Raw genomic sequence first — 57671 nt, 5'->3', positions numbered from 1 at the left:
GAAGCTTTGTTTGTGTCTTATTAAAGGATTAATATTATCCAATCATTCATGCAAGTGAGTTTCTTTTTTAAGTTTTTCAATAGCCTCATCAGATAATTCTTGACTTTGTTTTTTGGTTGATTGCTTGTGTTCTTGTATTACAGTTGTCTTCTCTGGAAGAGATTTTGACTTTAGAACTTCATTACTCATTGGTTTATTAGGAATTTCTAAAGATTTTTCTTTTGAGTCAGCTTTTAACGTTGGGTTAATTTCATTGGAAGATAGTAAAACGTTTTTAATATCTCCCTCTTCTTGAAGTTGGCTTGCCTTTAATGCTGGAATTGATTTATTGGGGGTGGATGAGGAAATTAATAATGTAAAAGGATAAAGCGCTGTACCGCCAACTACAGGAATGGCAAATAACTTTAATGCAGGCAATGAAATTATCTTTGAAGTTTAAACATTTTAATTTTTACCATTTCAGTTAGTTATAGATTAGTTACATAAGAGAGGGAAAGCAAAAAGCCAATTCCCTTTAATTAATTCATTGATCGTAAATATTCCTCAGGAAGATTAAGGGGAATTTTGATCTCTCCTCTTTCTTGATCGCCAAATATCAATCCCAAAATAACATTTTTTTCTCCGGAATAAATTGATATATCTTCTAGAAGATTTCAATCTTTCTCCCTTAAGCTAGAAACTTCAGTTGTAGAAAAAGAAAAACTGATATTTGCATCTAAGATAGAGGGATTGCGGGAACAAAAGAAAGTAACTTTATCTCCCTCTATACTTCTTTCACACTCTCTAGGTGACAGTTCAAACTGTTCTAAACCATAATAATCTTTTGATTCCATAGTAAATAAACTTCAACGAGAAGCTATTGCTTTTGTAGAGGGTTGAGACTCATCCATGAAATTTTCTGGCTTAACTGCCACATCAGAAACTTTAGGTGTTTCAATAAAACCGTCTTCTGAATTTTGAGGTGTTTGTTCTACTTTTGGTTCATGTATGTCTGAAATGGTTTTTAATTTATCTATGACTGGAGTTACAGTTTGTAATTCTAGTTCTTGGGTCTTTTCGTCGTCCTCCTTAACACCCAACTCCTCCATTTGTTGGTAAGGTTGCGCTAAATCTTTATCTGCATTTTCAGGTTCCTTACCTTCAACAACTACTTTTAACTCATCATTTAATTGTTGCCCTACAACATTAGATGAACTTTGTTCTCTCAAAGACTCTTTCCCAACTTCTTGCATATCCGCCACTTACACAACATTATTTGGAGTTTTGTCCGATTCCTTCTTTCCCAAAAAAATTCCCACAGTTCTAGTTCCTGCGCCTAAAGCAAAAAGTAAATATTTGCCAATCAGAAGAGAAGAAAAGGACATAGACCTAACCTAAACTAATTTGTCTTGTGAAACTTATTTTTTACTAATTTAATTTAAAAATTAGGAGTCAAGACCATTCATTGAAATTTCTATTTCACCCGCTACTTTTTGATTTTTAAATACCAAACCTAAAGTAAAAACATCATCTAATCTTGGAGTAAGGGATAATTCCTCCAAATCCTCTCACTTCTTGTCAATTAATTTAGGAAATTCAGAAGGATTGAGTGAAAAACTAACAACTGTTGATTCCACAAAAGTTCAAGGACACTTAAACGTAATTTGTCCTTCTTCTCCTTCACTTTTCTCGCACTCATAAGCAGGTCATTCATATTCTTCAGAGGCTTCAGAACCTTTTGGGGATGAGATTTTAACTTAATTTTTCTTCTTTAAAGGTGTTACTTTTTCTAGAGCAGACTCATTATCTTTTTCATCAACTTGAACTTCTGGAAGTTGAGGAACTTGAGTTAAGGCCTCTTCTTCTCTAGTAACCCCCTTCGAAGGTTCTGGAGATTTTGATTGAACTTGTTCCGAACCTAGTTCTTCTGTTTTGACGCTCGGTTCAATTTCTTGTTGTGTGTCACTTTCCTCTCTTTTTACTTGTTCATTATCGTTATTATCAACAATTGTTTTTTCCGTTGAATTTTCTTAAGCAACATCTCTTCGTTCTCCTGAAGTCACATTCGGTGTGATAACGGAAGAAGAACCATCACTATTTTGATCTTCTTGAGTCAGTTGGTTAGTGTCTAGTTTTCCGGACTCACTGCTTGAAGAAGTTTCTACTTTAGATGTAACTTCTGTAAGTCTGTGAGAACTCAACGTTCCCAAAAGAACACTTGTTGCTCCACCCCCTACTCCTAAAGGAGAAGAAAAAATCATAAAGTAAATCTAATCTATTTCATAGATTGTATTTCTAATTGAATAATTTAACTTTATTTCCCAAACTCTTGAAATAACTTATTCTTTTAAAACCTATTTTTCGACTTAGTTGTAACTTATGAAAGTTGAAATTACTCACCAAAGTTATTAATTAAGATATCTACTTCTTTATCCTTTTGGTCAATAAATACAAATCCTATGGAAGCAGAACTCTCTGATCAAGGAGTAATGGTTATATCTTGCAAATTTTCTCACTTCTTTCCCTCCAATTCAGGGACAGAAGATGAAGAGAAGGAGAAACTAATAGTTTGGCTTGTGAAAGGACAAGTGCAATTAAATGACATTTGCCCATCTTCTTAAGCTCTGGAACATTTTGTATCTGAAAACTCATATCTCTCGATTATTTCAGAACTTCCTGTTTTGAAAGAAATTCAATTACTCTTATCTGTATTTGTTTTTTGCTCTCGGGTAGAAGAATCTTCTTTTTCCGCTTCTGCGATATCTAAAGGTTTGGGGGTTGTATCACCCCCTATATTATTTATTACTTCTGGAACTTGCTCTGGTCCTTGTTTAATTGTTTCCAATGCAGTGCTTGGAGATAGTCCCTCTATTTGTTCTTGTTGTTCCTCCTCTGAAACATTAGGATCAGTCTGTGTCGGTGAAGCGCCATCTCCACTCTTTTCTGTATCCATTAATATTTGACCCTCATGTTCCATTTTTTCTTTACTCTTAGTCATTGGCTCTGTAGATTCATATTCATTTGAAAGAGTTCCTTGTTGATTCCCAATGTTCTCGGGATTATTTATTTGTTCACTGATTGTAGTCTTCCCCTGACGACTCTGATCTGTGCTATCAGAAGACGTTCTTGAACTAATAACTCCTAGAACAGTTCCTGTAACTACGGATGAAGATAGTAAGTACTTACTTATTAAGGAAAAAGAAAGAGACATAAGAATAACTTAGATTTTTTTAAAGATTCTAATTTCTTTTCAAAATATATCTACTTGTTCTAGGGTGATTTGTTAGAAAATTGCACCTTTCTCATTAACCCAAACAAGTGATTTAATTTAGAAATCTAGTTAGAGGCCCTGAAACATCAATTAATAAAATTTTTCTCCAGCAAGCAATAATTAATAAGATAAAAAATTTATAAATTTAGATAATTGTTATGTCTCTAAGTCTTAAATTATTAGTTATTCCTGCAATAGGAGGAGCCGCTACTTTAATTCCTTTATCTTTTAAAAGTGATAATTCTTTACATAATCCAATCAATAAAAAGATCCAAAGATTGGGAAATTGCAAGGAGGTTAAGTCGAAAGAAGATAGTTCAAAAAACAATAGTGTTGGAATTTTAGTTGTTTGCTTAGAGGAAAAAGAGTCTAACAAAAAACAAGTCATATTTAAGTGATTTAAAAGTAATAAAGATAAAAGTCCTGTGGCAGTTAAATGATTAACTTCTACTTGATTTGGTTCGGTGCAAGTTCAACTTGAAGAAGATAAAGATGGTAAAGAGGAGTTATTTGCCCCTAGTGAGGAAGTATTTTTAGAAAATTCCGAAGTTACTTTTGTAAAACCCCAACCACAACAAAAGCATAAATTTGGTGGCTCTAATTGTCTAGTTCAGGAAAAAGGTAAGGATTGGAAAGTTAGTTGCAAATAAGTTAATTAGTGGAAAATTAAGTTGTTATGATTTTTCCTCTAAAAATTGTGATACCTACACTGGGTGCGGTAGTTGGAACTTCTGTTGTAATACCTGTAGTCTCCCATACTGTAAGTGGTTCTAATTCTTTGCCCACTGAATCGAAAATTGAGAAAGTTGGCAATTGCAAAGCAGTTTCAGGAAAAACAGAGAAACAAGAACAAGAAAAACCTCAATTAATAGTCTGCTTGTCAGAAATAAAGGAACCATTAAAACCTGAGGTTACATTTAAATGGTTTAAAAATTGAGAAGATTCTCAGCCAGCGAATGTTAAACAAATTTCAATTACTTCTCAAGGACAACTTAAGTTCCTTTTGGATGAAAAGGAACCCCAAGATATGTTATATTGAAATCCTTATTCAGAAGTTTTGGCAGGTAGTGGTGATGTAAAGATTGAAAAGCCGAACACAGATTCTGAACGATTAATCGAAAAAGAAAAATGTACCGTTTCTTCCAATGGACAAGGGGATCTTAACTGAAAAATAACTTGTTAGACAAATTTCAAATCTACTATAAAAAGGAGATAGAAAATAAATACTTAGGTTAGAAGAAAAATCTATAAAATTTAAGGATTAATTCCATACCTTAAAACATTCAGATTATGTTTTTAACTCTAAAGGGAGTTCTTTTAGGGAGCTCTGTTGCCTTTAGTTCTGCAATTCCTGCGACGTTGCTTACTCAAACCTCTTTAGGAAAATCTGTCGAAACAAAAAATGAATCGAGGGGAGGGGAGTATCGGACATCAGACGATTCTGATTCTTCTGCTAAAAGTAGCAACTTGCTTTCTGGAAAATCAGAAGATATGCAAAAACTAAATCACTTCCCACCTTCAACTCAGAACAACTTATCTGAAGCTCAAAAATATAAGAACAGAGTAGATAATCCCTCATTATGCAAAGATGTATTATCCTCAACTTCAGACAAAACCAAAGTTGAGGTATGTAGGGATTTTTTAGGTAAAGAAGGAGTAGAATTCATGTACCATACTGATCAAATAGGTATAATGCCTATAAGAGTGGCAAATTTACAGTATACCTATAAAGATTTTGTGGTAAATTTTACTAGACCTGATAATTATGGAATGACTAATAGAAGAATGACTTTATCTGATGACATAATATCCGGAAAAGGAATTATTCCCCTCTCCTCTGTCGGGGGTAAACAATTCACAGATAAGCATTGTAAGGCTGTAGGAAATTTAGCAATTAGTTCCATAAATTGAACAATTAGCTGTCAAATAACCTAAATTAATTGCAATCCCTCCCGAGGGATTGAAATATTTTTAGTTAATACTTAGTTATGATTTCTCTACTTAGAATTTCTATCTTGCCGGTTTCAGTCATTAGCGCCACGATAGCGATTCCTGTTCTTAATATGTTTTCTTGAGGTTCTGACTTACTATACGAAGAAAAGGTTTTAGATGAACAGAGAAATTTTAATCCTTTTCCAGAAGATATTTCTAAAAAATCTTTATCTTTGGCAAATAAGTTGCAGGACAGACATAATAATCCAACTTTATGTAGAGAAATTTTGAGATCAACTAAAGGTGATTCTTGAATAAGGGCGTGTAGAGAAAGTGCAGGTAGCTCTGCAGTAGAATTTGAATACTACTCTAGTCAGTATTCCATGCCTACTCCCGTTGAAAGTTTGAAATTTACTCCTAGAGAGTTAGTAATTTATTTAAGTGAAGAAGATGATTCAGGTCTTAAACATATAAGATTTGATTTGACTCCAGAAATGATAATTGGGCAAGGTGTATTCACTTCAGCAGCTGATGGAAAACCTTTTAATGAAAAACAATGTCTAATAGAGGAGTCAAAAGAAGGACTAAAAGATTGAAGAGTTAGTTGTCAAGCAAGCTTTAATTAGAACTTTCTTTTAGTTTGATGTTCCATAAAGCTTTGTTTTTGGGCGGCGTGGCGACTGTAGCTTCCGTCGTTCCCTCGGCTATATCGATTAATTCTTACAATTCTGAATCAGTTACTTCTCATGAAACTTCACAAGGAAGCAGTCTAGTTCCGGAAACTCTTCCTGATAATACGAAAGGAGAATCAGGTAGATTGGACACCGAATCATCTTACTCTATTCCTACAACTCCTGCGGAAAAACAACGAGAAAGATATCTTTATCCAGAATTATGTAAAGAAGTATTAAGCATGAATCAAGATGTTGCAAAGTTAAAAGTTTGTAGACTACATAGAGAAAGCAAAGACATAGAATTTGAATACCATTACAATCAATCTTCAATTCCCATACCCATTAAAGATTTAAGGTTCACACCAAGTCAATTAGTGGTTACTTTGTCGAAGTCAGATATCTATAACTCTAGCACTAAGAGATTTGATTTAACTCACGATATCATAGGCGGACAAGGAATAATTTCTCAGTCCCAAGTTAGTGATAAAGTTTTCACAGAAAAACAGTGTAAATTGGAATGACAAGAGTCTACTATTGGCTTAGAAAATAGAGATTGAAAAGTTATTTGTTAGAAGATTAGGATAGAACTTTAACTTCAATAAGATTTCAACGATAAAGAAACACTAACTATTAAGTCATTAGATAATTAATAGTTTGTATTAAGCAAATAAATATCAGTTGAATGGAAGTAGTATACTAGGGCTTGTTGATATTAATTGTCGCATTTACACAATACTTTTATCTTCATAGACTTCAAAATGTTATTAACAAGACAAGATTTACAAAAATTATTTGGGTACAATAGAGATAGTTTTTTAAGTTAATAATCCTCGCTTTCGATTGTATGAATTTCGCTTCAAATATTCTTAAGGCCATTTCTTGAACTCTTTTTTCTTCATGGCTTCGCAAGCTTTGAAAAAGAGAAAAATTAAAGAAAAGAAAATTGACAAAAAATCAAATTTCTTAAAGGGAGTTTAATCCTGTAATTTATTAAATGCGTTAAAGCTTAACTAAAAAGTAAAAGGGTTGATAATCAATATTTTTGCTGTATATTGACCACTAACGCAAGATAACTCTTTTACTTGTACATCGCAACTAGATTCCAAAGGCTTTTCATTTAATTTATCAATATTTGTTCATCGATATCCAATATGTAATTTCTCGTCTCCCTCTTGACCTTTACTATTACCTTTAAAAGTAAAGTTGATGTAATTTCCATTTTTTTTGATCTTTTCTACAGGATAAAAATATTGATGTCCACCATTTGTTTTTTGACAATAATCTTTTAATCACCAAAGGAAGAAGAGAGGATAAGGGATTTTTGTTTCTTCTTAGGACAAGCTAATAATTACCCTATCTCCCTTTCCATTATTCATTTGTTGCAATGTGTGGTAACTCATTCTTTAACTGGAACTTGAGTTTTTTTCTTTAAATCTTAAGAATAAAGTGCAATTGTTATTCCCCCCCCGCATTAATCTAATAGTCGTAAAATATTAATCGACTAGTAAATTGTAGAAATTATGGGGTTTAAGTCTAAGTTATTATTAGGTAGTTTAGGGTTTATGGGAGCGAATGGTGTTGTGTTTCCTGCCTTAAACCATAATAATTGGTTATTAAATCGCATACAAGAGTTCGATTGGGGGGGAACATCACTTGCATAAAGAGAGTGGGAAAACTTCATCTAAAAAATTAGATATAAAAACAAAAGATATTTTTAATGAGGGAAATCAGTTTGATTTACCTAAGAATTTGACTAATTTACCCGACGTTCAATTGAAGTTGGACAAATCTAATGATGATTTCTCATTAACCAACCTTCGCGGAGAAGGGGAAAAGACGCAATCTGTCGTTAAAGATGTACTTAGTGAAATCAGTACTTCTAATCAAGTAACAGAATTAGAAACACAATTATCTGAAAATTATGAAATGTCAATTAAAAAACATTTAAGTGGTTGAGAAAAGGAACAGAAAAAACATTTAGATAATTTTTTAGCTGTAAAGAAACAAATTGATGGTTGAAAAAATGATAAAAATGTAAAAACTCCTCCTCCTTCAATTTCAAAGGAACATGGAATTAGTCTACAAAAAATGTATGAACTTCATAGTGAGTTGCTAACCGAGAAGCAAAAACTTTCTGGAGATTTAATGAAAATTCGTACAATAGAAGGTACTGTGACTCCAGAAACTTCTAATCCAACACGAGAAAGAAGGCCTTCTTTAGACAAAATCAAATCATCCTTGAACAGAATTTGATGAAAGGGAGATGTTATAAAAATTACTAAGACTAGAGGACCTAAAACTCAAATGTGGAAAAATGACTGAGGAAAATGAGAAGACAATCCATATAAATATTTTTATGAAGGAAAAGAAGAATTTAAAAAAGCTATTTCTTCTCTAAATAAAATTTCTGGTTCTATTGCAAAAGAAAGACAAAGAATATCCAGAGAAAGATCTTGGACGAGTTGACCAAGAGCTACTCAGAGCTTCCAGCTACAAGATGATTCGCTAGATAATATGGAAAATAATATAAGTTCTTTAGTTGAATTGCAAGTTGCCAAAAAATTGTTAGAGGGGATCGGGAGATAGAAAAAAACAATAAGTGGGTTACTTAGTAAATGGGGAAGTGATCCTTAATAGAAGAAATTAGTTTTAGAGGGAAGGGGAATGGTTAAGTAGTAAATAATTATTTTTTTCAGAGATCTCTATTGGTTTGAGGCTATAGAGAAAAAAATAGCTTACTTAACTAATACCTGAAAATAGAAAAATCTCTCTGTTCGGAACTAGTTTTTTCAACCTTTAGAACTTAACCAAGTCTTTTTATTAAATTTTTCTACTTGTTGTCTGTAAGAACTTTTTTGTCCCTCCACTCCAACTATTAAATCATATTTAGGAGTTTTAACCCCCGATTCTTCAACAGTAACTCCTTCAGAACGAAGTGGAGTAACTCAAGAAGATACAGCTTTTGGTCCTATTTCTACTGCTCCAGTCAATCCTATAGCTGAACCATTTTTATCTACAAATACACCACCTGAAGAACCTGGTCTTAAAGGATTGTACTTAAGTTTGTAAAAGTGTCCTACTTCTTTATAAGTTTTTCCGCCCCATCCGAATCCTTGTTTAAACACCTGTTTCGCTTCAACAAAACCTCTATATCTCTTCTTTTCTTGGTCCACATACATTCAATCTCAACTATTTCCTGCAAGTTGACTGGCTATTCCAGTTTCTTCATTTAGATTGGTGGTGTAAGATCATCTATCTTTTGCGCCCCCAGCATACGCTAGAAGATAAAAATTATCGTTCATGTCATATAATTCACTCTTACTATATTTTGCCTCCAAAGGCTTATCAAATAAATTTATTCCTCCTTTAGTTCCAACTTTGTATTTATCTGCAAAATTTCTAGTTGCTTCTCTAGCTGCTTGTTCGGATGTAAATTCTAGTTCTAATACAGAGAAATCGCTGAAGTGATCATAATCCACCCCACTTTCAGCACTCTTTTCTAGATAATTAATTGCTGTTCAAAATAATCTAGGTTCATACATCTTCTTTCTGTAAACAAAACCATAATTATCTTGATTTTTTTGAGCAGTTTCTGCATGTGCCAAACTCATATCTAAATATCCAACTTGATCTACTAATCTACAAGGAAGTCCTCCTCCCAAAGAAAGATTAGAATAATCTCTCCTTATGTTAGAGGACTTTAATTTTCTAGTTTGTTCATCATCTCTTGGCAATACAGTATCATAATGATTTCTAGGGAATCTAAATGAACCTATAACATGAGAATTTGTTGCAATATATCAAGTTGTAGGATATTTATCTTGTCCTTCAGGAATTGCATAGTCAAGTATTCATCCTGTACCCATTCCGCAAAGGACCAAACAATCTGAAGGTGTAATCATTTAAGCTATCAAAAACCCTTTTTGATTCAACCTTAACTCTTTCTTTTCTAAGTCTTTCTGCTTCTATTTCTTCCTGTGAAACTTGGAAAGTTGGCTCTCAAACATATTCAGCAGGCTCAACTTCTGACTTAACGCCCCCCCCTAAACTGTCTTGCGTTGTTTCGCCATTTGAACTAAAATTTTCTACATTTGACACTTGTTCTCCTGCATCTTCAAGACCTCTCCCTGAAGACAATACATTATTAGAGTCATAAAACCCCAAAACATTTGGCTGATCTAAGCCAGAAGAATCAGAAGCAGTTCAAACCAAGGGTTTAAGTGCACCAATTGAACCACCTACACCAGCAAGTACCAGAGAACCCTTTTTTCAGATAGACATAATATCTAAAGAACTGTTAAAATAGCCTCCTCGTTAGACAACTAAAATATGATATTTTTTTACTTATTTTAAATCAATTTTTGTCTCAAAGGGATTATTAAGGATTTAATACTTATTTCTCTTACAAAAATTTGAAACATCTCCAGAAGTTTCTGGAGATGCAACTTACCAAAAATTAAATGTTGTCAACTTACAAATTCTCTTGCGCTTATCGCCAATAAATTTTTGTGTTCTTTTGTGTACCTCGATAGGCACAGTAACAACTGTCTCACTAGTGACTCTCCCCTTCCGAGGGAAAGTTACTAGAACTTCGGTTAAGAAATGGTATCCAAAATATTGTTACAAGTGAATTGTTCCAATGAAAATAGGAGAGTTGCTAATTTGCTCTAAAGATGATGATCAACCACAAAAATTATTCTTTTTCCTTTGGTGATTAAAAGACTTATTTGAAAAGAAAATGGTTAACATCAATATTTTTTTCAGTTAAAAGCGTAAGCAAGATAGGAAATGAAGTAAGTTTTACTTTTAAAAATGGCTATCAAGAAAAAGAGGTAGAAAAGAAATTATATGATTGAAATCCAATCTTTTCTATATTAAATGGCAAAACATTAGAAGATATTTGTAAAGTAGAAGGTAAAAATTTATCTTGAGATAACGGAAAATATCAAGCAAAAATCTTGATCGTCAACCTTTTTATTTTTAGTGGTTTAAAAAATTTTGTAAGAAATATTTAATCTAGCCTAAAAATAAAAATAATATTTAGTTAATTTCTCTTGTTTATATCCTTTAGAAGAACAATCTAATTTATCTCCTTCTAATTTACAAACTTCTTTTAAAACTTGCCCATTTAAGTTACTAATTCCCTTATCTCTTACATTACTTTTTGCCCATCTATCTAAAGTTAATGTTTTTTCGCCATCTTTTGTTGTCTGACCAGTAAAAATGAAACTAATAGTATCTCCATTGACCTCTATCTTATCTACAGGAATGTAATATTGCCCTGAACCATCATTTTTGCTAATGTCATATTTTCCTAGCCACCAGAGAACAAAGTCAGCACTGTTGTTAGTTTTAGAGGGGCAAACAATCAATTCGCCTCCTAAATCATCCCCATTCATAGGACCAATAATCCACTTGTAACATTAATGTTTACTCACTTTTCTCACTCGAGTTAACCTTCTTCCTTGCCAAGAAGGAAAAGTAGTTGTTGTTGCCAAACCACTCATTCCAATAACTACTCCCATTATGTTCATTATTTTTAAAAACTTCATATTATTGAAAATTTAAAGGGAATTTCTCTCAAGAAAATTCAACATACTCTGTTCTTTGCAGAATTCTCTTTAATTAATCACTTTTATAACTCTCAGAAAGAAAACTAGGTCTAACCTGTGATCTTAAAAACTTTATCATTACCTTCCCTGAGTTTCCAAATATAAATAAACTTGTATCTACTCCTACTTTGAAATAACTAAAACCAAAACTTATGACCATCTAATTTTGTTGCCCGATAACTCCCAGATAAACAAGATAAATCTTTTCCTTCCATCTTACAACTAGTTTCTAAAGGCTTTCCATTCAATTTCTCTAAATCTGGGTTTCAATAATTTAGTTTTTTGTCTCCCTCTTGACCCTTACTTCGACCCTTAAATGTGAAAGTAATCTCATGCCCTTTTTTGTTAATACTTTCCAATCAATAAAAATATTGGCGAGTTCCATCGTTCTTGACAAAATAGTAATCTTTTAGTCACCAAAGAAAGAAGTAAGGTTGAGAACCTCCCTCTGGATAGGGGCAGACAAGTAGCTCTCCTGCTTCCTTTGGAACTATTCACTTATAACAATATTTGGGATATCACTTTTTTTTGGCAACAGTTTTTTCTCTTTTTGTCCCGCTCGAAAAAGTGACAAATGAAGCGGTAGTTCCCGATCCAACTAAAGCGCACAAAGAACAAAAAATCTTTAATTTTGAAGCAAACAAATTAAAAGCTTAAATGCAGGAAAAAATTATATATCAAGAATTTCTCCATCAATTTTGAATTCTTAGAGAATAACTAAAAGTAGAAAGGAAGTGAGGAAAGTTTTTTCGACTTATAAGCGCCAGACAAGCATTGCAAATAATTTCCTTCCATTTCGCAATTGCTTTCAAGTGATTGTCCATTTATCTTGTTAATTGTTGGTTTTTCTCATTGATCTATAGTTAATTGTTTATCTTTAGATTTCGTCCCTCCTGCATCATTTTTAAAACTAAAGCTAATTTTTTCTCCTTCTAGCTTTATGTGTTCTAAAAGATAAAAATATTGACCCAATCCAGTCTTATCATCAGCTTCTTTTAGTCATCAAAGATAAAAGAAAAGCTTCTTACTATCTGTATGCGGACAAATAATCATCTCTCCTGGACCAGTACCATTCTTTTTCCCTGTATCAATAATTCATTTGTAACATTGTTTGGGCCATCATCTTTTTTTAGGCGACTTTAGACTTTTTCGGGAAACCAAGGAGGCCATAATAGGAGTTATAACTGCCAAACTACATACACTCATGGTGGAGAAACATCAACCCATTATTTTTAAAAACTTCAACTAAGTTAAGTTGTAAAAACTTAAAAATAATGATTCCTGAAATTAATTACTATAAATTTTCCTAGATATTTAAGTTTTCTCTCAATTATTTATTTTTCAATTCAAGAAGATCAAGCATCAAAATGATAAGTTATAAAGAATGTATATCCAGAAGTGCATTTCAAAGTATTGCCTGACTCTATTTTGCAATCCGTTGTTAAATCTTTTCCAATTAAGTTTGGTAAGTTTTTAGTTTTTCCTGACTTCTTTTCTCAATCATCAAACTGTATGGTTCTTGTTTTTGCTGTTTGAGGCATTCTTAATGGTTCTTGAAGAGTTATTTCCATAGATTCTTCTTCATTAACTTTTGTTATTTGAGAAATTTTTAAAAATCCTCCATAGTCTGGATCTTTTTCTTTTAATCATCAAAGATAGAAGATAGGAGTATTTTTCGAATTCGGACAAATATTTATTTAAGCATAAGTCTTTCGGTCAAAAATTCACTTATATCACAAATGTTTAGAAATAACAGGCTTTGTGGGCTGCATCAGCTTCCAAAAATATGTGGACCCTGAAGGGGTACCTATGGCTGTAGCTACTCCAAAACCCACTAAAGGGAATATGCAATAAATAAAACTTGCTCTCAATCCCAATATTTTTTTAAAAATATAGTAACTGAGAACTTTCAGGCAGCTTTTCCTAAATTAGAAGTTGATTTCTAAGATTCTTAGATAAAAACTATTCTGAAGTGGATTTGAGTAACAATAGTTTTTCTGGGGCGCGCTTGACAGCAAAATATAGATTTTTATAGTAAATAATTTTTAAAGAATTAAAAAGCTATTACTTAATCCAAAAGTGATAGACCGTCCCCCGCCAAAGAAAAGACTTTCTATCCATAATTGGTTTATTTTGAAGCGAATATTTAAGTAGTATTAAATATTTACTTAATAGAAACATAGAAGATGCAAAAAGGCATTAAGTTGGCTATAGTCGGCTTAGGTCTCGCAGGCGCTAATGTATTAATAATACCTTTTTTGAATAACAACTTTGAGATATCAAACTATATGAAAGTCTTAGATTGGGGGGGGCATTCTTTAGAAGATTATGGTAGTAAGTATCTAGAGGGTAAATCCAACAAGCTAGATTTCAAAGGAGAAGTTGGCGGAGATAAAAACAATCAACTTGAATTATCAAATAATTCAGCTAATTTACCTCAACTTAATCTAGAGTTATCAGAATCTGGTGATTCATTACTTCTAGATTCTTTAACAAAGGAAAAAGAAAATGTTCAGAATGTATTAAAGAATGTAATTAGTGAAATTAAGACTGAAGATCAGGTTACAGCCTTAAAGTCACAAATTAAAGACAAATATGAAAAAACTATTAAACAATATTTAAATGGCCAAGAAGTAGCTAGAGATCAACATTTAAATAATTTTCAAAAAATTAAAGAGAAGGTTGAAAGATGATCTAGTCAAAAACAAAATAAAGGAGCCACAACTTCAACCTCAAGAGAAGAAAGAGAAAGCTTGCAAAAAATATATGAAGCTTATAGCAAACTTTCAGATGAAAAAGTTAAATTGTCCGATAATTTAAATTTCATCACAACATTAGAGAGCGAGCAATTGAATCAATTGAAAAAGATGTCTGCCCCCTCTCTAAACGAGATAAAGTCATCTCTGAGAACTATTAAGTGAACGCAAGATAAAGTTCAACTTACCAAACAAGGAGGTGGAGGTAAAAAGATGTTTAGAAATGATTGAGGTGAATGAACAAAGAATCCTTATAGACATTTCTATAAGGATGAAAATAGTTATAAGAAAGACATTTCTTCTTTAAATAGTGCAATTGCGACCATTGAAAAAGGAAAGCAACAATTAGCTAGAGATAGGGGCATGTGAGGATGAAAAAATGCAGTTCACTCCTTTAATCAAATAGAGAAACAATTAAATGAAATGGCTTCTAATGCTGGCTCTCACATTGAACTTCAAGTGGCAAAGAAATTACTAGAAAATATGAATCTTTCAAGAGTCATTTAAAAATAAGTTAATAAGGCACATTAAGTTATCAACAGTAAAGATAAATTTCAAAGAATTTAATTTTCCAATAATCTTTAAATAAATTATTTGAATTAAGAAAAATTTTTTCTCAAAGGTTCAATAATTTTCTACCACTTTGTTTTTCTTAACTCCCAAAAATATTTTGTTTGCTTCGGCTTTAGGTGGATGTGGTACTATAGCAGCAGCCACTCCAGTTCTTAAAAATGCAATAAATTCTTGCACAATTAAATGGATGAAACAAAAGTGTTATAAGTTATTTGCAAGCGTTAAAGATGGAGCGGAGTTATTGGTTTGTCCCCCTCCTATAGTAGAGGAGGGTAGTACAGTCAATAATCCCATCTTTTGACTTAGATTGTCAGAATCTACAAGAAAAAGAAAAACTTATACCAAAGTAAAGAGCTTAAACGCTCAAGTATTAAATAATGGGGTTAAGGGAATCAAGGTGATATTTACAACATATGGAGAGCCTAAAAGCAAAGAAATCACAATGAGTCTGGGTTATGTTCCGATTTTCGGAATAGCTCAAGATAAATTAGATAAGTTAAATAACAAGGAACTTTCTAGTACCTGTAAATTAGACAATACTGGGAATACAAAGCCAACATTAAGTTGCGGAGAATACGCTCAACCTCTCCCTTATAAACAAATCTATCCAATACCTGTACATTAGGTTTTTATAATTTTTCGTCATTTTTTGTTCATTTGACTTAATTAAGTTGCAAAAATGTACTTTTAAAAAATACTAAAGAACTTAATTTAAAGAAAACAAGTTTTCTCTTACAATGTCTTTCTTAACGGAAAAGACTATTGGATTAACTACATTGCTGGGAGGGGGAGTTGTTGCGGCCACTTCATCAATTTGCAAAGATGGTTCAATATTTAAAACACAACCTTGCAAAAGAATGCAACAAAAGTGCTATAAATTGTTTTCTAGTGTATCGGAGGGCGGAGAAATGATTGTTTGCCCTTCAACAAAGGAAGGAGAAAATAATCCAGTATTTTGACTAAGATGGTCACAGAAGGGAGCTAATAAGTAATATAACCCCTACACCAAAGTACAGAAAATTAATACTCAAGTTTTAGATAGTAATCAAGGAATCAAGGTCCAATTTACAACAGATACAGGCCCCAAGAATAGAGAGATAACCATGAAACTTGGATATGTTTCACTTTTTGGAACTAATAAAGATACTTTAAATAAATTAAATGAACAAGAGCTTGACAAAATCTGCAAGTTCCAAACTGACCATATTAAAAGACCAAAACTAAATTGTGGAGAATATACACAAGATCTCCTTCATGCACAAAACTATTGAATTCTTTACTAATTTTGTTTTGAAAATTTTTAAAGCTCTAGTTTAAAAGCAAAAAACAATAAGTTACATGTTAAAGTAAGCAATTGTAGAACTTTAAATCAGATTTGAAAATCCAATAATTTTTGCTCAAAATGTCTTTCTTGACGGCCAAGATTGCCGGATTGGTTTTACTATCGGGAACGGTCACTGCCGTAGCAACTAGTTCAATAATTGGTAGCAGAGCAGGAAAACTGCCCTGCAAAAATCCAATAATTCTTAATAAGAAAGAGAAACAAAAATGTTACAAGTTATTTACTGACAGAGATTCAGGAGAATTTTTTGTTTGTCCTAATAAAGAACAAACAAATGATCCTGTTTTTTGATTGTGATGAACTAAAGAGGGTCGGGGTAGAATTTCTTACTTACAAATTTCAAAGATAAAAGTAGAAGTATCTGATAAAAGCATTAAAGTTGAATTTCCAGAATTTAGTGGAAAAAGTTTAACAATGAAAGAATTTTATGTTAGTATTTTAGGGACTGACAAGGATAAACTAACTCAACTAAATGATCTAAATCTAAAAACCTCTTGCAAAATTGAAACTAATCAAGTAAAAATTAGTTTAAATTGTGGAGAGGGGAAATATAAACAACAACTTCTTCACCCACAATACTATAGAGTTCCATAGCTCTTTCTCTAACTTTTTAAATTGTTGGACAACAAGAAAGGTCTTACAAGTACATAAACAACCTAAGACAGATTTAGTTTTTCAGGATAGAATCCTTGATAAATTTCAGTAACTCTTCTTCTTTTAAATAGTTATTTTTTTCTACAGGTTTTTTAAAAAAGAAGATTTAATGGCATAGGAACGAAGAGAATTCAAGAGCAAAGAAAGAAAATTTTATAAGAACAACGAAACCTAAGTAAAATATTCAGACTTTCCTGAAAAATGGAATTGTTTTTCTACATTCTCATTTTGTGTTTAAATACTTAAAAAGATGTCTGTTAGCTTCAAAGCTCTAACTCTAGCAATTGGCATCGGCGGGGGATGCTCGGGTCTCCCTATGTTTTTGCGCTTCAACAAGGAAACTTAAGTAGCTCAGAAGATTCTAAAAATGTTCAAAGTACTCATTTCTCCACCAATCCTTCACTCACCGAAGAAGCTCAAGAGATTGTAGAAACCAAACCTGTTCTTCCAGAATCTATAAAAGATTTAGGAAATTGCGAAGTTACTAAATCTTTGGATAGTTTGGACACTATGCTTTGAGATCTAGGTTTAGATAGTTCTATTTATGTAACAGTTTCCTGTGAAAATACTATTACAAATTCTGATACTGAAGAAGCAAAACTCCCAAGCAATTGAATTGGAATATTTCCCGAAATACTCTTTAAGCAAAAACACACATTAGTTGGTAGAAGTAAGTTAAAAATAGAAATGTTAATTTCCCCTTTAAATCAGGAGTTGGGCTCTGAAAGTTATAGTAGAGTAGTATTTAAAGGAAATAAATGTGAATCTGATATAAGTGGAGAATTTAAAGGGGAAACTCAACAAGCAGACGAAAAAGAGGTTAAGTTAATTAACATAACTTCTCCAGATTCTGTTAAGGACAATATATATCTCGTTAGCAATTAAGTAATTTTGTTATTATGAAAAAATTATCTCCTTCACTCAACAGTCTTAAAAATGCTATTTAATTTCTAAAAGATGTCTGTAAGTCCTAGAATACTCTCTTTGTGTGCTGGGCTTGGAGTCGGATGTGGAGGAATCCCATTAATTCTCAACAAGCAAAATAGTTCCGAAGAAATTGTTCCAGTAGTTAAAACAGAATATCAATCTACAGATAATCAGACTTCCTCTGTCGCACCTGCAGGACTTCAAATTACTTCGGTTCCAGAAATTAAAAAAGAAGAGGAAAATGGAAATTGTCAATAGACTTAAGTGACATACTTTTTTCTTTCAGTAAAAATAAGGATCATTATTACACAATATCTTGCACAGAAAGTGCAGATGAAGATTTAAGCTCTTCAACTGCTTGAACTGGGTTATTTCCCAATAATCTCTTTATAAATAGAAGTAAATTAACGGAATGTAGCAAATTAGAAATGAGAATAAAAATTACACCTTTAGAGGGGGATGTTAATAATTCCAGCAAATTAACTTTTGAGAGTAATAAATTTTCTTCTTCTGTAGTTGGCGAGTGAACAGGAGAAGAGCAGAAAACAAAAACTAACACTGTAAAAGTTATTAATATAACTAACGCCAAGACTTCACTAGATAAAATTTTTCTATCTTTTAATTAGATAGATTCTTTTAGAAAATGTCTGTAAATCCTAGACTCTTTTCCTTGGTCGCAAGTATTGGAGGGGATTGTGCCGGAGTCCCTTGATTAATATCTCAAAAAAGTGGTTTAAATTCTAGTCCAGCTCCAGTTAAGGTGTCAGAAGGCTTAGGAACTTCTGCAAATCTTACCCCCTCCCCCGCAGCGGAACTAGGCAATGCAAAAGCAGGAAATTGCACAGTTATTAAGAATACAGAAGACATAATAGATATGCTTTGAAATGGTTTCAACCAATTGGAGGGGGACTATATTTCATTAACTTGCAAAGAAACTGGAGACAAGATAATGCCTAATGATTGAACTGGAGTCTTCCCTAAAGATTTATTTTTGGGAGGGGGTTGGAAAATGACATTTGGAAGTAGGTTTGTTTTAACCACTGAAACTACATTAACTGATTCAAACAGTTACACAACTATTTTCAAGGGAGATCAATTGAAAAATGGTTCTGTAACTGGAACATGGAAAGAATCTTTTTCAACTCCAACAAATCAAACAATGACTACTGTAAGTGTTATAGGAAATCCTAAACAAATTTATCTAATATTTCAAGGAGATGGGTTAAAATCTATTTTCCACTTATAGTAATTTAGAAGATGATGTTGCAACTTGGCTCTCTTTTCTGTGCGGGAATAGGTTTTTTGACCCCCGCCACAAGTATTTTTGCAACTAGCACAACTCGAAAGAAATCTGATAGAACAGAAGAAAAAGTGGTCGTTCAAAATGCGAGCGTTAGAAGAAATTTAGCTTTATCTGAACTAAAAAATAAAGGTTGCAAATTATTGTCCAATGTAATGACTTCAAATAGTCTATTTAATGCTATTTGAGTTTGTAAAGAATCAGATGAAAAAGCTAGTTTCTATTACCTAGATAAAGAGGAGACATTTGACAAAGACACAAATTTAAAGTCACCTAAAAGAATTTTTAGTGTGAATTTTTCTGAAGGCACAAAATCAGATGAATCTGTTTTATCAATTAGACTTTATGACCAAATGGAAGATGTTAATTTAAGTGTGGCTTCATATAGTCGGTGACATTATTTTCACAATATAGTTCCTGAAGATCATTGCAGATTAGTAACCCCGATGTTAGGTGGAGACCTTCTGCATTGCGTGATGGCGGATCCTGAAGGTACGGGAGAGTTTATAAGCTACTACTTGGATATGCTAGCATAGGGCTCAGAAGATATCTAAATATTTATGGCAATTACTGTTCAAAAATTAATCTAAATTAAAAATAAAAGGGACTCAAATCTAATTGTCCGCTATTATATCCCTCAGAATGGCACTTTAAGGTAGCTCCTTCCATTCTACACTAAATCCTTTCCAATTATTTTTTTCAAATTCTCTTCATTTATATTTTGTTATCGAAATTCTGGGAATATGAAAATGAATAACTTAGTAAAGCTTTAATTCTAGTTAGAAAGGAAATAACATTTAGTATTTTTTGTTTTTTCCATAGTTAACTATTAAATGAGTTTTTTGAATTTAACTAAATTTGTAACTTTGGCCACCTATGGTGTCATTTTTACTGCTTCAATATCTCTCCCCTCAACTTCCGCTAGGTATAAGACTGAACAAGATTCATCTTCTACTGAACTATCTTTTTATGAATTTGCAACGGAAATTGCTTCTTCTAGTTCGCAAGATGAATTATTAGTTTGCACAGATCGTAAGTATTACTCATATAACCAAAGTTCAAATTCTTTAAAGGAATTAAAAGAGCTAAAGATTAAAAATGATGATTAAGTTTCAGAAAAATTGGTGGAAGGGGGGGGAAGAGAAACATTGAAAAGCAAATAACCCGAATGAATGTAAGGGTATTCTAAAAGATCTTATTCTTGAACTTGACTGTGAAGGGGCAAAGGAAAACGGTTGTTGTATTTTGGTAGAAGCGCCGTGGGAAGACTACTCCAATATACTATTTTGTTCTTGAAAAAAGGTTCCAACAGGAGATACCAATACTGAGCCTAATTACGCTCAAATTACATTAACTCCCTTTCAAAAAGAAAATAGTGTTTCTTAAATAAAATTTCTCCTTTTTAAAACTAAATAATCCCCCCCCATACTCATTCAAGATTCTTTTGGTAGTTACTTTAGCATTTCTGAACAACTATTAATCTAAATTTCACCCAACAATAACAGCTAATCTTTTTGGTTTAGGTTGTTGGTGTTTTTAATAAGAGTTTTCTATTAGATTAGTTGTTTAAAAATACACTATTTCGATTAGTTTATCTCGCTGGAAAGAAATCTTTTGGTATAGAGGAAAGAATAATTATTGTTTCCAATTCCTCAAGATCGATCACTATATGTTCCCCGTCCTTTTCTACTGGACCCTCTCATATATTTATGGCAAAGTGACATCCAATTTCTTCTAGAAAGTTTATGAACAGCAATAACATCAAAGTTTCTGCATTCAATAAATTTCTTATTCATTTCATACGTCTAAAGGTCTTTTTTGAAGAGAATAAAAATAACTTTTATTGAGTTATTTCAATTAAAAAACTTTAAATACTATTTATTTAATAGTTGTGTTGTCGCAAAAAGAGCGAACACACCCATTAATTTTAGTTGTATTTTGCAATCAATTAAGTGTTACTTTTGTTATTCTTTAGCAATTACGGACTCTAACATTTAGGAAATTTATAAAGTCAAAATAAATTATTTTTAATGGGTTTTTTATTAGAACATTGACAAGAACTTTGTATTTTTGTAAGTGCTATCTCCATTCCAATAATAAGTCTTTTAACAGGATCTTCTATTATCAATTGATCAAAACCAAGTGGATATTACACTCAAGCCACTTTGACTATTGAGAATGGTTCCTCCGGAGGAGCTGTTTCTACTAGTTCTGGTACAGGCAGTTCAGGAATTAAGGATTACCAATTAATTCAAGTAGGCGCTCTCGAAAGTCAACCATCAACCAAATCCTTTGATTTAGTTGCAGAATTTCCACTTAAATATTTGGATAAACAAAACTGATGAAGATATTGTTTACCTAAATCTTCTAAATTAAAAAATGGTTCTGCAACAACGAATTTTACTTCTGAACAAGATTGTGTATTGAATTGATGAAGAAAAACAGATGACTCTAATTCAGAAAGTATTTTCTATCTTCTTGATTTGATGCTTAAATTTCTGAAATTACAACATCAAGTTAACTTGATAACATTATTCCACTCATCCAGTAACCCACAACAAGTATCTACAACAACTTCAGATAATGGCAATGATGTTCTATCCAAGATCAAAGAAACTTGCAACCTATCAAATAGTTCTTCTCAGAATTCTTTAAGTTACATGTTTACTTCTTCAACTCCTATCTCTAAAAATTGTTTGATAACTCCCATTAGGTGAATATCACCTTAAAAACAAATGGGTCAGCTCATAAAGCAGTTTCTGAACAAACTTCCACTAATTCTTATTCCCTTGATAGCTTAAAGAGGGGGACAATTAGTGGAAATATTGAGTATAGCTTAACTGACTATTACGGAAAACTTCATCATTTTCAATTAAATGGAGGATCAATCTCTTCTTCTATTGCATTAACTTTGAAACCAAATCAAAAATATGAACTCTCGCTCGATAGTGGATCTTCAGTAAGCACTAATGGTAAATTAGATTTTCAACAACTTTATGACAAATATCAAAACAGAGATTTGAATTTAGAAGACTTTAAGCCTAAAAGTAGTAAATAAATCGATTCTATGTGTACTTAAGAGAGATTCTGAAATAATTTGAAATATTATTTTCTTTAACAGGACTTTCTGTCTTTGGCTTTTAGTAGTTTCTAGTCATTGCTAATTCTCTTGAATTAATTGATGAGCAACAGACGCCCTGACATGATTCTAGAGTTTTCAGTTCTTGAGTTTGTGTATATTCTAGTTTTTTGCCTTCCAAGCTTATGTTTTTTCTGATTCTAGAGATAATGTTTCGATACTATAAATCTTGCCCAAAATTTAATTAAATAAATCAATTTTCTGAATATCCTATCAAATAAAAATACATAACCCTATTTTTTTCAAATTCTCTTATTTTTAAAAATCAAGAATGAAAACATCTTTTCGGTTATGTGTTGAAATTAATCTTTAATTTCAAATTTTCTCCAATCGTTGGAAAATCTCAAAGAAATATAAAATCAAATAATTAACAAGCAATATTTCAAATTTAACAATGTTAATTGATCATCAAAAAATTAAGTCAAGTATAGTAATGGAATTTCAATTCGATTAGTTATTAATTTCAAAAATAAAATCAAGTTAGTTAGAAACAATTAGTTCATAGGCCTACTATTTAAGTTACGTTTCTGAGAGATAATAATTCAGCTTTTTAGCTGAATTTATTAATGGGTTTTCAGGAATTTTTTATGGAATTGTTTAAAGTTGGGGGGGGCGGTTTGGCTCTCGTCAGCTTTAATAATAACGAAATTAAAGGAGTAGGTGCTGGAATTGCAATTCTGGCTGGGTTAGGTGCAGCCATTGCACAAGGATATATAGGAGGAAAGGCTGTGGAGTCTTTAGCTAGAAACCCAGAGGTAGAGGCTTTGATTTTCAAACAATTTATTGTGGGGGCCGCAGTTTGCGAGTCTGTAGCTATTTACGGTTTAATAGTTTCAATATTGATCATGTTTGCAATTTAAAAAAGGATAAAAATAACTAAGTATTTCTAAAAGTAATAAGTTAATTTAGGAAGTTTTATAGAGGACTTAGTACAGGAATTATTTTTTAAGTAAAAGCAATAAAAAGTTATCGGGATATTGTTAAATCTTCCTAAATTAGTTAAAAGGTTTTAAAAGATTCAGTAAAAAACTATATATTAACTCCCCTTTGCACTTCGACTTTTTTCCCTGTTTTGTCACCACATTTTAGTGTGTAATTAGAACCAGTTTTCTCTAGAGAGCAATCATTATCTGGATTAACTTCCCCTCTACCTTCTCACTTGCTTAATCAGAAAGGAGGATTTTTTAGCGGAACAGATTTGGGACCCTTTTCAAATTTCATAGTCGCAGAACTCGAAGATGTATATGTAATACCTACAATATGGCTTGCCTCTACTTTAGCATCTTTATTAGTCTTTAATACTGAAGTATCGTAGTGGAAGAAAGAAGTTTTCAGTACACCACCCATTTTTCTTCAACATACAAATAAAACTCTCGAAGGTCCCCTTTGAGTCAAGAAGTCACAACCTTCATATCCCTGATCTTTCAATACTTGAGAAATTGAAGGAGGAGTAACAGGCTTAGGGGGAGTGATAGTAACTTCCGGTTTAGCTACCTTTATAGCTGGTATGGGGGGGGGCATTTGCCCCTCTCATGGTCTAGCTCACAGCAAAGGACTAATGCCTCCTAAGGTACAAAAACCAAAGGTTAATCGACTTGATACAGCCACTTCTAAATTAATAGGAACTTTATCTTATAAAAGAATTATTAATTATCACCAAATAGTTGTGATAAGTCTATTACTAGTTAATTAACAAGCGTATATAAATTAATAATAATTTTTACAGAGGGATTGAAAGAAACCAAAGATGATCTTGCTGAAGAACATCCAAATTAGTTTAGAGCTTCAAGATAATTAAAAAAACTACAGATTAATTCCCTTTTGTACTTCTACTCCCTTTCCCGTTTTATCTTTACATTTAAGTGTGTAAGTAGAACCAGTTGGTTCTAGAGAGCAATTTGTATCTGGGCTAACTGTTCCCATTCCTTTTCATTTGTTAAATCAGTAAGGGGGATATTTCAGTGGAATAGATTTTGGATCTTTCTTAAATGTTATAGTTACAGAACTTGAAGATTTATAGGTAACTCCTAAAATGTGTCTTGACTTATTAGTTGTTGGCGCGGAAGTGTCGTAGTAGAAAAGAGAAGGACTTAATGTTTCATCAATTCTTCTTCCGCACACGAACAAGACTTGCGGAACCCCTTTTGGAAGAAACACGATATCACAACCTTCATATCCTAGTTCTGTTATTTCAGTAAAGGGCGTTGAAGCTTCAGGCTTAGAAGTGGGAGTGGTAACTGTTGGTGTAACAACCTTAACAGCTGGTTTTGAGGTAGGCGTTGTTTTCTGTTGAGGTTTTGTTCACGGTGTAGGAAAAATGCCTGAAAAAGCACAAAACCCAAAGGTTAATTGACTTATCACATCTATCTATTAATTAATAACAATATATTAATAGAAATAGAGATTGCATAAGAGATTTATAAAAATTTTACGAAAGAATTGTTAGTTTTAATTTGCTGGTTTTTAAATATTTAATTTGACTTTTAAAACATTAGTTTTAAAAGTCTGTTTATTAGTGAAGAAATAGCATATATAAATTAATAATTAGTGCCTGAAAAAGACAATTTTTCATAAATAAAATTATTAAAGGACTTGAAGTCTTTTCAGGTTTTAAGATAGTTCTTTGACAATAAATTAAAAGGTAAACCTTAACAATTTTAATGAGAGTTTGATTCTGGCTCAGGATTAATGCTGGTGGTATGCATAACACATGCAAGTCGAACGAGTAGAACTTGTTCTGCTAGTGGCAAACGGGCGAGTAATACATATTTAACTTACTTCCGCGAGTAGGATAGCAGCCCGAAAGGGCTATTAATACTACATAGGTTTATGGACTTGTAAATTAAAGGAGGCGCCCTCGGGAGCCTCGCGCGGAAAAGGGAATATGTCCTATTAGGTAGTTGGCGGGGTAAAGGCCCACCAAGCCAATGATGGGTAGCTGGACTGAGAGGTTGAACAGCCGCAATGGGATTGAGATATGGCCCATATTCCTACGGGAAGCAGCAGTGAGGAATTTTTCACAATGGACGAAAGTCTGATGGAGCAATACCACGTGAACGATGAAGGTCTTCTGATTGTAAAGTTCTTTTATTTAGGAAAAAAAGCGCGCTAGGAAATGAGCGCGCCTTGATGGTACTAATTGAATAAGTGACAGCTAACTATGTGCCAGCAGCTGCGGTAAAACATAGGTCACAAGCATTATCCGGATTTATTGGGCGTAAAGGAAGCGTAGGCGGGGAGGCTGATCCATTGTTAAAGGCATTTGCTCAACAAATGTGTGCGATGGAGATCTCCTCCTTAGAGTTAATCAAGGGGTACTGGAATTCAATGTGTAGCGGTGGAATGCGTAGATATATTGAGGAAAACCAGAGGCTAAGGCGAGTACCTGGGATATAACTGACGCTGAGGCTTGAAAGCGTGGGGAGCAAATGGGATTAGATACCCCAGTAGTCCACGCCGTAAACGATGAGCATTAGGTATTTGATGTTAGGTCGAGTGCTGTAGCTAACGCGTTAAATGCTCCGCCTGGGTAGTATATATGCAAATATGAAACTCAAAGAAATTGACGGGGACCTGAACAAGTGGTGGAGCATGTTGCTTAATTCGATAATACACGAAAAACCTTACCAAGGCTTGTTATCTACTGCAAAACTATAGAAATATGGTGGAGTATATCAGTAAGACAGGTGGTGCATGGCTGTCGTCAGCTCGTGTCTTGAGATGTTTGGTTAAGTCCCGTAACGAGCGCAACCCTACTCTCTAGTTAATTAGTTCTAGAGTGACTGAATCGTAAGATATAGGAAGGATGGGGCCAAGTCAAGTCATCATGCCCCTTATGCCTTGGGTTGCAAACGTGCTACAATGGTAGGTACAATGTGTTGCAATCTAGCGATAGTGAGCTAATCACCGAAAACCTATCTCAGTCCGGATAAAAGGCTGCAATTCGCCTATTTGAAGTTGGAATCACTAGTAATCCTGTGTCAGCTATATCAGGGTGAATACGTTCCCAGGTCTTGTACACACCGCCCGTCAAACTATGAAAGAAAGTATCAGTCAAAACCGCATTCAATTGTGTCTAGATTGGTAATTTTGATTGGAGTTAAGTCGTAACAAGGTACCCGTACGAGAACGTGCGGGTGGAAAACTTTAATATTTTTGGAAGAGGTTGTACCGTTTTGGTTTACTTTATTGTTAAAGCTATCTTTTTTATAAAATTCAATGATTTCGTTCTTTCATTTATTTGTAAAATTATCTAGTCAACTCAGTAAGATTATTTAATTCAATGTTTAATATTTTTGCTTTTCCTATAATTTTTGTGTATGTAACAGATGTGTCTATTATTGGGAGCTTGGCTTCCTTACCTTTTCTATCACTAAAAAACTCTTTTAGTTCGTTTAAAAGTGATGGATCTTATCATGAAACAGGAATTAAAAGCCGTTGCGCATCATTGTTAAATGAATTTAGAACTATAAATAATAACAAAGAACCAATTTATTTATGTCCTACTGGAAATGATAAATTGGAGATGATTTATTACGAAGAAACGAATAATCAACACAAAATTACCAAGAAAATTTTAGAACTGGAAGCAAATTTTGCACAAAATTCACAAATTGCATGAGTATAAGAGAAATTTTTATGGAAAAGCTTTTAAGCAGAAATGAAAAAACAAACAGAAATGAGTGAATTAAAACTTGAAAACAATAGTTTATTTAAAACATCAATCATTCAACATTAAGAGTCATAATTTAAATCTTCATTCTTAATTATTCCTCAAACAACATCACCCGGAAAGCGATTATTTCTAAAAAAATGAGAACATTCAATTTTTATTCCTGTAGAAAGTCGAGTAAAAAACAAGAGCCTACAGTGATAGAAGATAAAAAACTACATTTGCTTTATTTTGTTTAGTCATGTTCAAATTGATATATCTTAAATCTTTGTACTTATCTAAATCTTGTTTATGAAATCTTTGAATAATCATTCCATTTTCTAATTTATAGATATTATCGTTAATATATTTTGCGAAATAATATTTACCATCATGGGCAGGACTTATCAATTTATCATTTTCTTCTAAATCTTCATTTCCAAATTTCATCCCAACTTCTTTAAAAGTTGCTTTCTTCCTAATTTTGTCAATTTTGGATAATCATTTATCCAAATCCAAATTTAATTTCCCGCCATTATCAGATTTACTCAATGTAATAGTTTTCTTAATATCAATTGATTTGGTGTAAAATTATTTGTTGTTTGCAAAATTTTTGTTCTAATATTCTTATTTTCAAAATTTAAAGAAATTCCTGTTACTCCACTAATAAGGCAAAAACAAACCAACAATTTAAATGTTTTGTAATCTAGATGATTCTCTAATTTTTTTTAATTATTTCAATATTTAGTTATCTCTTTTCTTTAAGTTACCTCCTTTAACTTTCTATTTTTCATCCAATCAACCAACTGCCACAAAGCAATCTCCTCTAAGGAACTAATTTCTGATTTCCTTTAGTTTAAAAATATCTAGTAATCAATAAATATTTCAAATCAGAAGTCACTAAAAACAAAATTTAAAAATAAGCAGTAAGAAAATTATTTATTGAGTTTGAACCATAGACTTCAAAATAAAAGATGTTACTTTTTGAACAATATGTGAGTCTCTAGAATCGCTTAATGAAGCTATTCTTGTTTTATTTTCTTAATATTGTTTTTTTAATAATTCATTTATACTTTAATTCTTGAATCCACTTAAAATTTTAGCTTGATTCCTTTCTAAATCTTGTTGTAATTTATATACAGCTAAAGCATTGCTTTGTAAAAGTTGAATATCGTTCTCAAATTCTTCTTTTAAATAAAAAAATCTAAACGTATTAACATTTCAATCTTCTCAATCCTTTGAATTAAAAATTCTTAGATTTTCTCTAGTTTTTTGAGTTTTTATAAACTCTTCACATTTTCAAATAATTGATAGCGCTTCTTCAATATTTTTCATTTCAATCTCAGTAATTTGAGATGAAGTTCAGGAATATCAAATTTTGGAACTTGTTTTTGAAGCTCTAAGGCTAATTTTTCAGAAGCAATTTTAAGACCATCATGAAAGCTATACATATTCCCTAAAGATGATCTTTGTTCTTGGCTGAATGTAAGAGTTGAATCTGTAGATCTTTTATTTCTTTTGCTCCTCTGCAACTGTTCTTTCACTGTATTAAAAATTTTTAAATGTTCTTTGCGTTTGTCTTCGGATGCATCTAATCTTTGATTTAAAAAACTTAAATATTCACTTTGCGCCTTTTCTTCCATTTCTTGGAGTCTGCTCTAAACATTTATAGCAGAATAAATTCCTTTAATTGCATTTTTAATATCAGAATTTCCTTCACCTAATGCAGATAAAATAGTCAAATTATCAGAAGTAGATTCAGGGAACTTTAAATTTAATTCAGTTTTAGGAGATGAATTGATATAAGATATATCTAACTTTGACTCTTTGCTTTGTGGTTCGTGAAATTCTAATTTAGGTTGGGAAATTAACTTATTCTTGCATGAAAGAGTAATTTGTTTAGGATTGCCCCCCCCTTCGATAACCAATTATTTAGAGATAAGTTTGAAAAAAATTATTACTTAAAGATGGAGTAAGTAGTCCGCCGAAACTCAAAAAGCTAAAAATAGATAGACATCATTTAAATTTTTTTAAGTTGTTCATTTGAGTTAAACTTTATTTCTTTATTTTTTTATAAATATACTTCTCTAATTTCAAATTCAACCCTTAAGTTATCTATCTAAATTATTTTCTTACCGCATTTCTTTTAGAATTCTCTTAAACTTTTAGGTCAATTAATAATTTTGTCTCTCTGCTTAATCTACAAGAAAGGTTGTTGAAATTTCAATAATAATCTATAACAATCATTGTTCCCTAATCAATTTTCGTTAAATAATTGTCTAAATTATTATTTGCACTAAGTTTCTAAATTCTAAAAAATTTAACTTTGTATAAGGATTAAAAAACCAAAAAAATTAATATTTTTTGACTGAAGCTTTAACTCATAAACCCTTGCTTAATTATTCATTGCTTTCAAAGAAGCTTCCCAGAAGCAGTATTTTTATATCATCAACCATAGCAAACAACCCTAGATTTTCCGGAATTATTGTTGGACTATGAGAATACAAATCGGCAGAACCGACCAACACATGAGATAACTGTCTGGTTCCATACTTTAAAAAATTAAGATTCACTAATATATCCTTCTCTTTTAAGCCAGGTCCATCTGCATATTCTTGAGAAACCGCAGGAACTATCCACTTATCGTAAGTATTTTCATATTGTGATTTCACATATTCTTTAGCATTTTTAAAAGTAGGAGTGCCCTTAAAATTCAAGAACGCTTTTCATACTTTGTCAATTCTATCCCAATTTTCGTCTTCATCCATAGCATAAAATCGTCCCGAAATAGAAGCTAACATTCCTCCTGCTTCTTTTATTTTTTCCTCTATCTCAGGTAAATCCACTAAAAATTGTTTTTGAGGAACATCTTGACCATCACTAAACAAATGTACAAAGGGCTTAATTTTATGTTTTTTCACGATATCTAGAAAAACATACAAATGATCTAAATAAGAATCTATTCCCCCTCTAGAAGCAAGTAGAAAAATATGTAAATTTGTATTACCATTAAACTTCAATTGTTCAAATACATCTAAAACATCGTCTCTTTTTGCAAAATTGCCTGTTTCTATTGATTTCGTGATTACAGACATTCAATGCTTAGCCTCTTTTAACATTTCCTTTTCTCTAATCATTTGTGAACTATTCACTTGCATAATTAAAACAAATTTTTGAGAATTTTAAACAATAAACATATACTAATCCTTTTTTAAAAACATAATTAAAAGAATTAATTTAGCTTATTCGCATAATAATTTTTGATAAAAAATAAATTCAATTTTTGATTCATTTTCTTCAGGCACATTTTCAATTTTCCTTGTCATTCTTCTGAAACTATATCTTTATATCTTTTGTCTCATCTTTGAGTGTATATTTAAAATCTGTTGATTTTCTTGCAAGAGCAGAAGTTTCGATATAACGATTCAGAAAAAACTCTTTAACCTAATTTTCTTGAATCTGAAGGTTGCAAAACATTATTTCTTGGATATGAAGAGCTAACAAGAGTAATAGTATCGGTAAATCCAATGACTGATCTCTCTTTTAGCAAAACCGTTTTTAATGAGTTTTAAATTTTGTTTTTGATTTTGTTCTTTTTTTCTATCAAATTAATAAATTCTCCAATCTTAAAAATTAAATTTACTGAAGTTTACTATTAATTAACTTAACTAAATTAATTCCCTTTTATTCCATCATTTAATTAACTTAAATAACCTAATTTTTTCTTTATACCCCATATTTAAATTTTCTTTCAGAAATTTTAAAGCGATTAAATGTTTGTTTTTAAAATTGCGATTTCTTTTCTTAACTAATTCCAGTTAAATAAATTTACTGACAATTAATTCTTCAATTTGTTTTTTGGATAGCATTTACCTCTTCTAATTTACATTGTTTATTAGTGAAAATTTGGCCTCCCGCAAAAGAAGAAAACAAACCTCTGCCGGATATTATCTCTTCTGATAAATACATTCTCACAACTTGGGATCCATAAATATCTTCCTCCTCTAAAGTGATTACTAATTCTCTAGCATTAAATTTCAAATGTTTAATTGTCGAGGGCATAGAAAATCTGGAAATATAGTATTCAAATTCCACATTAAAACCATTGAATAAATCATAAAAATTTTTACTAAAATTTAAAGTTTATAATCCTGTTGTTACTTCTTTCTCAAAACAATCACCCTATGTTAATTTCATAGTCCAAGGTTAAAGTAGTTGTGTTATTTCTAGAAATAAAAATTCTGAAAATATATTCTTCTAAACACTTTAAGCTTTTCTCTTTCTATTTAGAGTTGTAAATTTATTTAAAACTTTCTCTTGAGTTAGATTTTTAAGGATCTTAAAGATTAACGGAATTCATTCAATTAATAATTGGAAGTGAACTAACTATTACATTCTTTTGAGAAAAATGTGCTTGAGCTTCAAAGAAATGATGCATAAAATCACTAATTTAGAATAATAAAACTTTTCTAAAGGATTTTTAGTTAAGCCATTAATTTAATAAATCTATTTAAAAAGATAATTTAAGAGAAAAATAGATTATAAAAACCTACACATTTATTTGAGAAAACTAAGATTTATGCTGTCAACCTCTAGCTTTCAATCAAGTGTTTTTCTTATATTTCTCCACTTGCAATCTGAACGAATTTTTTTGTCCTTCTACACCAGCAATCAAATCATACTTAGGAGATTTCAAGCCCCATTCTGGATGATTAACATCTGAAGATCTTAGAGTAGTTAAGAAGCTGTTATTGCGGTTGTCAATCATGGATTTAATCCCTACAAGATTGCCCTCATCATCGATATGAAGTCCTCCAGAAGATCCTCCAGTTAGCGCAAAGTTCTTAAAGAGATATCAATGTCCAAATTTATGGTAATTCTTGCCATCTCAATTAGTATTCGAATATGAGGTATATTTTTTAGTCGGAACAAATCCTTTTACACCGACAGTTCCATGAAGTGCATGAACACCTTTACTTGCTTCAGATAATTGATCTCCTAAAGCTTTATCTTCATTTCAACTTACCTTATAAGAATATTTATCATTAGGATCTTTTTTGCTTACAGGATATGCAAGAGTATAGAAATTTTTTTTATTATTTTCAATTTCTGATCAACTATATCTTTCTTCTATAGGTTTACTAAACACGTTGATAGCATCCTTAGAGTCTACAGTGTATTTATCTGCAAATCCTCCAGTAACCTTTCTAGCAATATCTTCATTAGTAAACTTGATTTCCAAAACAACAAAATCCTTAAAGTGATTTTTTGGAACATCATATTCTTGGTTTTCTTCTAGGAAATTAAAGGCCGAGAAGAAGAGTTTTGGTTCTTCTATTTCCTTTTGCCAAATAGCACCCATTTCGGATTTCAATACTTCTCCTGTAGCTTGTTTTCCAAAATTCATATCATTGTAACCATATCAATCAACGTATTTACAGGTTCTATCTCTTCAAAGAGAAAGTCCACTGTAATCTATTCGTCCATATTTCTTTCTTAATTTTTGAGTTTCCAGTAAAGATTTAGGAAGTATTTGATTATATGGGTTAGAACCAAATCTTATATCGTCTACTACGTGAGCAACAGTTGCAATATATCAAACCGTAGGATATTTACCTTCTGGAGAAAGTTCGTAATCTAATATTCAACCTGTTCCTTGGGTACAAGGGAGAAATAACCTGAAACTATAGTCATTTAATTTATCTAATCACTTCTTGGCATTTTCTCTATTTTTTTGCTTGTTTTTTTCTATTTCTTCCTGTATCTTTTCATTCACTATTTCGCCCCCCCCTCGGCTTAAAGAAAGTCCATCAATAGTATCGACGGATTGTTGTATTGAAATTTCAGAGGTGTTAGTCTTATCTTCTTGTGTTGCTAAATAAATATCATTATCCATTGATTTTTCTTCACTATTATCAGAGAAATTTTTTACAAAAAACTCAGGACTGACTATTTCACCACTATTTACAAAATGTCTAATAACCGCAAAAGAACTACCTGCAGTAACAAGTGGAACACCTCACTTAAATGCCTTAATAAGAGACATCTTTCTTAAATTTTTTAGCTAATATTTTGTCTTATTTTATTGACCTAAAATATCAACCTTCTCATCTGGCGATGAGAATTAATTTATACCCCTGAAGAAAAATTTGAATTTTATTAACTTACTTAATTACTTAGCTATTAAATTAATCATCAATTTCTTCTTCCCCTTCCAATATTTCAAAGTCTTTGTCAATCAGGATAACTACTTACTTTAGAGAAATGTTTAGGCATTTCTCTTGTTTGGAGATTTATAAAGTCAAAATAAAAAAATTTTTAATTCATATTTTTGAACGGGCTTTTTACAAGATAATTGAAAAGAACTTTGTGTCTTGGGAGTGGCCATTTCCTTACCAACAATAGGCTTTTTCTCTAACTTTTCTATTATTAATTTATCACAACCAAGTGGCTATTACACTCAAGCCACTTTAACTATTGAAAATGGTTCCTCCGGAGGAACCACTTCTATTAGTTCTTGGGTAGATACTTGAGGAATTTCTAGGGACCACCAATTAATTCAAATAGCCTCTTCTTCAAGACAGCCGACCATAAAACCCTTTGATTTAGTTGCAGAATTTCCACTTAAGTATTTGGATAAACAAAACTGATGAAGATATTGTTTGCCAAAATCTTCTAAATTAAAAAATTCAGGATCCCAAACTTCTGCAATGGCAAATTCAACAACTGAAAAAGATTGTGAATTGAATTGATGGAGAAAACTAAATGATTCTAATTCAGAAAGCATTGCCTATCTTCTAGATTTGATGCTTAAATTTCTTATAAATTACAGCATCAATTTAACTTAATATCCTTATTCCATTCATCTAATAATTCTCAAGTAGCTTCAACAACTGTTGTAGATGGTAGCAATAATAATGATTTATTGGCCAAGATAAAAGAGACTTGTAATTTAAATAACAGATCTTCTGAGAGTCCTGTTTTAAGCTATATGCTTACCTCTTCAACTCCTATCTCAAAGAATTGCTTGATAACTCCAATTAAGGTGAACATCACCTTAAAAACATCTGGATCAACAGAACAATCAACAGTGTCGCAAGCTTCTACCAATTCTTATTCACTTAATAACTTAAAGAAAGGGACAATTAGTGGAAATATTGAATACAGCTTAACTGATTATTATGGCAAACTTCATAATTTCCAATTAAATGGTGGATCAGACTCTTCCTCCATCTCACTAACTCTAAATCCAAACCAAAAATATGAATTCTCGCTCGATACTTCTTCTTCAGGAAGTACTAATGATAAGTTAGATTTTCAAAAACTTTATGACAAGTATCAAAAAAGAGACTTAAATTTAGAAGATTTAAAGCCTAAATCTAGTAAATAAATATTTTGAATTTCTTTATTTTTATTTAGTATTACTAGTTATTACTAAGTAATCTTTAAAGATTACTTAACACTATAACAATATATACAACTTAATACAAATATGTACATAATAACTAATATGCTAACCAGTTAGCATATTACTACTGCAAGTAGTATAAATGAAATAAATTCCAATTTAATTATTTACAAATAATCCAGAATTATTAATTTCTTTAACAGGCTTTTTTGTTATTCTTTTGAATAAACTTTTTATTCCTAAATTATCGTTAAATTCAATTATTAATTAATGAAGAAAGTACGTTCAACAATGACTCTAAGTTTTTCAGAACTTGAGTTTTTTTATATTCTTTTATTGCCTCCTAGATTGGTGTTTTTTCTTATTCTAGAGATAACTTTTAGATACTATAAGTCTTTCTCTAAAGATTATTAAAGGATGATTAATTGGAACTAAGTAAATATAGTGAAGTAGTTTTAATGAAAAATAAAATCAAGTTAGTTCAAGACAACCATTAATAAGTTTACTATTTCAGTTACGTTTCTAAAAGATAATAATTCAGATTTTTAGCTGAATTTATTAAATGGACTTCAAGAATTTTTTTATCGAATTGAATTATTTAAAACTGGGGGGACTGCGGTATGTGAATCTGTAGCAATTTATGGTTTGATAGTGGCAATATTGATAATGTTTGCAATTTAAAAGGTATAAAAGTAGTCAATAATATAGATCAATAAATAAATCTTTAGGAGAGATTAAGTCTAAGATAATTTACTTTAACTGGCAAAAAGTCAGTTAAATTTATTAAAAAATAGCTAAATATTTAGATGAGCTTCTCACTTGTAATAAAGATTGTTGCTCTAGCGTCAACAACAACAGCTATTACTGCTCCTGTATTATTGACAACTATGCCATCAAATTCTCCTGCCATTATTGATAAAAATCTAGATACCTATAACTTAAGAAGTGTTTCATTATATGAGACAGATTGCTTCATAATAGAAACAAAAGAAAATGAAAAAGACAAGATCTTCGCTTGCAACAATAAAAAATACTATTGATATAGTTTAAGCGAAAACAAGTTGACTAAATTAGAAGATGTAAAGACGTTAGGAGGGAGTCAAGTAACGTCAATATTCATAGATACAGATAATCAGAAAAAAACAAAGGCTTGAACCATGGTAGATGAATCTTGAAAAGCTTTTTCAGCAGGCATTTCTTTGGGGATTGGAGACATCTCTAATACAAATGGCTATTGTGTTCTTACATACGCTATGTATGGAGAAAAAACTGGAATGTGTTTAGAATGTTTTGCTACAAAAAACAGAAGCCTTGGATTAATAAAGTTGATTCCTTTAGTAGAAAGTAATTAATTTGTAAATGGGATTCTTAGGATTAACTAAATTTCTGGTTTTAGCTGGAACCACAGGAGCTATTGCAACTGTTGCAGTGAAAATAGCTCCAACAAATACTGCAGATGCAGTAACTAAAGATGCACAAGAATCCCCTTCAAATAGTCACAATTTATCATCCTTTAACCTTAAAAACTTTTTATCAACTAGAACAAGGTGCTATATAGTGGGAACTGAATCATCTGAACAAGAAAAGCTATTAGCTTGTAATGATGGTCAATACTATTTACACAATTCTGTTGATGGTTTAATAACTAAATTGAAAGACTTAAAGAAAATGGGAGATAATCAAATTTCATCACAGGTTGTTAAGAAAGATAATGAGGAGGAGCAAAAAGTTTGAAAAGTTACTGATAAAGAATGAAATAAATTGTCAAAAGATACATCTTTAAGGATTGATGATAGATCAAATCCAAATGGTTATTGTTACTTTGCTAATGTTTTGAGTGGCGAGCAGATGGAAATGAGTTTATTTTGCCAAGATAAGGGAAGAGGTAATAATTTAGTAACAATAAAAATAACCCGTATTTTTAATTCGCTAAAACTTTTTGAGTAAGTAGTTAAGTTAGTTGGTCTCAAAACATTTTGGACCCATTAGAATTGAACACAAATATTTAAAGAGATAAGTGGGATTTTTAGGATTAACTAAATTTCTGGCTTTAGCCGGAGGGGTTACTGGGATTATTGCAACTGTTGTAGTTAAAGCAACTTCATCAAAAACTTCTAATACCAAAATAAATATTCATGATGAAAAAAATATGTTTCTAACCGATAAAAGTTGTTATATAGTAGAAACAACTTCAAGCCAACAGGATCAATTATTAGCTTGCAGTAATAAAAAATATTACTTAAATAACTTAAGCAACAATTCATTTATAGAGCTAAAGGATTTAAAGACATTGGGGGAAAGTGAAGTTTCGTCCGTCATGATTAATAAAGATAAGCCAGAAGAAATTAAAAAATGGACAATGAAAGACGATGCTTGAAAAACATTTCCAAAAGATATTAATTTAGGGCTTGAAGATAAAGACAAATTAAAAGCAAATGGCTATTGCTTTATTGCATATGTTTTAGATCGTGGCAGAGGAATGAGTTGAATTTGTGACGAAACATCAAGTAAAAATCTTGGTTCAATTAAATTAATTCCCTTTGTTTAATTAACTATCTATAAAGAGATCTTCTAATTAGTCAACTATAAAAAAATTTTTATTAACTAACTAAAAGACTATATATTGATTCCCCTCTGCACTTCTACTTCACTTCCCGATGTATCTCCACATTTTAGGGTATCAGTAGAACCACCAGCCTTGTCTAGAGAACAATCATTATCTGGATTAACTTCTCCCCAAGGAGGATTTTTTAACTTAACAGATCTAGGCCCCTTTTCAAACTTCATATTTATAGAGGTTGAAGAACTATATGTAATACTTACAATATGGTTTGCTTCTACCTTTGCTGCTCTATTAGTTTTTAGTACTGAATTATCAAATTGAAAGAAAGAAGTTTTCAATTCATTATTAACCTTCTTTCCACACACGAATAAGACTTTTGAAGTTCCTCTAGGTTGAGTCAAGAAATCACAACCTTGATATCCTTGTTCTTCTAGTATTTTGGTAATTGAAGGAGAAGTAGGAGTGGTAGATGGAGTAGCTTCGGCTTAACAGTTTTTACAACGGGGGGGGAAAGTGGGTACCTTCGTTTCTCAAGGTCTTGCCCACAATAAAGTAATAACTCCCCCCCCAAAGGCGCAAAAACCATAAGTTAATTTACTAAATGTAGCCATGTCTAAATTAAAAAAATTATATTGAGAGGAAAATTTAAAACGACTTTAGAGTAAACATAGAAAAGCGCTTATTATGTAAGTCGGGAACAGCAGATTCTAAAGAAATAAAACTAATCCCTTTTCCTAGTTAAATAAATCTCAACAAAAAGACAACTTACTTATTAACTAACCTGATTAAAAAACTATTTCATATTGATTCCCCGTTGAACTGTCACTTTCTTTCCTGATTTATCACCACATTTTAGTTTGTAAGTGGAACCAGTTGGTTCTAGCAAACAATCATCTTCTGGCTTAACTTCCCCTCTTCCTTTCCAATTGTTGAATCAAGGAGGAAAATATTTTAGTGGAGAAGATTTGGGGGCATCTCTAAATGTCATAGTCACAGAAGTTGAAGAGGTATATGTAATTCCTAAAATGTGTCTAGCACTGTATTTAGCATCTTCATTAGTTTTTTGCAGCGAAGAATCATAGTAGAAGAAAGAAGGAACTAATTTATCACCAACCTCGCTTCCACACGTGAATAAGACTTTCGGAATATTTTTAGAAAGAATTAAAGTATCACAGCCTTCGTATTTTACTTCTTCCACTTCAGCCTTTGGCGTTGCAACTTCAGGCTTAGAAGGAGTGGTAGTAGACTCTGTCGTAACAACCTTTACAACTTGAGTTGAGGAAGGTTTTTTGGTTTCTCTCGGCTTTGTTCGCGGTGTAGGAAAAATACTTCCAAAAGCACAAAAACCAAAGGTTAGTTGACTTGCTACAGTCATTGTTAGATTAAGAAAATTATATTGATAAGGCTTTTAAAAAAACTTTTAGAGAAACCATTACATATAAATTCCTGTTTGTACTTGATGTCCTCCACAAGTCAATTTATAGTCAGAGCTACCATCGCCTACCGAAGAATAAGAACAATTTTTTTAGGAGTAATTTCTTGGTTACCTGTTACTTTACTAATTCAAAAGGGAGCTTTTGTTTGACCATAATCTCCCTCTATATCTATAAATAGAACGCCACTCGAAGTAATTTTCTGCACTTGCTTTAATTCTGATTTTTCCTCCCCCAATTCTTTTGTATTGAAAGAATGATGGCTGATTAGTTCCATCTTTCTTCACACACACATATCATCGCGAATTATCCCTTCTAAATCCTTGTAATTCTGAGCAAGATTTATATCCTTTTTCTAATATTTGCTCTATTACTGTAGGTGCAGAAGGAGCAGAAACAATGGGGGGGGCGTAAGAGCTTTTGCTTCTCAAGTTCTAGCTCAGAGCAAGGGAATAGTTCCCCCCCTAATGCGCAAAAAATCGTAAGTTAGTTGGCTAATAACAGACATTACAGATTATTAGTAAAGATTTTATGGGAAAAATAAAAATATAATATTTTTAATTTTGAATACCCATAAAACTTAGGGTAGTTTTTAGAATTATTGGACTAAATTACTAGATTTTCATGAGATTTCTTGTTTCTATTTTTGGATTAGTTGCTGGAGGGGGGGAGTTGCCGCACCTATTCTTTTATCTTCAGGAGTTAGATCTGGAGTATCTGAAGAGTGAAAGAGATGAGTAGATGCTAATCCGTTGTTTTATGATTGTGTGGGTGAGGATGGTCACTATAGAGTAAAGTTAGCTTTCGGTGAAGAAAATGCAACAGGTGATGCCTTGTATGACTTGTTCTTCGATTTCATTGATATTAAGACTGGCAAAAGCGTAGGTCGTTTAGGTCAAAAGTTCCAAGGAGAGGAAAAGTTTAATTTAGTTCTTACTAGCTTCCCAGGATTGGGAAGATGAGGAGTTGCTTTGCAAAGCAAGTTAAGTAGTAGGGGATGATTATCTTTGACTTGTCAAAAAATCAATTTAGAAGTAGCTAAAGAAAAACAATGTGGTGTAGACCAAACTGGCTGTGTGACAACCAGAGAATTTAAAAAAATTCAATTTATTTGAAGAAGTGATAGAGAGTCAAAAAAGGGATTAATCAAGCAAGGATTAGAAATTAAATCTGGAAGTGATCTGAAATGAGTAGATTCCTTTAAGCCTAAGGCTATTTTTTCCAATCATTAATTTTTAAGGGACTTTAACAATAAATCTTTCAGAAAGTTAGATTAATTCCGGTCACATGAAATTTGTTGTCCCCTTTTTAGATTTATTTGCTGGGGGGAAAATAGCTACAGCTACTCCCATTCTGTTTTCTTCTGATGTATTTTTGATTTTTTCTAGAGATTGAACTAGAAAGGTTTCTTCTGGACCTATTATGATTTGCGAAACACAAGACAGTAACAAAGATAAATACCAAGTTGACTTGGTATTTCAAGAAGGTTGATCTTCTTCTAAAGACGATTTTTCACAGGAAGAATCACTGAAAGATTTAGTTTTTGATTTTGTTGATTTGAAAACTGGTAAGAGTGTAAATCGTTTAGGCCAGATTCTTCCAACAGGAGAGAAATTTCAATTAGTAATCTCTTGAATTTCAGACAGATGAGGAGTATCTTTTCAAAGCAAATTGAATAAGTATGCTTCAAGATCGGGGGATTGAACCTCTTTAGATTGCACAACCAACAATTTTGCCGTTGAAGGTAAAGCTTGTGACACTGCTTGTACATCAGGAATGTGCAACCAAGCTAGAGATTTCAAAGATATCAAATTCGATTATGATGCAGGAAATAATAAAACTTCAAGTAGAAAAATTAGTCGAGTAATATCTATTACATCATGAAGTAATTTGAAATGAAAAGAAAGCTTTAAAACGGAAGTTGTTTTTGCTCGTTAGTAAAGGGTATAAAGGTGTTTTTTAGATTAAAGAATTTTTGATTAGAAACTATTATTTTTGAAAACATAATTTGTTCATAAATAAAATTGATTAGGAGGACTTGAAGTCTTTTCAGGTTTTAATATAGTTCTTTGACAATAAATTAAAAGGTAAACCGGAACAATTTTAATGAGAGTTTGATTCTGGCTCAGGATTAATGCTGGTGGTGAAAGTGGGTACCTTCGTTTCTCAAGGTCTTGCCCACAATAAAGTAATAACTCCCCCCCCAAAGGCGCAAAAACCATAAGTTAATTTACTAAATGTAGCCATGTCTAAATTAAAAAAATTATATTGAGAGGAAAATTTAAAACGACTTTAGAGTAAACATAGAAAAGCGCTTATTATGTAAGTCGGGAACAGCAGATTCTAAAGAAATAAAACTAATCCCTTTTCCTAGTTAAATAAATCTCAACAAAAAGACAACTTACTTATTAACTAACCTGATTAAAAAACTATTTCATATTGATTCCCCGTTGAACTGTCACTTTCTTTCCTGATTTATCACCACATTTTAGTTTGTAAGTGGAACCAGTTGGTTCTAGCAAACAATCATCTTCTGGCTTAACTTCCCCTCTTCCTTTCCAATTGTTGAATCAAGGAGGAAAATATTTTAGTGGAGAAGATTTGGGGGCATCTCTAAATGTCATAGTCACAGAAGTTGAAGAGGTATATGTAATTCCTAAAATGTGTCTAGCACTGTATTTAGCATCTTCATTAGTTTTTTGCAGCGAAGAATCATAGTAGAAGAAAGAAGGAACTAATTTATCACCAACCTCGCTTCCACACGTGAATAAGACTTTCGGAATATTTTTAGAAAGAATTAAAGTATCACAGCCTTCGTATTTTACTTCTTCCACTTCAGCCTTTGGCGTTGCAACTTCAGGCTTAGAAGGAGTGGTAGTAGACTCTGTCGTAACAACCTTTACAACTTGAGTTGAGGAAGGTTTTTTGGTTTCTCTCGGCTTTGTTCGCGGTGTAGGAAAAATACTTCCAAAAGCACAAAAACCAAAGGTTAGTTGACTTGCTACAGTCATTGTTAGATTAAGAAAATTATATTGATAAGGCTTTTAAAAAAACTTTTAGAGAAACCATTACATATAAATTCCTGTTTGTACTTGATGTCCTCCACAAGTCAATTTATAGTCAGAGCTACCATCGCCTACCGAAGAATAAGAACAATTTTTTTAGGAGTAATTTCTTGGTTACCTGTTACTTTACTAATTCAAAAGGGAGCTTTTGTTTGACCATAATCTCCCTCTATATCTATAAATAGAACGCCACTCGAAGTAATTTTCTGCACTTGCTTTAATTCTGATTTTTCCTCCCCCAATTCTTTTGTATTGAAAGAATGATGGCTGATTAGTTCCATCTTTCTTCACACACACATATCATCGCGAATTATCCCTTCTAAATCCTTGTAATTCTGAGCAAGATTTATATCCTTTTTCTAATATTTGCTCTATTACTGTAGGTGCAGAAGGAGCAGAAACAATGGGGGGGGCGTAAGAGCTTTTGCTTCTCAAGTTCTAGCTCAGAGCAAGGGAATAGTTCCCCCCCTAATGCGCAAAAAATCGTAAGTTAGTTGGCTAATAACAGACATTACAGATTATTAGTAAAGATTTTATGGGAAAAATAAAAATATAATATTTTTAATTTTGAATACCCATAAAACTTAGGGTAGTTTTTAGAATTATTGGACTAAATTACTAGATTTTCATGAGATTTCTTGTTTCTATTTTTGGATTAGTTGCTGGAGGGGGGGAGTTGCCGCACCTATTCTTTTATCTTCAGGAGTTAGATCTGGAGTATCTGAAGAGTGAAAGAGATGAGTAGATGCTAATCCGTTGTTTTATGATTGTGTGGGTGAGGATGGTCACTATAGAGTAAAGTTAGCTTTCGGTGAAGAAAATGCAACAGGTGATGCCTTGTATGACTTGTTCTTCGATTTCATTGATATTAAGACTGGCAAAAGCGTAGGTCGTTTAGGTCAAAAGTTCCAAGGAGAGGAAAAGTTTAATTTAGTTCTTACTAGCTTCCCAGGATTGGGAAGATGAGGAGTTGCTTTGCAAAGCAAGTTAAGTAGTAGGGGATGATTATCTTTGACTTGTCAAAAAATCAATTTAGAAGTAGCTAAAGAAAAACAATGTGGTGTAGACCAAACTGGCTGTGTGACAACCAGAGAATTTAAAAAAATTCAATTTATTTGAAGAAGTGATAGAGAGTCAAAAAAGGGATTAATCAAGCAAGGATTAGAAATTAAATCTGGAAGTGATCTGAAATGAGTAGATTCCTTTAAGCCTAAGGCTATTTTTTCCAATCATTAATTTTTAAGGGACTTTAACAATAAATCTTTCAGAAAGTTAGATTAATTCCGGTCACATGAAATTTGTTGTCCCCTTTTTAGATTTATTTGCTGGGGGGAAAATAGCTACAGCTACTCCCATTCTGTTTTCTTCTGATGTATTTTTGATTTTTTCTAGAGATTGAACTAGAAAGGTTTCTTCTGGACCTATTATGATTTGCGAAACACAAGACAGTAACAAAGATAAATACCAAGTTGACTTGGTATTTCAAGAAGGTTGATCTTCTTCTAAAGACGATTTTTCACAGGAAGAATCACTGAAAGATTTAGTTTTTGATTTTGTTGATTTGAAAACTGGTAAGAGTGTAAATCGTTTAGGCCAGATTCTTCCAACAGGAGAGAAATTTCAATTAGTAATCTCTTGAATTTCAGACAGATGAGGAGTATCTTTTCAAAGCAAATTGAATAAGTATGCTTCAAGATCGGGGGATTGAACCTCTTTAGATTGCACAACCAACAATTTTGCCGTTGAAGGTAAAGCTTGTGACACTGCTTGTACATCAGGAATGTGCAACCAAGCTAGAGATTTCAAAGATATCAAATTCGATTATGATGCAGGAAATAATAAAACTTCAAGTAGAAAAATTAGTCGAGTAATATCTATTACATCATGAAGTAATTTGAAATGAAAAGAAAGCTTTAAAACGGAAGTTGTTTTTGCTCGTTAGTAAAGGGTATAAAGGTGTTTTTTAGATTAAAGAATTTTTGATTAGAAACTATTATTTTTGAAAACATAATTTGTTCATAAATAAAATTGATTAGGAGGACTTGAAGTCTTTTCAGGTTTTAATATAGTTCTTTGACAATAAATTAAAAGGTAAACCGGAACAATTTTAATGAGAGTTTGATTCTGGCTCAGGATTAATGCTGGTGGTATGCATAACACATGCAAGTCGAACGAGTAGAACTTGTTCTGCTAGTGGCAAACGGGCGAGTAATACATATTTAACTTACTTCCGCGAGTAGGATAGCAGCCCGAAAGGGCTATTAATACTACATAGGCTTATGGACTTGTAAATTAAAGGATGCGCCCTCGGGAACCTCGCGCGGAAAAGGGAATATGTCCTATTAGGTAGTTGGCGGGGTAAAGGCCCACCAAGCCAATGATGGGTAGCTGGACTGAGAGGTTGAACAGCCGCAATGGGATTGAGATATGGCCCATATTCCTACGGGAAGCAGCAGTGAGGAATTTTTCACAATGGACGAAAGTCTGATGGAGCAATACCACGTGAACGATGAAGGTCTTCTGATTGTAAAGTTCTTTTATTTAGGAAAAAAGCGCGCCCTTATGGTACTCATTGAATAAGTGACAGCTAACTATGTGCCAGTAGTTGCGGTAAAACATAGGTCACAAGCATTATCCGGATTTATTGGGCGTAAAGGAAGCGTAGGCGGGGAGGCTGATCCATTGTTAAAGGCATTTGCTCAACAAATGTGTGCGATGGAGATCTCCTCCTTAGAGTTAATCAAGGGGTACTGGAATTCAATGTGTAGCGGTGGAATGCGTAGATATATTGAGGAAAACCAGAGGCTAAGGCGAGTACCTGGGATATAACTGACGCTGAGGCTTGAAAGCGTGGGGAGCAAATGGGATTAGATACCCCAGTAGTCCACGCCGTAAACGATGAGCATTAGGTATTTGATGTTAGGTCGAGTGCTGTAGCTAACGCGTTAAATGCTCCGCCTGGGTAGTATATATGCAAATATGAAACTCAAAGAAATTGACGGGGACCTGAACAAGTGGTGGAGCATGTTGCTTAATTCGATAATACACGAAAAACCTTACCAAGGCTTGTTATCTACTGCAAAACTATAGAAATATGGTGGAGTATATCAGTAAGACAGGTGGTGCATGGCTGTCGTCAGCTCGTGTCTTGAGATGTTTGGTTAAGTCCCGTAACGAGCGCAACCCTACTCTCTAGTTAATTAGTTCTAGAGTGACTGAATCGTAAGATATAGGAAGGATGGGGCCAAGTCAAGTCATCATGCCCCTTATGCCTTGGGTTGCAAACGTGCTACAATGGTAGGTACAATGTGTTGCAATCTAGCGATAGTGAGCTAATCACCGAAAACCTATCTCAGTCCGGATAAAAGGTTGCAATTCGCCTATTTGAAGTTGGAATCACTAGTAATCCTGTGTCAGCTATATCAGGGTGAATACGTTCCCAGGTCTTGTACACACCGCCCGTCAAACTATGAAAGAAAGTATCAGTCAAAACCGCATTCAATTGTGTCTAGATTGGTAATTTTGATTGGAGTTAAGTCGTAACAAGGTACCCGTACGAGAACGTGCGGGTGTAAAACCTTTAATATTTTGGGAAGAGGTTGTACCGTTCTGGTTTACTTAATTGTCAAGACTGTCTGTTTTATTAATTTGGTTCCCTTTTAGGAAAAATATTTAAGGATTTATAAGTATTTGTAGTTATTTGGCATAACAAGAAACAAAAATAGATTACAGAAAATCAGAGATCTAATAATTTTTTTCTTAACAGCTTACTCCTAAAAACTTTTTTTTAAAACTTTTTAATTATTTATTTTTTGATCAAGAAAGAGGAACTTGTATTTCAGTATTTTGATCTTGCCAGAAAATTAGACCAAAAACAACTTCATCTTCCATATTAGGTCTTCCGGATGATACTTCTTTTAAGTCAGATAAATTTTTATTTTGTAAGGCAGGAACTGAAGAGAGGGAGAAATTGAAGTTAACAACAGTTTCTGGGGTTGAAAGTACTCAAGGACATTCAAATGTAACAATATCTCCTTTTTCTATTCTTTTGCATTCATCTGCATTCCAGATATATTCGTCTTCAAAGTAATAAGAAGGCTCTTCTTCAGAAGAAGGGACGGTTAGACTAGAAATGTTTGAGGAGGTATCTGATTCTGCATGAGTTATTTGATCTTTACTTTTTTCGTCTTGTACTTCTGGTTTAGGAGAAGTCTCTTGCATATTTACATTTTCGGGCTTCCCCAGAGTCACCACTTGCCCTGCATTTTTCTCACCATCTTGACCGCCAATTTTCTCAACTTGATCTCTATCAACATGTTTCTCACTTTCAGATAATTGTGTTGATTCTTGATTTAATTGAGATGTTTCCTGAGTTTCACTAGAATATTGTCTTGTTGACACTTTCGGTCTTGATTCAGGAGTAGAGTAACTAGAGCTATCTGCAGAACCAGATTCAATTTTTCTTTTTGAATCAGTATCTAAATTAGTACTTTTATGTGAAGTATTTTCTTGAATGTTATTTACTACAGCAGAACCGGCTACAGATCCAGCAATCCCTCCTGCAACTCATAATGTAGTAAATAAATACTTACTTAGAGAGGGAAAAAGGGACATAAAATTAATTTAACTTAGCTTTTCCATAAAGCTTTCGTAATTTTATTTTTTAGAAAAGTCCATAGAATCTAGTCAAATTCAAGTTTCATTTCCCCCTTAAGTTTTGTCGTTCAGTTATTCGAACTTAATAATTTCCATAAACTAGACGATAATCTTTTTGGGTAACTAGTTTATAGGAGCATCCATTGCATTTCAAAGTGTTTGTTTCTATTTTGCAGATACTATCTAATGTTTTCCCATTTATTTTTTCAACTCCAGGTCTTTGAGTTCACCTATTTTTCAAGTCTAATTCCTTGCCTGAAGATAAATGTTTAGCATTGTCCTTAAAAATGAATGTCATTTTATGTCCAGACATATTGATTGATTCTATTGGAAAATAGTATTGATTAAGACCGGTCTTAGTATCCATATCCTTAATTCACCAAAGATAGAATAATGAAGGATTACTTCTTGAAGTATCCTTCGGCTGGCAAACAATTAATTCTCCTGCCGACAAATCATATGTTCAAGTTCAACATTTAAGTGTTTTTACTGTTCAGGTTTTCTTAGATTGTGATCCTAAAATTATTGATTTCCCTTAAGTATTTGCGACTGCAATACAGGTACCACTCCTTAGGTAAACCATAGATAATATAGAGAAAATTGCCCCAGAACTTAATACCAACATCTACAAAAAAATAGAGAAATTGTTGAAACTATTAATTCTAAATAACTAAATAAGCTTTTTAAAAAAGTTTTTGTTTAAAAAGCTTTGAAACAAATAATTACTTTTAAAGCTTCTGTTCTTGACCAATAATCAAAACTTTTATTTCCTTATTTTCTCCTCAAAATGATAAGCCTAAATCAATTACCTTTTCATCCTTAAGATCCAATGAAAGATCAGTTAAATCACTTCATTGTTTTCCATTTAATTCAGGTACCTTAGAAGTATAAAAGCTGAAATTAAGTTTTATAGATGGATCGATGGGTCAAATGCACTCCAAAGTTACTTGATCACCTTGTTCATGCATTTCACATTCTTGCTATCAAATTTCATTTGTTCTAACATACCAAAGTCATTAGAACTTACTAAAAAATAACCTTGAGCAATACGATGTCACTCTTCTTCCTCTTCCTTCTCAATTTCGAGAACAGAAGTTTGTAATTTTTCCTCATTGATGGAAGTTGAAGGTAAGTCGCCAAGAGGCATTTCTTTTACCTTTATGGGTGAAGGAGAAGAGGGAGTTGGAACTTTAATTTCTTTCAAAATACTCTCATCATTTAGAGGACTTTTTACTGTCTGCGGATTTTCCTTTTTTTAACATCCTCTAATTGAGAAGGTTTTTATTTTACAACTTTTTCTCCCGCTTCTTTTCTATTCGTTAATTCTTTTGCTGGAACATCATTTTTTTCTTTTTCGTCTTCAGAATTAGTTCCAACATTAGGATCCTCTCCTTTCACAACTAATGCAGAATCATCAGATTCTTGTTGCATAGTAGTTGGTTCTTGCGTAGAAACTTCCTCAAAAGAACTACTATCTTCTTTCTCCTCTGTTCCTTCAGCAGAAGATAATAAAGCATCACTTGGAGTCACACTTACACTCATGAGATTATCTCTAGCAACTTCAACAACAACTCCAGATGCACCTCCACTTGCAACTAACGAAGTTACTAATAACTTTTTCAATACTGAAAACATAGCTATAAGACTAATTTAGAGTCTTAATTTCATTATTTTTTCAAGCATTTTATAACTTTAAGCGAGTAAACCTTCCTATCTATTAAGAAGATGTAAATAATAGTTTTTTAAGTTTTTTGTGTTATTTGACTGACAAGGGGAATTTTTATTTCCTTGCTTATATCATCATGGAATAATAAACCTAAAGTAATAACGTTATCTAAATAAGTTGAAGAAATTGACAATTCTCACAAATTAGATCAATTCTTTTCGCTCAATTCAGGAACTAAAGAAGGAGAAAAAGAAAAATTAACAAAAGTTTTTGGTTTTGAATAATCTAATTCACACTTAAAAACTATTTGATCTCCTTGTTGACTCTTAACACATTCTTTGTTTATATCTCACTGATATCCATCTTCCAAAATATCAGGATCTCCCGAATCAACTGAAAATCAATTTCTCTCGGAAACAGGTGTTCATTCAATGATTAAATCCTCCTTTTCTAATAATTGTGGTTCTATTGAAGGATCCGAAATCTCATGAGTATCATCTTCCGGGGCAACTTTTTGAGATTGGAGTGTATCAGGCGTTTCCGTTTCTTTCTCTCCTTTTATTTCCGGATTAGAAGGAGAACTTACTTCTTCTTCTGTCTCTGTAGAATCTTCCAGATTTTCTTCTTGCCTTGGGGCTCTATCAGTTAGAGCTTTGCCTTCCTCATTCTTGTCATTTGTAAATTTTGTTCCAGTTGGTTCGTGACTTGGTGTATTTTGCCCCGATCCCTCCAATTCAGGTTCTGAAGATTCTTGTCCTGTTGGTGTTGCGTCTTGGCTTTCCGCTAGATCATTAGTTGGCACAGTTACACCCAAAACTTGAATCTCTTTAATTGCACTGAAGCTTAAAACTCCAGCAAGAGTTCCACTTGCCACACCTCCAGCCCCTAATGTAAATAACAAATATTTATTCATAGGGAAAGAAAGGGTCATTTTCTTTAATTAGTGTTTCAGCATATTGATAATCATAAATTAATCCTTCTAGTAGCTCTTACAAGAGAATAATAATTTCTAAGTAAATTATTGAAGTCTTGTGGATTAATGATTCAATTTACTTAGAACAAACATCTAGTTGGTCAAATTATTTTTTTAATGTAATTGTTTCTTTGGTTACTTGTCAAGAATTACCACATCTAAAAAGATAACTAGAGTTACTTGAATCATCTTTTTTGCTTAAAGTGCAATCTTTTTCAGGAAGCAACTCTGGACTATTTAAACTAGAACTTCCTGTATATTGAATTCATACAGGCAATTTATCTAAGACTACTTTTTCTCCATCCAATAACTCAATGGAAATCTGGGTTTTTAGATTTCCTTCAATCTTATATTGAAAGCTTTTTATTTTTTTAGTTATTGTTTCGCTTAAATCATTAGTTCTGTCTTCTAGGTGATAAATTAATTCTGGTTTATATGAACCAGATTCGAGATACGGACAAATGTATATTTTGTGATTCTTTTTCCTATGAGTTGTAGATGTGTAATCCTCTAATTGACTACAGATTGAAAAATTAGAGGAAAGATGCAATGAGATTCTATCTTGTAAATTTGTGTAATTATTGGAGGAAGAAGGAACAACAAATGGAATCGAAGAAATGCCTCCTAATACAGAACATCCAGCCAAGACTTTAGTTGTAAACATTGTCAAGTTATTTAGTTAGGATTAGAAAAATTGTTACAAACTTTAAAAATTCATTACTTAGTATGTTGGACAGAACCACTAATCTATAAATCTTTATTTAATAAGATATTAAGCTTCTTTTCCTGTTGTTCTATTTAATGAACCTAATGATTAAACAAATTGTTTTCCTCTTTTAACTCCCAAAACTACTCCCAGAATCATAAAGTCTTTAATATTCAGGAAAACAATGCTGTATATCTTTATTTTCCAGTTCTTGAAAATCTCAAAGAATATTTGCTATATCTTCTATATCTTTTAAGATTGAACAATTCTCTTTTTCAATTGCTTTAGGTTCTGTTGTTCCAATTTCAGTAACAACTTGAATGTTTTTAATTGACTGAGTTTGATTGGAAATTAAGAAAGATGTTCCTCCAATCACTCTCTCTAGACCTCCTGTCGCAATTAAAAATTTGGGATTTAAAACCAGAAAAGATGTGCTTAATTGATTGAGATAAAGATTAAGTTAGGAGAAATTGTAGGCTTGGTTATTTCCAAAATATTGACGCTTTTATCGAACGATGTCACTCCAGCTTGAACTCTTCCATTCCAAGTCGCAGTTATAGGGTTTTCAAATCTATTACCTGAAAAAGTAATTTCTCGATAATTTTTCGAATTTTCTTGCGGTGTTGTAATTTGCATAGTTATTTCAAGTTTGTTTCCTGTGGTTAATGTTGCTCTATTTATAAAGAGATTATTAGGGAATGCCGCCCCCGACCAATCACTAGGGAATTTTGAATCTTGCCCTGTATAAGTACTTTTGCAAGTCATCGAGAAATAATGATCTATGTCTATGGTCTCTCCAGAATCTCAGATTGCATCTCCCAATGCTTTCTCACTTTCCGTAAGTTTGCTCGTATCCTTAAGGTCTATTATTACGCAATTACCAATATTTTGTTCTTTCGTTGGAGGAACAGCAACTTGCGGAGATGCATCTTCAATTTGTGTAGTTGGCAACTCTTGAGTTACTTAAGGAGTAGATGCTGGAGTAGTCGTTAGAGGAGGAATCTCAGGAGAAGAAGTACTTGAATCAGGAGTAGAAGATTGAACTATTACTTGAGCACTAGGTGTGCTAGTATTTGAATGCCCCTGCCACTGTAGTAGTAACGGGATTCCTGCACATCCTCCCCCAACACAAGCAACTAGAGAAAGTGAGCTGGGACTTATAGGCATAGTTAACTAATTTCTTTTATCAATGGAGCAATAAGAACGTTTAATTTGCTAAAGGGCGATAATTAATTGGCAATTATTTTAATGTTTTTTATATCTCTAAAAACCAAAATTTTCTCTTAACAATAGATACAAACAGGACTAATTGCACTGATTGTAAATAAGAAGTTATCTAATTGGAATCTAAGTTATTAACTTCTAGGATTATTTATATTCATAATTATTTTCTCCATAAATTCCTCTGATAGTTTCTCCTCCTCTCAAATAGTCATGGCAGGTAAGAATTAATTTATCACTAAATCCGTTTAATGAGCATGAACATACAGCAATTGTTGATAAGGTTACATTTCCTCCTGTGTGTTTTGCTCAGTGTAAATTGATATGTTTCAAGTGCTCATATTTTTTAGTGTCTCTAAATATTGGAGTAGTCCTAATAGCTGTACCATCTTCTAACTTATAAGTACTGTTTCCATGATGTTTCATGAAATAATATTTTCTATCTTGACAAGGGCTGAAAAGAATATCATCTTTCAATAATGCCTGATTTCCTCACCTCATACCTAATTCTTGAAAAGTTAATTTTTTTTAGACCCTTTTAATAATTGTTCAACATTACTAATACCACTTAGCTTTAATTGATTCTCTACTGAGAGAGTTTTCCCCAATGTGACAGATTTTCTCTTCTTTTCTTTAGGAATTACCTGTCTTGAGACAAAAATAAAAGGAGATCCAGTTATTCAACACAAAATTGAAAGACAACCCAAAATCTTTAAAGAAGAAGTTACATAAGACATAAGGATAAATTAATACTTTGTTTCCTTATTAAATAATGTCAAACAAATTCGAATTATTCACTTCTTTTTAAGGTTGAAGTGATAATTTCGTGTAGATTATTTTCCTTTGAGTTGTTTTACGCACAAGAAAATTAACTATCAAGTAAATTCTCATTAAAATGTTCCCTAACAAGGAAACAATTTAATTGCAGGAGCGGGGAGACCATTAAATCCTTGTAAACTTAGATAATTTCTGTGTCTTTAAGTCTCAAATTGTTAACTATTCCTTTAGTAGGATTAGGAGGAGCTTCAGCTTTAATTCCCTTATCTTTTTCAAATTCTTCGAATCGTCTCAGTATATATGAAAAAATCAAAAAATTGGGGGGGATTGCAAAGAAGTTAAGTCAAGAGAAAATGGAGAGAGCGACAATAGTGTTGGAGTATTGGTTGTTTGTCTAGAAGAGAAAGGTTCAGATAAAAAACAAGTCACATTTAAATGATTCAAGAATTACCAAGATATAAGTCCTGCGAAAGTTAAGTGATTAACTTCTACTGGATTAGGGATTGTAAAAGTCCAACTTGAAGAGGATGAAGATGGAAAGGAAGAATTATTTGTTCCCAGTGAAGAGGTATTTAGGGGAAATTCTGTGATCACTGTTGTGAAGCCCGCATCCAATAAAGAACATAAATTTGATGGCTCTAATTGTCAAATCCAATCAAAGGAAAAAGACTGAGGGGTGAATTGTACATAATTTTTAAATAGTCATTATTTATGATTTTTTCCTTAAAGATCGTGGTTCCTGCAATAGGTGCAGTTGCTGGGGCTTCTGTTGTAATACCTGTAGTTTCTAAGTCTTCTAGTGGTTCAAAATATTCTCCTACTGAATTAAAAGTAAAAAATGTTGGTAACTGCAAATTAGTTGCAGGAAAGGAGGAAGGCAAAGAACGCGAAAAGTCACAATTGATAGTTTGTTTATCAGGAACCAAGGAACAACCAACAAAACCAGAGGTTACATTTAAATGGTTTAAAAATTTAGAAGACTCTGAGCCAGTAAATGTAAAGCAAATTACAATTACTCCACAAGGGAGACTTCAGTTCTTATTAAACTAAGAAAGTCCTCAAGAAATGATACATTGAAACCCCTCTTCAGAAGTGCTTGATGGAACAGGAGATGTAAAGATTGAGAAGCCTGATAACGAACAATTGATTGAAAGTTCTAAATGTCAAGTATCTTCTGGCTGACAAGAAAACTGGAATTGAAAAATAGTTTGTTTAACCAAATAAATTCTTGGATCTTTAAAAAGATCAAGAAATAATATTTAATTTCTAAAGTATGTCTTTGAGTCCTAAGATACTCTCTTTATGTGCTGGCGTTGGAGTAGGTTGTGTAGGAATTCCGTTAGCTTTTAGTCAAACAACTAATTCTAGTGATTCTGCTCCAGCACAAATAGTTCAGGCAGATCAGCCATCTCAAGATGTTTCATCTCCTGTCCCTTCGGAACCAAAAGCACCTACTGTTCCTATCTCCGCTAAAGAAGAGGAAGATGGCAATTGTAAATTAATAGAAATGCCCTTGGAATTTAGTGATATTCTATTCTCATTCGACAAAAACAAGAATAATTATTACACAATATCTTGCACTACAAATACTGGCGTTGTTAGTATTCTAGGTTCTTCAACTGATTGAACTGGAGTATTTCCTAAAAGCTTATTTCTAAATGGAAATACACTACGAGAAGGAAGCAAAATTGAAGTGCAAGTAAAGATCACTCCTTTAGAGGAGGGTGTAGCTGATTACAATAGATTAGTTTTTGAAAGTAATAAATTTGCATCTCTTGTATCTGGTGTATGAATGGGAGAGGAGCAAAAATCAGGAACTAAGAATATAAGAATTATTAATATCACTGATCCTAGGAATTCAGATGATATTTATCTGTCTTTTAATTAGATAAATTTTTTTTAGAAATTTTGTTAATTCCTAAATTTTGTAATTTAATTACTTCCGAAAAACAATTGCTTAAGTTCTAGTTAAAACATCAGCAGAATTTATAATCCCTTAAGAAATCTTTGCAAAAAAAAGTAACTGTAAAGAAGAAACCAGAGGTAAAAATACATGGATTGTAAAAGATTAGTTGTTAGATTTTCTCTTATTTAAACTTGAATTTTTTTAATTAATTGTCTAGGAAGCATAAGAAAAAAAGAACACTACCTTAGGTCAAGTTTCTATTAATCAAGAAAGCTAAAAATAAAATTTATCTCTCTGAGCTGAAGCTGGAGAGAAATATAAGAGTTTATTGATTAGCACTTTAGAGAAAATCATAGAAATTAAAGAAACAGCACCAACGGATTATCTTTGTGTTGTTTTGCGAAAAGATTGAAAGAAGTAAAATTAAGAGAACATGAAAAAGGTGAAGTTGTTTCTGGGTCTGGCTGGGGTGACTTCCACGACTGTGGGTGTTGCAACCACCTTAGGAGCCGGTAATTTTTTTCTACACCTGTTACAAATACAACTGTCTCTACATCAGAAACTTCTTCCCCCTCAGTCACAACTAGTACTGTTTTAGTTAGTTCTTCAGAAAATTCCAGTGATACCCCTCTTTCTCACTCTGCTCCCAAAATGAAGGAGTTAAATGATGGATGAAAAAAGTATGACAAATGCAGAGAGTACTCAATACACGAAAAATGCAAATCTCTTTTACCAAAGTGATTTGATAAGTCTTTTCCTACAGTTTTTAATAGTTAGTTAGTATCTAAGTAATTAATAAATCTAAGTTTTTTAGTATTTTTTTCCCTTAACTAAGTAGATTTATATTTCGATAAGTATTTAAAAAACTAAATTAATTCTCCCAAACTTTCTTCTCCTCTAGGAGTCAAATCTATCTTCCCTATTCACACATAAATTGGATCAGAGGAAATAGTAGGAGAAACTATTTTCACTTCAACCATTCTAGAATCCACTCCTTCTCAAGTTTGTTGTCAAGGCCATTCTCCAATAACTGGAGAATAAAAATTAGCTCCACTGAAGGTTGTTCGATAATTTTTCGATTCCTCCAAAGATTCAGTATTTTCTTTTATCTCAATTTTCTTTCCCATAGTCAAAGAATTTAGGTTTGTAAATAAAACATTAGGAAATAATCCTGCTCAATTTGCAGTAAAAGGAGAGTCAGTAGATTTGTCTGTATTGTCACAATCAACTTTTACATAAGAATCGGGATTTATAGACCTTAAAGTTCAAAGAATATCTTCTATTTCTTGTATCTTTTTCACTATAGTACAATTTCCTTAATTTTCTAGTTTTATGGTTTCCGGTTGAGTCCCGTTTGCTACAGAGGTCTGAGTTTCTTGCGATTCAGTTATTGTTTTCTCAGGTTACTTGTTTACTCCATTCTTTGTTGATAACAATCAAGGAATTCCTCCTGCACCCCCTCCTATAAGTAAGGTTGAGCTGACAATCTTAAGACTTAAAGGCATACTTTAGAAATTAGATAATATTTCCTAGCTTTTTCAAAGAAGAGAGGATTTATTTTTTATTTAACTATATAGATTTTTATTCCATTACTTAGATTCTGCCTTGGGAAGAAAAAGATATATTGAGTTGCCTGAAAATTCTTCTCCTGTTATAGTAACGGACACCTCTATTGCTTTTAGTTGTTGCGTTGAGTCAATAAAATCTCAGTTTCCTGAGATCTTAGATTTCAACCCCTCCCCACTAAAAACTGCCTCAATTCGACTACTCGGTTGACCATCTATCTTTTGTGTTTCAGTAGTTATTTCAAATTTTTCCTCTTTTTCGGAAATAAATTTCTCAACTAGAATGGATGAAGGAAGTAATCCGGTTCATCCTTCGGTAAGAGGAATATAGGCATCTTCTACATTAGTATCATTGCAGGAGACCCCAACATAATTTTTTTGATCCTTGTTTTGCGTTCGAAGAAATTCAATTAATTCTGAAGAGATTTCCTTTGTTGTACATACTCCTTTTGATCTATTTTCGTCGCCTTATGAATCTGAATCTCCAAATTCAGTTGTAGAGGTTGCAGGAATTACTGCTGGAAATGCTTGTTGAACTAGATCTGTTCTAGTACTTTGCTTTTGAACCAAATATATAGGTAACCCAATAGCACTACCGCCGAGTGTTGCGATAGATATTAAGGCTGTTGGGCGGATAGACATAACAAAAACTACTTAATTTCTTAAATTTAAACAACAAGTAGAAAAATTTCTACTTAAAAACAATCAAAAGACTGACATAATAATTTTTTGAAAATAAAATTCCTAAATTTTAAAATAATTTAAATTATTTTTTTATGTTTGTGGCTGGTAAATTAGCTGTTTTATTTGTTGCAGGTTCTTCTGCAGCAGTTCCTGTTTACTTATCACAAAGTAGTACTTCTCATTCAACTCAGTCTAAAATTGATATCCCAAATTGCTCCGCAACATACAGATGACAGGTAAAAATAAATGGACAACACTCCATTAAAATGTCTTCACAAACTATAAATCAGGTACTACAAAGATCTTCTGTTGGTGCAACCAGTATTGAAATAAACAGGAAAGATGAATGAGACAAATGTCAGATGCAGGATGATGGCCGCCATACTGAAGAATTAAGATAATTATTTCTGAAATTAAGTTTTTATCTAAAGAGAATGAGTTTTTTGCCCTCTTCTTTAATAACTTTCTTAAAAGTGATTGCGTTGGGAGGTGGTGCTATTGCAGTGCCATTTACAATCGATAGTTTACAAAGTCATACTTATCAAAGTACGGGCGCAGCAATCAATTCAAGTGAACATTTTCAATCCCAGAGTATAGTGAGGAATTCATGAAAAAATGTGAAGATAATTCTAAATTGACTGTTAAATTAACTGATGGTTCAACAAAAACAGTCAATAAAGAAGGTCTTATGAAATTAATAAAAGAAAATGAGAAAACTCCCGATCTTAAGGAGATAGAATGACCGGAGGGTTGCGAGTGAGAAACTCAATCTTCTTCAGAAAGTTAAGAAAAAATTTCTTTAGTTTAAAAGAAATAATTAAAGAACTTTAGGAGATTAAGTCTAAAAAATTTAACCTATTAATTTATCTATGCCGTGATAATCACTTCTTTCTAAAGTTGAAGTGGTAATTTTTGTGAAGACTGCCTTTTCCTTCGCTTCCTTCAAGTTAATTGCTCCAAAATAACCAAAAGAAGCTTTAATTCCCCATTCAATAGAATTTAAGACTTCTTTAACTGGCCCTTTAGCCTTTACATAACTTTCCACTCCTTCCGCAACTCTTTTGCAAGTAGCCAACAAGTGTCTGTTATATCTCCCTTCATTATTACTTCTCATAACTCCATAACTTCCCATTCCTCGATAGTATTTATATTTGACTCCTTCAATTTCAACAATATCCCCTGGACATTCATCAGAACCTGCAATCACATTCCCCAACATAACTGCATCAGCTCCACACGCTATTGCCTTTACTATTTCTCCAGTAGTTCTTATTCCCCCATCTGCAATAACTAAAACATTTTTATCTTTACAATAGTCTGCCACCTCAGCAATTGCATCCATTTGCCCTCTCCCAATACCAGTAACCATTCTTGTAATACAAATAGAACCGCAACCAATTCCCACCTTTACTGCATTTGCTCCCCTTTCTATTAAGAATTTGGCAGCTTCCGCAGTAACTATGTTTCCTGCAATTAAATAAACAGATGGAAAGGACTTTGAAATTCATTGAACTAAATCCCCAACACTTTTAGAATGTGCGTGAGCACAATCTACAACAATCACATTTGCTCCAGAAGCAACCATATTAGAAATCTCTGCTTGAGTGTTGTTAACACCTACAGAGACACATATTGGCTTATTTTCTCCAAATTCTGCTTTTAGTTTTTTAATATTTTCAATATTTTCAGAAGCCATAACATTTTTATGTAATGGGCCACAACCACCATAAGAAATAATTTCTCTTGCCATTTGATAACCAGTTATAGTGTCCATCGCGGCAGAAAAAATAGGAATTGAAAGACTTATTTTTTCGTTTAATTTAAGAGTTAAATCAACATTTTCAGGGAGAATCTCAGAATAAACAGGTTTTATTAGGACATCATCAAAAGAACAGGAAGTTTCTGCCTGCGATATCTTGTTTTTAAAAAATGACATTAAATACTACTTAGATACATTCCCTCAATAAATATTTAAATATTTGAAATTAAAAATTTTAAAGAAAAGTAGGTTAAAAACACTCTTTTCTTTATTATTGAAATTTCACTTAAACAATATTAAAGAGTTATTTTTTGCCATCAAAAATGTAGTTCTTTATAAATAAATATCCCTTTAAATCAATAAATAAAATCTCAAAAGTATTCAAGAAAGAGGACGTAGTTATCGTGCAATTTACTTCTCCTTTAGCTATTGGAGTAACCAGTCGTCATTGGGTTAATATCTTTGAGGCTCATTTAGAT

At 32.3% G+C, this 57671-nt stretch carries 86 protein-coding genes, 2 rRNA genes and 1 pseudogene (2 of these 89 cut by a window edge); 45 read left to right on the top strand and 44 right to left on the bottom strand.

The features are described 5' to 3' along the window. The 7 genes from MR07_RS03300 to MR07_RS03275 form a co-directional block, all read right to left on the bottom strand. Positions 1–417: the start of a hypothetical protein gene (locus MR07_RS03300; RefSeq protein WP_024071486.1), read on the bottom strand. 513 nt of this gene lie to the left of the window's left edge; only the first 417 of its 930 coding nucleotides appear in the window; it begins with the start codon at positions 415–417; its stop codon lies beyond the left edge, outside the window. A 101-nt stretch (positions 418–518) separates the two neighbouring features. Continuing rightward, positions 519–1232 carry a hypothetical protein gene (locus MR07_RS03295; protein WP_144079578.1) on the bottom strand — a complete coding sequence of 238 codons (714 nt, stop codon included), beginning with the start codon at positions 1230–1232 and terminating at the stop codon, positions 519–521. A gap of 9 nt (positions 1233–1241) precedes the next feature. Then, positions 1242–1364 carry a hypothetical protein gene (locus MR07_RS04675; RefSeq protein ID WP_024071484.1) on the bottom strand — a complete coding sequence of 41 codons (123 nt, stop codon included), beginning with the start codon at positions 1362–1364 and terminating at the stop codon, positions 1242–1244. A gap of 60 nt (positions 1365–1424) precedes the next feature. Beyond that, a complete protein-coding gene (locus tag MR07_RS03290) occupies positions 1425–1616 on the bottom strand; it encodes a hypothetical protein (protein ID WP_024071483.1) in 192 nt (63 codons plus the stop codon). A 393-nt stretch (positions 1617–2009) separates the two neighbouring features. Then, positions 2010–2240, bottom strand: coding sequence for a hypothetical protein (locus tag MR07_RS03285; protein WP_024071482.1), 231 nt, complete (start codon positions 2238–2240; stop codon positions 2010–2012). A 131-nt stretch (positions 2241–2371) separates the two neighbouring features. After that, entirely contained in the window at positions 2372–2584 is a 213-nt protein-coding gene (locus MR07_RS03280; protein ID WP_043901212.1) for a hypothetical protein, read from the bottom strand. 12 nt (positions 2585–2596) lie between these two features. Then, positions 2597–3190, bottom strand: a complete 594-nt coding sequence (locus MR07_RS03275; RefSeq protein ID WP_024071480.1) for a hypothetical protein — start codon at positions 3188–3190, stop codon at positions 2597–2599. A 218-nt stretch (positions 3191–3408) separates the two neighbouring features. On the opposite strand from MR07_RS03275, the gene MR07_RS03270 reads away from it, so the two are divergent. The 7 genes from MR07_RS03270 (at position 3409) to MR07_RS03245 (ending at position 8442) form a co-directional block, all read left to right on the top strand. Then, positions 3409–3900, top strand: coding sequence for a hypothetical protein (locus tag MR07_RS03270; RefSeq protein ID WP_024071479.1), 492 nt, complete (start codon positions 3409–3411; stop codon positions 3898–3900). A gap of 47 nt (positions 3901–3947) precedes the next feature. Next, positions 3948–4433, top strand: a complete 486-nt coding sequence (locus tag MR07_RS03265) for a hypothetical protein (protein ID WP_024071478.1) — start codon at positions 3948–3950, stop codon at positions 4431–4433. 107 nt (positions 4434–4540) lie between these two features. Next, complete coding sequence (locus tag MR07_RS03260; RefSeq protein ID WP_024071477.1) at positions 4541–5185, top strand: hypothetical protein; 645 nt, start codon at positions 4541–4543, stop codon at positions 5183–5185. A 53-nt stretch (positions 5186–5238) separates the two neighbouring features. Further along, on the top strand, positions 5239–5808 hold the full coding sequence (locus tag MR07_RS03255) for a hypothetical protein (protein ID WP_024071476.1): 570 nt from the start codon (positions 5239–5241) through the stop codon (positions 5806–5808). A 17-nt stretch (positions 5809–5825) separates the two neighbouring features. Continuing rightward, positions 5826–6428 carry a hypothetical protein gene (locus MR07_RS03250; RefSeq protein ID WP_024071475.1) on the top strand — a complete coding sequence of 201 codons (603 nt, stop codon included), beginning with the start codon at positions 5826–5828 and terminating at the stop codon, positions 6426–6428. Between the two features lie 948 nt (positions 6429–7376). Further along, positions 7377–7517: a hypothetical protein gene (locus tag MR07_RS04450; protein WP_158432939.1), complete on the top strand. Its 141-nt coding sequence runs from the start codon at positions 7377–7379 to the stop codon at positions 7515–7517. After that, positions 7510–8442 (top strand): hypothetical protein, encoded by a 933-nt coding sequence (locus MR07_RS03245; RefSeq protein ID WP_024071474.1) that lies wholly within the window; start codon positions 7510–7512, stop codon positions 8440–8442. Before MR07_RS04450 ends, MR07_RS03245 begins: the two co-directional genes overlap by 8 nt. A gap of 194 nt (positions 8443–8636) precedes the next feature. Here MR07_RS03245 and MR07_RS03240 read toward each other — a convergent pair whose 3' ends face one another. Both MR07_RS03240 and MR07_RS03235 read right to left on the bottom strand, forming a co-directional pair. Further along, complete coding sequence (locus tag MR07_RS03240) at positions 8637–9722, bottom strand: MIP family Ig-specific serine endopeptidase (protein ID WP_024071473.1); 1086 nt, start codon at positions 9720–9722, stop codon at positions 8637–8639. Continuing rightward, positions 9673–10137 (bottom strand): hypothetical protein, encoded by a 465-nt coding sequence (locus MR07_RS03235; RefSeq protein WP_024071472.1) that lies wholly within the window; start codon positions 10135–10137, stop codon positions 9673–9675. Before MR07_RS03235 ends, MR07_RS03240 begins: the two co-directional genes overlap by 50 nt. Positions 10138–10372: 235 nt before the next feature. Here MR07_RS03235 and MR07_RS04445 point away from each other — a divergent pair, with 235 nt between their 5' ends. Both MR07_RS04445 and MR07_RS03230 read left to right on the top strand, forming a co-directional pair. Further along, positions 10373–10624: a hypothetical protein gene (locus tag MR07_RS04445; RefSeq protein WP_158432937.1), complete on the top strand. Its 252-nt coding sequence runs from the start codon at positions 10373–10375 to the stop codon at positions 10622–10624. Then, the gene (locus tag MR07_RS03230; RefSeq protein WP_024071471.1) at positions 10584–10871 is read left to right on the top strand and encodes a hypothetical protein; all 288 of its coding nucleotides are present in this window, start codon (positions 10584–10586) and stop codon (positions 10869–10871) included. Before MR07_RS04445 ends, MR07_RS03230 begins: the two co-directional genes overlap by 41 nt. 6 nt (positions 10872–10877) lie before the next feature. Here MR07_RS03230 and MR07_RS03225 read toward each other — a convergent pair whose 3' ends face one another. From MR07_RS03225 to MR07_RS03210, 4 genes are all read right to left on the bottom strand, one after another. Next, a complete protein-coding gene (locus MR07_RS03225) occupies positions 10878–11255 on the bottom strand; it encodes a hypothetical protein (protein ID WP_024071470.1) in 378 nt (125 codons plus the stop codon). 350 nt (positions 11256–11605) lie between these two features. Beyond that, entirely contained in the window at positions 11606–12112 is a 507-nt protein-coding gene (locus MR07_RS03220; protein WP_024071468.1) for a hypothetical protein, read from the bottom strand. A 73-nt stretch (positions 12113–12185) separates the two neighbouring features. Continuing rightward, complete coding sequence (locus tag MR07_RS03215) at positions 12186–12713, bottom strand: hypothetical protein (protein ID WP_144079575.1); 528 nt, start codon at positions 12711–12713, stop codon at positions 12186–12188. An 89-nt stretch (positions 12714–12802) separates the two neighbouring features. Then, a complete protein-coding gene (locus MR07_RS03210; protein ID WP_024071466.1) occupies positions 12803–13039 on the bottom strand; it encodes a hypothetical protein in 237 nt (78 codons plus the stop codon). A 615-nt stretch (positions 13040–13654) separates the two neighbouring features. On the opposite strand from MR07_RS03210, the gene MR07_RS03205 reads away from it, so the two are divergent. From MR07_RS03205 to MR07_RS03145, 11 genes are all read left to right on the top strand, one after another. After that, positions 13655–14731, top strand: a complete 1077-nt coding sequence (locus tag MR07_RS03205; RefSeq protein ID WP_043901210.1) for a hypothetical protein — start codon at positions 13655–13657, stop codon at positions 14729–14731. Between the two features lie 136 nt (positions 14732–14867). After that, on the top strand, positions 14868–15422 hold the full coding sequence (locus MR07_RS03195) for a hypothetical protein (protein WP_144079574.1): 555 nt from the start codon (positions 14868–14870) through the stop codon (positions 15420–15422). A gap of 112 nt (positions 15423–15534) precedes the next feature. After that, the gene (locus tag MR07_RS03190; protein WP_024071462.1) at positions 15535–15789 is read left to right on the top strand and encodes a hypothetical protein; all 255 of its coding nucleotides are present in this window, start codon (positions 15535–15537) and stop codon (positions 15787–15789) included. Positions 15790–16199: 410 nt separating this feature from the next. Continuing rightward, positions 16200–16733 carry a hypothetical protein gene (locus tag MR07_RS03180; protein WP_024071460.1) on the top strand — a complete coding sequence of 178 codons (534 nt, stop codon included), beginning with the start codon at positions 16200–16202 and terminating at the stop codon, positions 16731–16733. Positions 16734–17093: 360 nt separating this feature from the next. Then, positions 17094–17678, top strand: coding sequence for a hypothetical protein (locus tag MR07_RS03175; RefSeq protein ID WP_024071459.1), 585 nt, complete (start codon positions 17094–17096; stop codon positions 17676–17678). Between the two features lie 72 nt (positions 17679–17750). Then, positions 17751–17978 carry a hypothetical protein gene (locus MR07_RS03170; protein WP_024071458.1) on the top strand — a complete coding sequence of 76 codons (228 nt, stop codon included), beginning with the start codon at positions 17751–17753 and terminating at the stop codon, positions 17976–17978. Beyond that, positions 17969–18346, top strand: coding sequence for a hypothetical protein (locus MR07_RS03165; RefSeq protein WP_024071457.1), 378 nt, complete (start codon positions 17969–17971; stop codon positions 18344–18346). The genes MR07_RS03170 and MR07_RS03165 overlap by 10 nt, the downstream gene beginning before the upstream one ends. Before the next feature lie 17 nt (positions 18347–18363). Then, positions 18364–18966: a hypothetical protein gene (locus tag MR07_RS03160; protein ID WP_024071456.1), complete on the top strand. Its 603-nt coding sequence runs from the start codon at positions 18364–18366 to the stop codon at positions 18964–18966. 11 nt (positions 18967–18977) lie between these two features. Then, positions 18978–19556, top strand: a complete 579-nt coding sequence (locus MR07_RS03155) for a hypothetical protein (protein WP_144079573.1) — start codon at positions 18978–18980, stop codon at positions 19554–19556. A gap of 297 nt (positions 19557–19853) precedes the next feature. Beyond that, on the top strand, positions 19854–20129 hold the full coding sequence (locus tag MR07_RS03150; protein WP_024071454.1) for a hypothetical protein: 276 nt from the start codon (positions 19854–19856) through the stop codon (positions 20127–20129). Next, complete coding sequence (locus tag MR07_RS03145; protein WP_144079572.1) at positions 20119–20406, top strand: hypothetical protein; 288 nt, start codon at positions 20119–20121, stop codon at positions 20404–20406. Before MR07_RS03150 ends, MR07_RS03145 begins: the two co-directional genes overlap by 11 nt. 205 nt (positions 20407–20611) lie before the next feature. Here the strand turns inward: MR07_RS03145 and MR07_RS03140 are convergent, their stop codons facing one another. After that, positions 20612–20821 (bottom strand): hypothetical protein, encoded by a 210-nt coding sequence (locus tag MR07_RS03140; RefSeq protein ID WP_024071452.1) that lies wholly within the window; start codon positions 20819–20821, stop codon positions 20612–20614. 229 nt (positions 20822–21050) lie between these two features. Here MR07_RS03140 and MR07_RS03135 point away from each other — a divergent pair, with 229 nt between their 5' ends. The 3 genes from MR07_RS03135 (at position 21051) to atpE (ending at position 23019) form a co-directional block, all read left to right on the top strand. After that, positions 21051–21749 (top strand): hypothetical protein, encoded by a 699-nt coding sequence (locus tag MR07_RS03135; RefSeq protein ID WP_024071451.1) that lies wholly within the window; start codon positions 21051–21053, stop codon positions 21747–21749. After that, entirely contained in the window at positions 21734–22078 is a 345-nt protein-coding gene (locus MR07_RS03130) for a hypothetical protein (protein WP_024071450.1), read from the top strand. Before MR07_RS03135 ends, MR07_RS03130 begins: the two co-directional genes overlap by 16 nt. A 668-nt stretch (positions 22079–22746) precedes the next feature. After that, entirely contained in the window at positions 22747–23019 is a 273-nt protein-coding gene (gene atpE, locus MR07_RS03125) for an ATP synthase F0 subunit C (protein ID WP_043901287.1), read from the top strand. Between the two features lie 169 nt (positions 23020–23188). Here the strand turns inward: atpE and MR07_RS03120 are convergent, their stop codons facing one another. Next, the gene (locus tag MR07_RS03120; RefSeq protein ID WP_043901209.1) at positions 23189–23767 is read right to left on the bottom strand and encodes a hypothetical protein; all 579 of its coding nucleotides are present in this window, start codon (positions 23765–23767) and stop codon (positions 23189–23191) included. A gap of 195 nt (positions 23768–23962) precedes the next feature. Beyond that, positions 23963–24520, bottom strand: coding sequence for a hypothetical protein (locus tag MR07_RS03115; protein ID WP_024071446.1), 558 nt, complete (start codon positions 24518–24520; stop codon positions 23963–23965). A gap of 295 nt (positions 24521–24815) precedes the next feature. Here MR07_RS03115 and MR07_RS03110 point away from each other — a divergent pair. Both MR07_RS03110 and MR07_RS03105 read left to right on the top strand, forming a co-directional pair. Beyond that, positions 24816–26311 (top strand): 16S ribosomal RNA (locus MR07_RS03110). A gap of 178 nt (positions 26312–26489) precedes the next feature. Then, positions 26490–26786, top strand: a complete 297-nt coding sequence (locus MR07_RS03105) for a hypothetical protein (RefSeq protein WP_024071445.1) — start codon at positions 26490–26492, stop codon at positions 26784–26786. A gap of 237 nt (positions 26787–27023) precedes the next feature. Here the strand turns inward: MR07_RS03105 and MR07_RS03100 are convergent, their stop codons facing one another. From MR07_RS03100 to MR07_RS03070, 6 genes are all read right to left on the bottom strand, one after another. After that, on the bottom strand, positions 27024–27362 hold the full coding sequence (locus MR07_RS03100) for a hypothetical protein (RefSeq protein ID WP_024071443.1): 339 nt from the start codon (positions 27360–27362) through the stop codon (positions 27024–27026). 728 nt (positions 27363–28090) lie between these two features. After that, a complete protein-coding gene (locus MR07_RS03090; RefSeq protein WP_024071441.1) occupies positions 28091–28453 on the bottom strand; it encodes a hypothetical protein in 363 nt (120 codons plus the stop codon). 15 nt (positions 28454–28468) lie between these two features. After that, positions 28469–28738: a hypothetical protein gene (locus MR07_RS03085; RefSeq protein WP_024071440.1), complete on the bottom strand. Its 270-nt coding sequence runs from the start codon at positions 28736–28738 to the stop codon at positions 28469–28471. Positions 28739–29209: 471 nt separating this feature from the next. After that, on the bottom strand, positions 29210–29968 hold the full coding sequence (locus MR07_RS03080) for an alkaline phosphatase family protein (protein ID WP_075047545.1): 759 nt from the start codon (positions 29966–29968) through the stop codon (positions 29210–29212). 670 nt (positions 29969–30638) lie between these two features. Next, positions 30639–30872, bottom strand: coding sequence for a hypothetical protein (locus tag MR07_RS03075; protein WP_144079571.1), 234 nt, complete (start codon positions 30870–30872; stop codon positions 30639–30641). 508 nt (positions 30873–31380) lie between these two features. Then, positions 31381–32856 carry an MIP family Ig-specific serine endopeptidase gene (locus MR07_RS03070; protein WP_024071437.1) on the bottom strand — a complete coding sequence of 492 codons (1476 nt, stop codon included), beginning with the start codon at positions 32854–32856 and terminating at the stop codon, positions 31381–31383. Between the two features lie 334 nt (positions 32857–33190). Here MR07_RS03070 and MR07_RS03065 point away from each other — a divergent pair, with 334 nt between their 5' ends. The 6 genes and pseudogenes from MR07_RS03065 to MR07_RS03045 all read left to right on the top strand — a co-directional run bounded on the left by MR07_RS03065 (position 33191) and on the right by MR07_RS03045 (position 36766). Beyond that, positions 33191–33658 (top strand): hypothetical protein, encoded by a 468-nt coding sequence (locus tag MR07_RS03065; protein ID WP_144079570.1) that lies wholly within the window; start codon positions 33191–33193, stop codon positions 33656–33658. A 77-nt stretch (positions 33659–33735) separates the two neighbouring features. Then, complete coding sequence (locus tag MR07_RS03060) at positions 33736–34200, top strand: hypothetical protein (protein WP_024071435.1); 465 nt, start codon at positions 33736–33738, stop codon at positions 34198–34200. Positions 34201–34827: 627 nt separating this feature from the next. Beyond that, positions 34828–34899 (top strand): annotated as a pseudogene (locus MR07_RS04640) (ATP synthase F0 subunit C); the annotation flags it as partial. 125 nt (positions 34900–35024) lie between these two features. Next, entirely contained in the window at positions 35025–35570 is a 546-nt protein-coding gene (locus MR07_RS03055) for a hypothetical protein (protein ID WP_024071434.1), read from the top strand. Between the two features lie 7 nt (positions 35571–35577). Continuing rightward, complete coding sequence (locus MR07_RS03050) at positions 35578–36165, top strand: hypothetical protein (RefSeq protein ID WP_024071433.1); 588 nt, start codon at positions 35578–35580, stop codon at positions 36163–36165. A 70-nt stretch (positions 36166–36235) separates the two neighbouring features. Beyond that, positions 36236–36766, top strand: coding sequence for a hypothetical protein (locus MR07_RS03045; RefSeq protein ID WP_024071432.1), 531 nt, complete (start codon positions 36236–36238; stop codon positions 36764–36766). A 68-nt stretch (positions 36767–36834) separates the two neighbouring features. On the opposite strand, the gene MR07_RS03040 is transcribed toward MR07_RS03045, so the two are convergent. From MR07_RS03040 to MR07_RS04290, 4 genes are all read right to left on the bottom strand, one after another. Next, positions 36835–37146 (bottom strand): hypothetical protein, encoded by a 312-nt coding sequence (locus tag MR07_RS03040; protein ID WP_144079569.1) that lies wholly within the window; start codon positions 37144–37146, stop codon positions 36835–36837. A gap of 120 nt (positions 37147–37266) precedes the next feature. Further along, complete coding sequence (locus tag MR07_RS04670) at positions 37267–37392, bottom strand: hypothetical protein (protein ID WP_268743526.1); 126 nt, start codon at positions 37390–37392, stop codon at positions 37267–37269. Positions 37393–37574: 182 nt separating this feature from the next. Then, a complete protein-coding gene (locus MR07_RS03035; RefSeq protein ID WP_024071429.1) occupies positions 37575–38156 on the bottom strand; it encodes a hypothetical protein in 582 nt (193 codons plus the stop codon). A 125-nt stretch (positions 38157–38281) separates the two neighbouring features. Next, on the bottom strand, positions 38282–38503 hold the full coding sequence (locus tag MR07_RS04290; RefSeq protein ID WP_144079568.1) for a hypothetical protein: 222 nt from the start codon (positions 38501–38503) through the stop codon (positions 38282–38284). A gap of 478 nt (positions 38504–38981) precedes the next feature. On the opposite strand from MR07_RS04290, the gene MR07_RS03025 reads away from it, so the two are divergent. Further along, entirely contained in the window at positions 38982–39446 is a 465-nt protein-coding gene (locus MR07_RS03025) for a hypothetical protein (RefSeq protein ID WP_144079567.1), read from the top strand. Positions 39447–39501: 55 nt separating this feature from the next. Beyond that, positions 39502–40152 carry a hypothetical protein gene (locus MR07_RS03020; RefSeq protein WP_024071424.1) on the top strand — a complete coding sequence of 217 codons (651 nt, stop codon included), beginning with the start codon at positions 39502–39504 and terminating at the stop codon, positions 40150–40152. Positions 40153–40317: 165 nt separating this feature from the next. Here the strand turns inward: MR07_RS03020 and MR07_RS04440 are convergent, their stop codons facing one another. The 3 genes from MR07_RS04440 to MR07_RS04285 all read right to left on the bottom strand — a co-directional run bounded on the left by MR07_RS04440 (position 40318) and on the right by MR07_RS04285 (position 41572). Continuing rightward, positions 40318–40461, bottom strand: a complete 144-nt coding sequence (locus MR07_RS04440; RefSeq protein ID WP_158432933.1) for a hypothetical protein — start codon at positions 40459–40461, stop codon at positions 40318–40320. A 182-nt stretch (positions 40462–40643) separates the two neighbouring features. After that, positions 40644–41225 carry a hypothetical protein gene (locus tag MR07_RS03010; RefSeq protein WP_024071429.1) on the bottom strand — a complete coding sequence of 194 codons (582 nt, stop codon included), beginning with the start codon at positions 41223–41225 and terminating at the stop codon, positions 40644–40646. Positions 41226–41350: 125 nt separating this feature from the next. Then, the gene (locus MR07_RS04285) at positions 41351–41572 is read right to left on the bottom strand and encodes a hypothetical protein (RefSeq protein WP_144079568.1); all 222 of its coding nucleotides are present in this window, start codon (positions 41570–41572) and stop codon (positions 41351–41353) included. A gap of 478 nt (positions 41573–42050) precedes the next feature. On the opposite strand from MR07_RS04285, the gene MR07_RS03000 reads away from it, so the two are divergent. The 3 genes from MR07_RS03000 to MR07_RS02990 all read left to right on the top strand — a co-directional run bounded on the left by MR07_RS03000 (position 42051) and on the right by MR07_RS02990 (position 44864). Continuing rightward, positions 42051–42515: a hypothetical protein gene (locus MR07_RS03000; RefSeq protein WP_144079567.1), complete on the top strand. Its 465-nt coding sequence runs from the start codon at positions 42051–42053 to the stop codon at positions 42513–42515. A gap of 55 nt (positions 42516–42570) precedes the next feature. Further along, entirely contained in the window at positions 42571–43221 is a 651-nt protein-coding gene (locus MR07_RS02995; protein WP_024071424.1) for a hypothetical protein, read from the top strand. Positions 43222–43385: 164 nt separating this feature from the next. Next, positions 43386–44864 (top strand): 16S ribosomal RNA (locus tag MR07_RS02990). A 216-nt stretch (positions 44865–45080) separates the two neighbouring features. Here MR07_RS02990 and MR07_RS02985 read toward each other — a convergent pair. The 11 genes from MR07_RS02985 to MR07_RS02935 all read right to left on the bottom strand — a co-directional run bounded on the left by MR07_RS02985 (position 45081) and on the right by MR07_RS02935 (position 51002). Beyond that, complete coding sequence (locus MR07_RS02985) at positions 45081–45893, bottom strand: hypothetical protein (protein ID WP_024071423.1); 813 nt, start codon at positions 45891–45893, stop codon at positions 45081–45083. Positions 45894–46017: 124 nt separating this feature from the next. Continuing rightward, positions 46018–46389, bottom strand: a complete 372-nt coding sequence (locus MR07_RS02980; RefSeq protein ID WP_024071422.1) for a hypothetical protein — start codon at positions 46387–46389, stop codon at positions 46018–46020. A gap of 274 nt (positions 46390–46663) precedes the next feature. After that, entirely contained in the window at positions 46664–46903 is a 240-nt protein-coding gene (locus tag MR07_RS02975) for a hypothetical protein (protein WP_024071421.1), read from the bottom strand. After that, positions 46879–47139 (bottom strand): hypothetical protein, encoded by a 261-nt coding sequence (locus tag MR07_RS02970; protein WP_024071420.1) that lies wholly within the window; start codon positions 47137–47139, stop codon positions 46879–46881. The genes MR07_RS02975 and MR07_RS02970 overlap by 25 nt, the downstream gene beginning before the upstream one ends. Positions 47140–47216: 77 nt before the next feature. Beyond that, on the bottom strand, positions 47217–47570 hold the full coding sequence (locus tag MR07_RS02965; RefSeq protein ID WP_024071419.1) for a hypothetical protein: 354 nt from the start codon (positions 47568–47570) through the stop codon (positions 47217–47219). Positions 47571–47677: 107 nt separating this feature from the next. Then, entirely contained in the window at positions 47678–48532 is an 855-nt protein-coding gene (locus MR07_RS02960) for a hypothetical protein (protein WP_043901206.1), read from the bottom strand. A gap of 148 nt (positions 48533–48680) precedes the next feature. Continuing rightward, positions 48681–49238: a hypothetical protein gene (locus MR07_RS02955; protein ID WP_024071417.1), complete on the bottom strand. Its 558-nt coding sequence runs from the start codon at positions 49236–49238 to the stop codon at positions 48681–48683. A 208-nt stretch (positions 49239–49446) separates the two neighbouring features. Then, positions 49447–49656, bottom strand: coding sequence for a hypothetical protein (locus MR07_RS02950; protein WP_024071416.1), 210 nt, complete (start codon positions 49654–49656; stop codon positions 49447–49449). 59 nt (positions 49657–49715) lie between these two features. Beyond that, a complete protein-coding gene (locus tag MR07_RS02945; protein ID WP_024071415.1) occupies positions 49716–50231 on the bottom strand; it encodes a hypothetical protein in 516 nt (171 codons plus the stop codon). Between the two features lie 12 nt (positions 50232–50243). Then, the gene (locus MR07_RS02940; RefSeq protein WP_024071414.1) at positions 50244–50447 is read right to left on the bottom strand and encodes a hypothetical protein; all 204 of its coding nucleotides are present in this window, start codon (positions 50445–50447) and stop codon (positions 50244–50246) included. 201 nt (positions 50448–50648) lie between these two features. Continuing rightward, positions 50649–51002, bottom strand: coding sequence for a hypothetical protein (locus MR07_RS02935; RefSeq protein WP_024071413.1), 354 nt, complete (start codon positions 51000–51002; stop codon positions 50649–50651). Positions 51003–51472: 470 nt separating this feature from the next. Here MR07_RS02935 and MR07_RS02925 point away from each other — a divergent pair, with 470 nt between their 5' ends. The 6 genes from MR07_RS02925 (at position 51473) to MR07_RS04665 (ending at position 53961) form a co-directional block, all read left to right on the top strand. Further along, complete coding sequence (locus MR07_RS02925) at positions 51473–51676, top strand: hypothetical protein (protein ID WP_043901205.1); 204 nt, start codon at positions 51473–51475, stop codon at positions 51674–51676. Beyond that, entirely contained in the window at positions 51661–51969 is a 309-nt protein-coding gene (locus MR07_RS02920; protein WP_024071410.1) for a hypothetical protein, read from the top strand. Before MR07_RS02925 ends, MR07_RS02920 begins: the two co-directional genes overlap by 16 nt. Positions 51970–51989: 20 nt before the next feature. Further along, entirely contained in the window at positions 51990–52328 is a 339-nt protein-coding gene (locus tag MR07_RS02915; protein ID WP_144079566.1) for a hypothetical protein, read from the top strand. Between the two features lie 15 nt (positions 52329–52343). Beyond that, positions 52344–52502, top strand: a complete 159-nt coding sequence (locus MR07_RS04435; protein ID WP_024071408.1) for a hypothetical protein — start codon at positions 52344–52346, stop codon at positions 52500–52502. A gap of 49 nt (positions 52503–52551) precedes the next feature. Continuing rightward, positions 52552–53166, top strand: a complete 615-nt coding sequence (locus tag MR07_RS02910) for a hypothetical protein (RefSeq protein ID WP_024071407.1) — start codon at positions 52552–52554, stop codon at positions 53164–53166. Between the two features lie 669 nt (positions 53167–53835). Then, positions 53836–53961 carry a hypothetical protein gene (locus MR07_RS04665; protein WP_024071405.1) on the top strand — a complete coding sequence of 42 codons (126 nt, stop codon included), beginning with the start codon at positions 53836–53838 and terminating at the stop codon, positions 53959–53961. A gap of 89 nt (positions 53962–54050) precedes the next feature. Here the strand turns inward: MR07_RS04665 and MR07_RS02900 are convergent, their stop codons facing one another. The 3 genes from MR07_RS02900 to MR07_RS04425 form a co-directional block, all read right to left on the bottom strand. Further along, on the bottom strand, positions 54051–54485 hold the full coding sequence (locus MR07_RS02900; RefSeq protein ID WP_024071404.1) for a hypothetical protein: 435 nt from the start codon (positions 54483–54485) through the stop codon (positions 54051–54053). A gap of 288 nt (positions 54486–54773) precedes the next feature. After that, positions 54774–54917: a hypothetical protein gene (locus MR07_RS04430; protein WP_158432931.1), complete on the bottom strand. Its 144-nt coding sequence runs from the start codon at positions 54915–54917 to the stop codon at positions 54774–54776. Positions 54918–55217: 300 nt separating this feature from the next. Further along, on the bottom strand, positions 55218–55391 hold the full coding sequence (locus MR07_RS04425; RefSeq protein WP_158432929.1) for a hypothetical protein: 174 nt from the start codon (positions 55389–55391) through the stop codon (positions 55218–55220). Between the two features lie 140 nt (positions 55392–55531). Between MR07_RS04425 and MR07_RS02885 the strand changes: the two genes are divergently transcribed. Then, positions 55532–55834, top strand: a complete 303-nt coding sequence (locus MR07_RS02885) for a hypothetical protein (RefSeq protein WP_144079565.1) — start codon at positions 55532–55534, stop codon at positions 55832–55834. A gap of 206 nt (positions 55835–56040) precedes the next feature. Beyond that, the gene (locus MR07_RS04420) at positions 56041–56220 is read left to right on the top strand and encodes a hypothetical protein (protein WP_024071399.1); all 180 of its coding nucleotides are present in this window, start codon (positions 56041–56043) and stop codon (positions 56218–56220) included. A gap of 63 nt (positions 56221–56283) precedes the next feature. Here the strand turns inward: MR07_RS04420 and MR07_RS02875 are convergent, their stop codons facing one another. After that, entirely contained in the window at positions 56284–57369 is a 1086-nt protein-coding gene (locus MR07_RS02875) for a guanosine monophosphate reductase (RefSeq protein ID WP_024071398.1), read from the bottom strand. Between the two features lie 227 nt (positions 57370–57596). Here MR07_RS02875 and MR07_RS02870 point away from each other — a divergent pair, with 227 nt between their 5' ends. Next, positions 57597–57671 carry the 5' portion of a phosphoribosyltransferase family protein gene (locus MR07_RS02870; RefSeq protein ID WP_024071397.1) on the top strand. The gene runs 1428 nt beyond the window's last position, so 75 of the gene's 1503 nt are visible here — the first part of the coding sequence; the start codon lies at positions 57597–57599; its stop codon lies beyond the right edge, outside the window.

This window comes from Mycoplasma ovis str. Michigan (assembly GCF_000508245.1).
Lineage (GTDB): Bacteria > Bacillota_I > Bacilli_A > Mycoplasmatales > Mycoplasmoidaceae > Eperythrozoon_A > Eperythrozoon_A ovis.
Note: the sequence above shows the minus strand (reverse complement) of the source record. Positions and strands in the feature narration are given on the sequence as shown.